The sequence below is a fragment of the Aminobacterium sp. UBA4834 genome (genome assembly GCF_002400205.1).
Lineage (GTDB): Bacteria > Synergistota > Synergistia > Synergistales > Aminobacteriaceae > Aminobacterium > Aminobacterium mobile.
This window is the reverse complement of record NZ_DHFC01000018.1, coordinates 459,070-515,610: the sequence shown is the minus strand read 5'-3', so window position 1 is coordinate 515,610 and position 56,541 is coordinate 459,070. Positions and strand designations below refer to the sequence as shown.

Below are 56,541 nucleotides of genomic sequence, written 5' to 3'. Positions count from 1 at the left end.
ATACGATTTTTTTAACTCCGTTTATGACTTTTTTTACAAAAGCACCGGGGTTGCTGGCGTCACGCCAAAATCTTCTCGAAAGCTTAAAAATGTCTCGCACGGTTTGGGGGTTTCTATTTTTGTCTCGAGACGCTTTAATGTGAGCCTGCATTAATTGAAATTTGGCGGCTCGTGGATTTGGATTCTTTTCGATTGATCCTGTTGTTTCGCAAAAAGCCTGGCAAAGTGGGTTTTTTTCTAAAGCTTTTCCTACTTTTTTCATTTTTTCGCTTAGCTTTCTAAAATTTTCTTGTAATTCTGGGGTTAAAGCGATTGCCGTTGTCATGAAATTTCTCCTTCCCATTCATTAATTTTTCTTTCAATTTCTGTATCGTGGAAAATTCGCACCACGCAGAATATAAAAGGTTTCGAGCCAATGCCGCTGTTTCAAGTCTTGCCGCCGCTTCATCCATTTTCACCACCTCACTTTCGTTCTAAAGTCCTGTATCAATATGATTCTTGAGTCCTATTGCTATACAACAATAGCGGTTATAATGATAGGTAGGGATATTATGTAGTTTGAAGAGTTACTATGTTCCTAACTTCCTATTATATCATACTTTCCCCCGGCTCCAACCCCAAATAATGTCGATCACAGTTAAATAATTGCGATATTGTCGTGCTAGCTTAATATTCCGAGCTATCCCTAGCTTATGCACCACCCGCCCCCGCCTAGCCCTGAATAATCTTGAATGGAGGGTAAAAAGTATAGGCTAGCTCGCTTTTACGGCTGATTGCTCGCTGTTGTTGCTGATATTTGCTCCTGACCCCTCTAGATATTGTCCTAAAAAAAGCTACAATTCTTGCATGTTTTGAAAAGGTGTGCTTTCATGTCTTTGTTGGCAATCATAAAGAGAGTGTTTCTAACCACGACTGATTCACGCTTAAAATGCACAAAAAAAGGGTTATCAAGATTTTTCTGACCAACCTTGATAACCCTTGCTATTCCAAAAATGGCGGAGGACAGAGGATTCGAACCCCTGAAGGCTCTCGCCTTAACTGATTTCAAGTCAGCCGCCTTCGACCACTCGGCCAGTCCTCCATCAATGCCATATCCGAGCATGTATTATACACATTGGTTAGGTTACCGACAAGCCTTACGCTATAATTAAAAAAAGAGAAAGGAGAGATGATTCATTATGGAGGAAAAAGAGATAAAAAAGCGTATTCTTTGTACTTCATCTTCAATAGTGATAATCGGAGCTTCTTCTCGAGAAGAGCGACCGGTTTTTTCAGTTATGAAGTATCTAGCCGCTGTGGGGCATTCACTTTATCCAGTAAATCCTACATATGCCGGAGAAAAAATTCTTGGATTCTCGTGTGTTTCTTCGATTAAGGATCTCTCTGTTCCTGCAGATATAGTGGCTCTTTTTATCTCTCCTTCTCTTCAAAAAGATGTTGTAGAAGACCTCATATTATTTAAAGAACGCCTACGTGCTAAAAGAGGACCTGCGTTGGTTGACTCAATGGAAGATCCGATATTATTAAAAGAACATACTGTTATTTGGTTCCAGCCTGGATCTGAAAACCCATATTTTGAAGGCCTTCTTCAAGAAAAAGGGTTCCATGTAATAAGCCATGCTTGTATGATGATGGACCATAGACGGAACTGTTCGCAAATACGATAAAAAGAAGTATATTTTTTTGAGAGAGTTTAATTTGCTGTTCTTTTTTTATCTATGGTATATAATTCTAAAAAGGACTCTTTCTTTGCTTCCCTTTTCAATGTATAAACATCTATCCGAAAATTTCTTTTCAAGGGGGCTTTTTTTTGCGTGAAGTCACGATTTCTTTACGCGTTCGATATGGAGAGACAGACCAGATGGGGGTTGTGTATTACGCTAATTACCTCACGTGGTTTGAGATAGGACGTACCGAGTACTGCCGAGCCCTGAGTACTCCCTATGTCCTTTGGGAAGAGAGAGGGGTTTTTCTGCCAGTAGTGGAAGTGCATTGTAGATATAAAGCATCTGCGTATTACGATGATGTTATTTGTGTTTCTACCTGGGTTCAGGAATTGAAACAGTCGAGTATAAATTTTTGCTATCGTGTTTTTCGGAAAGAGGATTCTAAGCTTTTAGTAGAAGGCTGGACTCGTCATGCTTTTGTTGATAAGGCGGGAAGGCTTCTGCGAGGAGCCCATCCTTTTTATCAATGGATTCAGAAATATGTAGAAGGGGAAGTCCATGAGGCGTAAGCTGGAGTTTAAAGTATTGCCCAGCGATGAATATGGAGGTGGCGTGTACGGTGAGCAAAAAAGCGATACTCTTAGGTAATGAAGCGATCGCTCGCGGTATAGTAGAGGCTGGATGTGCGGTTGCTACAGCATATCCAGGCACCCCTTCGTCTGAAATTTTGCCGGCAATTGCAAGTTTTGCAGATGAGTTGGGAACGTCTACAGCTGTAGAGTGGGGAGTCAACGAAAAGGTAGCTTTTGAAATGGCTACCGCGGCAGCTTTTACAGGGCTTCGCTCTTGCGCCGTAATGAAGCAAGTAGGGTTGAATGTAGCCGCAGACCCTTTTATGAGTGCTGCTCATTTTGATATGAAAGGTGGCATGTTGCTTGTTGTCGCCGATGATCCAGGTCCTCATAGTTCCCAGACAGAACAGGATAGCCGGTTTTTCGCTTATTTCGCTAAAGTCCCATGTTTTGATCCGGCCTCAGCAGAAGAAGCCAAGAAAATGGTTTTCGATGCGTATGAACTTTCTGAAAGACATCATATTATTGCCATGCTACGACCAAGTGTTCGAGTTGACCACTGTCGGCAAGATGTAGAATTGAGGGAAGTCCTTCCTGTTGCAGCAGATATTAAGTTTGAAAAAGACCCGGCACGGTGGGTTTGCCTCCCTGCTAGCGTGCGCATTAATCACCCCAAATTAAACAAGAAAAATGATGCCATTCGAGAGGAGTTTGAAACGCTCTATCCTCATTATAATTATGAGATTCCAGCAAAGGGCAAAGCTTCATTGGGGATTATCGCATCGGGAGTTTCTTTCTCTATAGTTATGGATATTATAAAATCTTGGGGGCGCACTGATATTTCTGTGCTTAAAATAGGCACTCCTGTCCCTCTCCCGGTTAAGATGGTGACTAATTTTATAGACCGGCATGAGAATGTTTTAGTTCTTGAAGAGCCCTATCCCGTTGTGGAAATGCAGCTTTTAGATCGCAGCAAGGTCAAAGGACGATGGAATGGTTTTGTTCCTAGAGCCGGAGAGCTTTTGCCTGAACTCATCGAAGAGATTGTATTAAAAGCTTTGGGTGAAGAGGTAGAGAACGCTGTCGATAGCGATTTAAAATCTGCCCTTGAAGATTTAAAGATTACCCCTCGAAAGCCCATGCTATGTCCTGGATGTCCGCATCGAGCAAGTGTTTTTTCTATACGACAAGCCATTCCTAATGCTATTAACCCTTCGGATATAGGGTGTTATACCCTTACGGTTAATCAAAAAGGCGCAGATGCTGTTATGGATATGGGAGCAGCTATAACTATGAGTTCGGGGCTTTTCCTGGCCCATAAAGTGGCGGGAAAGGAGCAGCCGATTGTAGCGACTATTGGTGATTCCACATTTTTCCATATGGGAATACCGGGCTTAGTTAGTGCTGTCTATAATAGGCACGCCTTCGTTTTGGGTATTTTGGACAACCGTACTACAGCTATGACGGGAGCTCAATCTAATCCATCTGTGGGAGATAAACTGCGCAAGGGCGATGAGGGGCAGGTTGTAGAAATTGAACACGTAGTGCGGGGATGTGGCGTTTCTTATGTGAAAACTCTTGAGGCTTATGACATTCAAAGTGGTAAGGAATTAGTGAAAGAAGCGTGGGAGCACGCTAGAACTCACAGGGAACCAGCTGTTCTTATTTTTAAACATCCATGTATGCTCCTTCGGGAAAAACAGGACAAAATTCCTGTTAACGTAGATCAAGATAAATGCATTGGATGTAAGTTCTGTATTAACTTCTTTAATTGTCCAGGACTTGTTTTTGATGAAGAGACCCAAAGAGCTTATATTGACGAGCGATTCTGTGTATCCTGCGGTGTTTGTACTCAAGTATGCCCTCACGGGGCTATAGTTCCGGTAGAGGAGGCGTAATCTTATGCAGTATGTCATCGTTGGAATAGGTGGGCAAGGGATTCTTTTTTCCACAAAAGTTTTAGGGCACATTGCTATGACTCGTGGCGAAAACGTTATGGGGAGCGAAGTCCACGGGATGGCACAGAGGGGGGGCTCTGTAATAAGTCATTTTAAGGTGGGAGACTATAAGAGCCCATTGGTAAAAGCAGGTGAAGCAGATGTGCTTCTCGCTTTTGATCAGAATGAGGCGATACGTAATCTTCAGTTTCTTCGTAAGGAGGGCAGTTTGGTCGTAAATGTTTTTGATGAAGCGGCTTTCCATAATGATCATCTTCAAGCATATTTAGAAAAAAGGAAAATCAAGTTATTTAAGATTAAAGGGTACGATATACTCAAAAACCATATGGGGGGCAATTTTCTGTTCTTAAATGTTTTGATTCTCGGAGCTCTTTGCGCGTCCGATGTAGCTAACGTGGAGATTGGGGAAGTTCGGGAAGCTATTAAACAGCTTTCACCTGGAAAGTTTGCGGAGGCTAACCTCAAGGTTTTGAACCTCGGATATGATGCACTGCTGTAAATGGAACAAAAGGTATTATCGAGGGAGCTCCCAAGGGCTCCCTCTTTTCGTTGGACGTGGGACTATTTTTGTTGAATTGCTCGTGGTCATTGCCATTTTTTCCATTATTTCCGGTTCTTTACTTTTTTCTATTAAATATCCCTCTATATCACGATTGAAAGAAGTGGGAGCTCGTAGAGAAGCAGAACGCCTTGCCCTTTGGCTGGAATCCAGAATTGTTAGAGCACATTTTCTTCAGGAAGATTTCTCGATTCGTATATTGCCAGAGCATATTCCCGTAGATATAGTGAGGGTGAAGTGGAAGTCAATAAAATTGGAGAAGTATGAAGCTCACGGGGACGCGTGGTTTTATGTAAGTGGACGAAGTACCTTATATAGGTATAATCCGTATTGGCATACCCTTTCTCCAGCTCTCGTTTTAAATGTATTATCGGCACCGTACGGGGGGAAAGCCATATGTCGTATAGTTATATCTCCCCATTGTCGTGTGAGCATTAAAGACGGGATGTAATTTATATGCTATTAATTCTTGAAATCTGAAAAACCTTAGAGTATAAATATAGTTAATATTCTTCTCATTTAGAACCAATATATAATACTGCTGCAGTAAGGGGGGATGCTGCATGGCAGCGGTAAAACCATGGTGGAGAGAGATTGTGGAAACAATATTATGGGCTCTTGTTCTTGCTCTTCTCTTGAGGACGTTCGTAGTGCAGGCTTTTTGGATTCCGAGTGGCTCTATGCTTCCCACTCTAGCCCCAGGCGATCGGGTTCTCGTGGCCAAATTTTGGTATGCTCTTCAGAAACCGGAACGGGGAGAGATTTTTGTATTTAAATACCCATGGGACCCGAAACGAGACTTTGTGAAGCGCATTATAGGATTGCCTGGGGATACATTCGATATCCGGGAAGGGGTTGTTTATATTAACGGGCAGCCTTTAGCGGAAAGGTATGTGAAAAAACGAGATGATTTTTCTCTTTTCCCTAACATGATCTTTCCTCGAGTTCCAATTCACATTCCAGAGAAAATGTATTTTGCTATGGGTGATAATCGAGCTCATTCCCAAGATAGCCGCTATTGGGGATTTGTTCCAGAAAAAAATATACATGGACCAGTTTTTTTTCGATATTGGCCATTAAATAGAATAGGAGTTGTTCGTTAGTCGTGCCTCGTACAGTCTGGTATCCGGGTCATATGGCGAAAGGCAAGCGGAAGCTTGAGGAGTTGGCGAAAAAACTGGATTTGATTTTTGAAGTCCGGGATGCTCGTGCTCCCAATATGACGTCATCGCCTTTAACAGAAAGCTTTTCTAAAGTATGCCCTGTCTATATTATCCTTTCTCGCGCAGACCTTGCAGAGGAAGGCGCAACAAAAGCGTGGCTTCATTTCTTTAAAGAGAAAAAGAGAAAAGTATGGGCTTTAAACCTATTAGAGGGGAAGATAGAGCCGTTGCGCCGTGATATTCTTCGCCTTCGACCGCCCTATAGAGAGCTGAGAGTAGCGGTTATGGGTATTCCAAATGTAGGGAAGTCTCTTTTTCTGAACCTTCTTGTAGGGCGCAAACGCGCACAAGTCGGAGGGATCCCAGGTGTCACCCGTGGAGTATCTTGGTATAAAGGACAGGATATATTAGCAGTAGATTCTCCGGGTATCCTTGATCCTCGTTCCCATGTGGAGATACATCGCAGGTTAGCGTGGTTAGGGAGTAGCCGTCCCGATGTAATAGGAGGCTGTGATGCTATAGCTGTTTCTCTTCTTTCGTTTTTGAGGGAACGAGGTCTATGGCGCCTTATAGAGGACAAGTGGGGAATTCCGGATGAAGGGGAAGATAATCTTATCCTTCTTGAAAAGATAGGGCGGCGTCTTGGTTGTCTTGTAAGTGGAGGTCGAGTGGACTTGGCTCTTGCGGGGCAGCGGTTTATTGACGCCTTTGCCACGGGAAAATTAGGAAGGGTCACTTTAGAGTGGCCAGGGGAGCGATATCCATGGGAGATCGATTAATTGCGGGTGTGGATGAAGCAGGGAGGGGACCTTTGGCAGGGCCAGTAGTTGCCGCGGCTGTTGTTCTGTCTCAATCTCAAAAAATAGCCTTAGAAGCTATAGGTTTGAACGATTCTAAAAAATTAACAGCAAAAAAACGGGAAAAAATTTTTCATGTTATGCTTAATATAGGAGTACTTTGGAAGGCTCAGGCGGCTTCTGCAAAGCGTATTGATACTTTAAATATCTTACAAGCCTCTCTTTGGGCTATGAATCGTGCTGTACGAAAATTGCCCCTAGTTTTTGAAGAGGTTATTGTTGACGGAACTTTTTGTATTCCAGGCCTGGAGACCATTGTTCAAGAAGCTATTCCAAAAGCTGACGCTACTGTTCCTGAGGTGGCAGCTGCTTCTATTGTGGCAAAGGTGCTTAGAGATCGAGCTATGATAGCTCTTGATAAGATATATCCTGCCTATGGTTTTAAAAAACATAAAGGGTATCCTACTTCCGCCCATCGTCTTGTTTTGGCTCAAATAGGACCTTCTCCCATACACCGCCGAAGTTTTACATGGAAGGATCCGTCATAAATGAGTCATATAGAGGGTTTTTCGAGATCACCTGGGGGAAAAAATATCTCTGATGGGCTCAGATATACGGAAAGTGATGCAACACCCCGTCTAACGAAAGCTCTCTCGTTACGATCTATACCAAATGGAACAGTGGTAGAAGGGATGGTTCTTGATGCCCGATCGGGAATCTTTCTTGTCCGGATCGCTGGGCATGAGCTCCAAGCACAGGCAACTATGCCTTTGTTGGTGGGGCAGCGCTTTCGGGCTGTATGGGACGGATCTGGTCAGACCCCATTGCTTCGTCTTTGCGAGCAGGATATGGCTCTTCTTGGGGCTTTGCCGGAATCTCAGCGCTCTTTAGCTACAGCTCTTCTTCTAAGAGGTCTTCCTCTTTCACAGGATGTGGTGACACTTCTCCGCTTTGTATGGGGCCAGATGGGGAGTAAGGAGGCGTATATTGCACCTCTTGTAGAGTTGTGGGCGAGGGGAAGTACCTTGACACCCAAAAATGTTTCTCTTCTGATATGGTATGTAGGGTTGTCGCCAGAGATGTCGAGTCAACTTTGGAAAAATATACGTCGTCGCTTTCGGGAGGAGTTGCAACATGGGAGGAGTCCTTCAGAGACGTTGAGAAGACTCAGAGATGAAGAAGGAGATATAGGACGTTTTGTGGAGGCACATAGCCTTCTTTCACAACCAGCGAGGCAGGGGATTGATCCTACATTGCTCATGCCTACATGGTGGCCTTTTTCTGATCAGGAAGACGAGCTTCCAGCCCATGTGAGGGTAGAAAAAAAACAGGGGAAAGACGGGCGATCTTTCTGGCGAGTTGCTTTCGACATGCCAACTCGACGGTTAGGCAGGCTCACAGGAGAAGTTGTTACTGAGGGGAGCCAGTTAGGGGTGTCTATCAGGACGGAAAACTTTTTAACCCTTCGGCTGCTTCAGCGCAAAAAAACAGGCCTTCATGAAAAATTGGAAGAATTAAATCTCCATGTTCAATATATAACTGTATGTGAGGAAGAAAAAGAGAAGGAGAAAGAGCTTCTTCCAAGAAGGCTCGATATAGAGGCATGACGCTACGAAACTCTAAAAAAGAGGCAGCAGCCCTTTCGTATACCCCCCAAGAAGATAAAGCTCCAAAGGTCGTCGCATCAGGCGAAGGCTTTGTAGCGCAAAACATTATAAAGTTAGCTCGAGAGGCTAATGTTCCCATAGTGGAAGACGTTGCTTTAATATCTGCTCTCATGACGTTGGAGTTGGGAGAGGAAATTCCTGTAGAACTTTATGAGGCTGTAGCGCAAGTTCTCGCTTTTCTATATCAACTTGATAAAGGAGACGGATAAACTATGGATCATATAGAACTGGGGAAATGGGGAGAAGATATAGCCTGTTCCTATGTAGAAGATAAAGGATGGCGAATTCTCGACCGAAATGTGACCTTTCCCCGTGGAGAGTTGGACATAGTGGCCATAGATAAAGAAGAACTTGTTGTGGTGGAAGTTCGAACGCGTTCTGTGGGCGTTGTAATGTCACCGGAACAATCTGTAGGTCCTCAAAAAATATGTCGCCTTGTTCGAACAGGGCTTTCTTATGTCCAGGAAGCCCGCTGGAATGGCCCTTGGAGAATTGATATTGTAGGAATTACTGTAAATAATGGGCGGTACTCTTTAAGGCATACAGAGGATATAACGAGCGGGATGGGATATATGTGATTCCCATTTTAGGCGTTACTCTTCGAGGTATACAAGCTCTAAAAGTTGAAGTTGAAGTGGAAGTAACAGGTGGCTTATTTTACATCGCCGTTGTTGGTCTTCCCGACGCTGCTGTTCGAGAGTCTCGTGAAAGGGTTCGAGCAGCTCTCCGTTCTTTAAAAATTCCTATAAGAGGCAGAATAGCAGTAAATTTGGCTCCAGCAGACTGTCCCAAAGAGGGAGCTCTTCTTGACCTTCCTATTGCTCTTGGCATAGCTCGAAGGTTAGGAGTTTTTGTGATGAAAAAACCGGCTCTCTTTATGGGAGAACTTTCTCTTGATGGCCGTTTACGAAAAACTCGAGGGGCTGTTCCTGCTGCCCTTTTAGCGAAACGGCTGGGAATTCCTCTCTTTGTGCCTCAGGAAAATTCTTTTGAAGTTGCATTGGTTCCCGGTATTGAAGCTTATGGTATTACTACGTTACGTCAATTATTACATCACCTTACTGGCCGTAAAAAACTTTCTCCTATTAAAAAAAATCCCTTCCCAGAGGTGCCTGTTACTCCTGATCCCGACCTCTCCGACATAAAAGGCCAGGCTACAGCAAAGCGAGCTTTAGAAATAGCTGCTGCCGGTCATCATAATATACTTTTTGTGGGTTCTCCTGGAAGTGGAAAAACCATGTTAGCAAGAGCTATGCGAGGAATTCTTCCGCCTCTCTCTCATAAAGAACTTCTTGAAACCCTTCAGATACGGAGTACTGCTGGGCTTGATAGCGAAATCACCTCCCAACCTCCTTTTAGAACTGTCCATCCTACAGCCAGCACAGTCTCTGTTTGTGGTGGAGGAGCTTCTCTTCGTCCTGGGGAAGTCAGCTTGGCTCATAGAGGCGTTCTTTTTCTTGATGAATTTACAGAATTTCGCCGGGACATGTTAGAAGCGCTTCGACAGCCGCTAGAGGATGGTGAAATTGTTGTGAGTCGAGCTGTTGGAAGAGCCATTTTCCCCTGCCGAGTTTTGCTTATCGCTGTGTGTAATCCCTGTCGTTGCGGGTGGCATGGCGATCCTGTAGAGAGTTGCATCTGTTCTTCGTATGAGAGGGAAAGGTATAGACGAAAGTTATCTGGTCCTATACTCGATCGTATTGACCTTCATGTGGCTATCCCAAGGCTTTTGCCAAGAGAGCTTGTTTCTTTTCGGGAAAAGCAGGGAGAAACAAGTGCTACCGTTCGTAAACGGGTATGCAAGGCTCGAGAACGGCAATGGCGTCGATGGGGGAACATGGGGTATTTTAATAATGCCGAATTGCCAGAGAGGATTGTACGACGAGGGCTGCGACTAAACTCGGATGTACGACCTTTCCTGTTGAATATGGTTGATCGCTTGCGGTTATCGGGGCGAGGCATTAGCCGAGTCTTAAAGGTTGCCAGGACTATTGCCGACCTTGATGAGTCCTCGTCTGTAAAGGCTCAGCATATAGCAGAAGCCCTCGCTTACAGGAAGGGGAGCATTGCATGTTGACTCCTAGACAGGAAGCCCTTTTAATCGTCAATGCTTTGGGAGGAGATCGTCGTCTTTGGCATCGACTTGTGTCTACAAAAGAAAACCTTTATGATCTTATTTCGGGAAAACCTTCTTGTAATCAAAAGAAAGCGTTGACAGAAAAAGCTCTAGCACTGTTGTACTCTTGTGTCAGAAAGGGATGGGCACAAAGAGAGGTTGAACGGTGTTGTAGTGAAAACATAAGAATCCTTTTTTGGGGTGAGAAGAATTTCCCTTCACATTTGTTGAATCTTAAAGATACCCCTCTTGTTCTTTATGTACGTGGACATCTAGCTCCTCAAAAAAGAAAAGTTGCTGTTGTTGGAACTCGCAGAAGCTCTTCTTACGGCCAGCATATAGCACAAGCTCTTGGAAAATTGGGGGCACGACAAGGTTGGATTCTTCTGAGTGGAGGGGCTTTGGGTATTGATGGGGCAGCTCACGGTGGCTGTCTTGAAGAAGGAGGTCAGACTATAGCTGTTCTTGCTCATGGTCTCGACCATGTTTATCCTCAGGGACATAAAGAACTTTTTCATCATATCCTTGACGATGGTGCGCTTATAACAGAATATCCTTTAGGGGTCCGTCCCGCCCCGTGGCATTTCCCCAAGCGAAATCGTATTATAGCGGGCCTGGCTGATAAAATTGTTGTTGTTGAGGCTCCTCAGCGGAGTGGCGCAATAATAACAGCTCGACTCGGTTTGGAGATGGGAAAAGAAATATGGGCTGTTCCAGGAAGAATTGATGAAAAAGTTTGTTGGGGGTCTAATAAGCTTATTTACGATGGGGCGTATCCTTTGGTGAGTCTCGAGGATTTTTCTGAAACTTTGGGTTCAGTACAGCTCGATTTCTCATCACCTTTATGTGAGAAGAAGAATGTTTCTTCTTGCAATATGACTGAAAAAGAACAAAAAATTCTTGAATTACTACGATCTAAAGGGGATCGTACGGTTGACAACCTGTCTGCTGAAGGTAAAATGACTGCCGCTGATGTTATCATCAGCATAAGTAATCTATCTGCTATGAATCTTATTTATCAATCTGGTCCAGGCAGATGGCGAGCTAGTTTAAGTTGAGGATCAAAGGAGCGAATAGATTTGACGCGATTGGTACATGACCTCGAGAGAATCTATCTTACGGAAGAAACGTTAAAGTTGGCATACCGTTTTCTTATTACGGAGGAATTCCCTAGAGATATTGTAGAACTTGCTATAGAGGATGCGATTATGGTAGGGCAAGTACAGGGACATCACGTAGATGCCAGATACTTTATGAGTATTATAGAACGAGCTGTAGATTCTGATATTGTGGCTTCGGCCCTCATTTCCTCTTTTTCTAGCGGAACTAAAGGCCACCATTTTGTACATTAAAGGAGGATCCCGATGGGTAATAAGGAAACCGGGAAGATTCTTGTTGTAGTAGAGTCCCCTACAAAGGCTAAAACTCTATCAAAAATATTGGGATCAAAGTATACCGTTAAAGCTAGTATTGGACATATTAAAGATCTTCCTAAAAGTAGAATAGCTATTGACATTGAAAATAACTTTGAGCCGGAATACATACTGGTGAAAGGTAAAGCGAAGATAAAGAATGAATTGATCAAGCTGGCGAAAAATAGTCAAAAGATTCTTCTTGCCTCAGACCCTGACCGAGAAGGAGAGGCTATATCGTGGCATTTATGTGATATTTTGGGAATAGACCCCCATACGCCTTGCCGTGTTCGTTTCTACGAGGTTACACCGAAGGCAGTAAAAGAAGCTATTAAGAAACCAGAGACCATCGATTTGAATCGAGTCAACGCTCAGCAGGCGAGACGTGTTCTCGATCGCCTTGTAGGGTATACTCTCAGTCCGTTGCTCTGGAAGAAGGTTCGATATGGCCTTTCTGCAGGGCGGGTACAGTCTGTTGCTCTCGACCTTATTTGTAAAAGAGAGAGGGAAATTCAAAATTTTGTTCCAGCAGAATACTGGAACCTTGATGTCTCTGCTACATCCGAAGACGAAAAACGCTCATATTCCTTAAAAGTTATGAGTTTTGAAGGGAAGTCTTATTGGAAAGAAGGCAAGTCTCTTCTTATCTCTAGTGAAACTGAAGCTTCAAAAATTGCTCAGGATATAGCAAACCTTTCCCTTAAAGTCTCAGGGTATAAAGTGAGGAAGGGAACACGCAAACCATTACCCCCTTTTAAAACAAGTACTCTCCAGCAAGAGGCGGCACGAAGGCTGGGGTTTTCCCCTCGACGGACTATGAGCATAGCGCAGTCGCTTTTTGAAGGAGTGACTATCCCAGGACGTGGTCCGGTAGGATTGATTACATATATGCGTACTGATAGTTTGCGTTTAGCTCCAGAAGCTATAACTGGGGTAAGAAACTACATAGCGGGACATTTTGAAGAGGCATATCTTCCCAAATCCCCCAACTTTTTTGCTTCAAACGGACGAAGCCAGGATGCTCATGAAGCCATACGCCCTACAGATGTGACTCTTTCTCCAGAAGATCTCAGCACCGTCCTCTCTTCGGAGCAGCACCGTCTTTACTCATTAATTTGGAAACGTTTCGTTGCTTCTCAGATGACTCCTGCTATAGTTGCGAATGCAATCCTTGACGTTGAAGCAGGACCATATGGTCTTAGGCAGACAGGAGAGGCCCTTCTTTTTGAAGGTTGGGGCTCTCTTTGGCCATTGGATTTGAAAGGCGGACGGCTAGATTCCGCGCGGGAAGGCGAGGAGCTTCTTTTTAAAGAAGTGGTGAAAGAACAAAGGTTTACGAAGCCAGCGGCGCGCTATTCCGAGGCTTCTCTCATTAAAACTCTTGAAGAAAAAGGTGTTGGGCGTCCCTCTACGTATGCGAGTATAGTGGAAACATTGTATGATCGTGGATATGTAGAGAAGAATGAAGAGAAACGTCTTGAACCTACGGGATTAGGAATGACAGTGGATGATTTCCTTTTGAAGTATTTCGATTCAGAAAGCAAGTCACCCATAATAGATACGAGCTTTACGGCGCAGATGGAAGCAAACCTTGACCGTATAGAAGAAGCCCAGCTTGAATGGGTGGATGTGGTGCGTTCTTTCTGGGACGGTTTTATCCTAACATTGGAAGAAGCCAAGAAAGCTTCTAATGTAGAGCTCCCAGAGCCTGAACCTATAGGTGAAGATTGTCCGGAATGCGGGAAGCCTTTGGTTAAAAAGCGGGGGCGTTTTGGAGAATTTATTGCTTGTTCAGGCTATCCTAAGTGCCGCTATACTCGACCTATTTTAAAAACCATAGGTGTTCCATGTCCTATTTGTGGAGAGTCAGAACAAGGTGAAGTTGTACGGCGTAGAAGTAAGAAAGGGAAATTTTTCTATGGTTGTTCCAGATACCCTGAGTGTAAGTTTGTTTCATGGAACGAGCCTACCGGGGAAAGATGTCCAGAGTGTGGTACTCCTCTTACACGTAAAAATAAAAGGAGCGTACCTGAGTGTCAAAAGTGCGGATGGAAGAAAGAGAAGGAGAAAAAATAGCAAATGAGACAAGAAAAAGAGATTACTATCATAGGTGGTGGTCTTGCTGGTAGTGAGGCAACGTGGCAACTTGCAAAGCGGGGAGTAGCCGTAACCCTTTTGGAAATGCGTCCTGAAGTGAAAACTCCGGCGCACCAGACAGGACTTATGGGTGAACTGGTATGCAGTAATTCCCTTGGTGCTGATGATTTTTCAAGTGCAGCGGGAATATTAAAAGCAGAATTGAGATGTCTCGACAGCCTTATTATGGATGCTGCTGATCATTCAGTAGTGCCTGCGGGGAAGGCGTTAGCGGTGGATCGAAAGGAATTTGCTTCGTATATCACTGAAAAAATCTCCTCCCACCCCTTAGTACGTATAGAGCGTAAAGAGGTTATAGCTATTCCCGATGGGATGTCGATTATAGCTACAGGGCCATTAACAAGCCCCACCTTGGCGAGAAAAATACAGCAATTGTCAGGTCAGGAGAACCTCTCTTTTTTTGATGCTGTAGCACCAGTAGTGTTTCACGATTCCATTGATATGGATCGGGCATATCGAGCTGGACGGTATGGGCAAAGGGCGGACTATATTAATTGTCCAATGAATAAAGAGGAATATGTGACCTTTGTAGAAGCTCTTACTACGGCGGAGAGAGCTCCTCGTCACGATTTTGAAAAAGATGTTCATTATTTCGAGGGGTGCTTACCAGTAGAGGTTATAGCCTCCAGAGGAATAGATACTTTGCGTTTTGGTCCTCTCCGTCCAGTAGGGCTGCCAGACCCTTCTTCCGGCTGCGAACCCTATGCAGTAGTCCAACTTCGTCAAGATAATGCTGAAGGTTCCCTCTATAATCTGGTAGGTTTTCAGACAAGCTTAAAATGGGGGGAGCAAGATCGGGTTTTTCGCCTTATACCTGCATTGGAAAGAGCAGAATTTGCTCGTTATGGTGTAATGCATAGAAACATTTATGTTAATGCGCCTAAAGTTCTCGACCGATACCTTCGTTTTCAGAAGCATGAAACACTTTTCCTTGCAGGGCAGATAACAGGAGTGGAAGGATATTTAGAAAGTACAGCCATGGGGCTCGTAGCTGGTTTGAATATGGCTTCTCTTGTAAAAGGAAAAGACCTCCCTTCTTGGCCAGCTGAGACTGGGATAGGGTCTCTCTTGCGCTATCTTCAGGAAACAGATCCTGAAGTTTTTCATCCGATGAATGTCAACCTCGGAATATTCCCCCCCTTAGGAGAAAAGATTCGAAAGCGTGCGGAGCGATGCAAAAAAGTAGGGTTACGTTCCATGAAAGCCTTGGATTTTTTCTTAAAATCTCTCCCGCAATAAAGCCTTTTCACCTCTTAAAAAAGAGTCTTATGTTGTATAATGTATATTAATCAATTCTACTTATTTGCGAATCTTTCGTGTCGTTGGATTTTTTATTTTTTTATGTAAGTACATATTGCAAAAATTTAAATTTTTAGTATTTTTATTGTTTAGAAAAGTAGAAAGTGTGCTGAAAAAAATGGTAAAATGTCATCATGGTTGAAAAGTTATCATCTGCGTTGGATTATTATTTGGAACAGATGCGTTTTGCCAAAAGTATGTCCTTGAATACAATAGAGAATTACGCTATTGATCTGAATCAGTTCGCTCATTACCTTTTGGAACAAAACGTAACTTCTGTTCATGATGTGGATGCTCGTTTGATCCGAGAATATTTGCGAATCCTTGCTTCTTTTGGCTATGCTCGTACTTCTGTGGCCAGGAAATTGTCGGCTATAAAAAGCTGGTTTTCTTTTTTGGTGGGGAAAAAAGTTTTAACCCGCGATCTAGCGAAGAATATTAAAGGACCACGACTTCCAGCTAGATTGCCCAGAGCTCTGAGCATCGAACAGGTTGCATCCATGATAGAAGAAGGAACTCAGAAGGGGACAGACCCAATTCGAGATCGTGCTATTTTAGAACTTTTGTATGGTTGTGGCCTTCGGATTGGGGAATTGGCCATTCTTCGTTGGGAGGATACAGACCTTTCGGAACGATGGATTCGGGTACAGGGAAAAGGAAGTAAGGAACGGATGCTCCCTGTAGGGAGACTTGCTGTTCAGGCTCTTTTGGCATGGAGAGATGAATGTGAACAAAAGAGCCCTTTTTTGTTTCCAGGGGAGGAAGAGGGGCATCTTGCTATTCGCACAATTCGAAGAGTTGTTGTTCGAGCGGCTCGGCGGGTAGGCCTTTCTGGAGTAACTCCTCATATGCTTCGCCATAGCTTTGCTACTCATATGTTGGAAGGCGGAGCCTCTATTCGCGTAATGCAGGAACTGTTAGGGCACGAAAGTCTTATAACAACACAACGTTATCTTACTGTAACGGCGGAACATTTAAAAGAAAGTTACTATAAGGCTTTTTCTAGTATAAGAGGAGATGATTGAGCTGTTTAAGGGAACTACTGTTCTGTGCGTTCGTCGAGGGCAGACAGTTGCTATGGCTGGAGATGGTCAGGTTACTCTCGGGGATCAGATCATTAAAGCTGGTGCTCGTAAAGTCCGTCGTCTTTATAAAGGGAAAGTGATTGCTGGTTTCGCTGGGAGTACAGCTGATGCCATGACATTGTTAGAGCGTTTTGAGACCCGTCTCGAAGAAAACAGTGGAGATTTAATGCGGGCAGCTGTCTCTCTTGTAAAGGAATGGAGACTCGATCGGGCACTAAGAAAGCTCGAAGCGCTCATGCTCGTGGCAGATAAAGAGCATACCCTTCTTCTTTCAGGGGCTGGTGATGTTCTTGAACCAGAACATAATGTGGCTGCTATTGGATCAGGCGCTGGTTTTGCCTTGGCAGCGGCGAGAGCTTTTTTGGATGCAAGTGATTGGGAGGCCCCAGAAATAGCGAAACGTTCTATTGAGTTGGCTGCAGATATTTGTATTTATACAGATAAAGAAGTAACGGTTGAGGTGATTGGAGAATGATAATAGTACCAGAGGAGGGACGTAATCTGACCCCTCGCCTTATAGTGGAATTCCTCGATCGTTATATTGTAGGACAAGATAGGGCTAAGAAAGCAGTGGCAATTGCTCTTCGTAATCGAATTCGACGCCGGAATCTTCCACAAAACTTGGCTAATGAGATTGCTCCTAAAAACATTCTCATGGTAGGGCCCACAGGTGTGGGCAAAACGGAGATCGCCAGAAGATTGGCTGATCTTACGCAAGCTCCTTTTGTGAAAGTTGAAGCTACGAAATTCACAGAAGTAGGCTATGTAGGGCGAGATGTAGAATCTATGATTCGCGATCTCGTAGAAGCTGCTGTTGCCATGGTTAAGAAAAATAAGATAAAAGAAGTTCAAGCTCCGGCAGCGGAGAGGGCCGAGCTGCGTCTTGTAGATGTCCTTATTCCTAAACCGGAACGTCGACCAGGTGTTCCTGACTTTATGAAAATTTTTTCAGGAAAAGCAGAAGAACCGGAGACTGTTTCGGCTTCAGAAGAAGATCAGATTCGGGAATCTACCCGTAATAAAGTTCTTTCTCTACTAAAAGCAGGAAAACTCGATGAGCGAGAGGTTGAGTTGGAAATTACCGAAAATGCAATGGCTGCCGCTATCCCCCTTCTTGGTGGAGCAGGTATGGATTCTATGGGAATGAATATTAGTGAGATGTTAGGAGGACTCTTGCCCAAGAAGACCAAGAAAAGACGTATGAAAGTAGCAGAGGCCCGTAAAATATTGCAGGCAGAAGAGGCAGAAAAACTCATTGATATGGAAAGTGTTGCTAATATCGCTTTAGAGAAGGCACAAGAAGAAGGCATCGTGTTTATAGATGAACTTGACAAGGTCGTGTCGAAAGGGACATCGAGTGGTCCTGATGTTAGCAGGGAAGGGGTACAGAGAGATCTTCTCCCTGTAGTAGAAGGTTCTTCTGTACAAACAAAGTACGGCATAGTTAAAACCGATCATATTCTTTTTATAGCTGCAGGAGCTTTTTCAAGCGTTAAACCTTCGGATCTTGTCCCAGAGCTTCAAGGGCGTTTCCCCATTCGCGTAGAACTTCAACCTCTGGGTAGAGAGGAATTAGCAAGGATTCTGGTAGAGCCGGAAAATAGTCTCATAAGACAATACCAGGCTTTAATCAGCACTGAGAATGTGGATATACAATTTTCCGACGATGCCATCCAGGAAATTGCCATTATGGCTGAAAGAATGAATTCGGAAATGGAAAATATCGGCGCTCGTCGTCTTCATACCATGATTGAACAGCTTTTGGAGGATATTAGCTTTACGGCACCGGAGCGACAGGGAGAGGCTATTCACATTGACTCTCAATTTGTGCGAGAAAGACTCTCTCCTCTCATGGAAGATACAGACTTGCGGAAATATTTGCTTTAAAAATATCAGGAGGGATTAATAATGGTGAAAGGTGAGAAGAAAATGGTGGATAAAAACTCTATTATAGTCGAAGATCCAGCAATGAAAGATTTGCTTGAAAAGACGAGACAGGTAGGAAGAGCCCTTCAAAGCAGACGGGAAGGGACAAAACCGGATTATAACAAACTGGCAAAGCTTCTTTGCGAATTTTCTACCGCAAATGTCTATATTATTAATAGAGACGGACGAATTTTAGGCCATTCTTGGGTCAGTGAATATCATTCAGAGGCAGTAGCCAATTTCCTTGAGAGAGGATATATGCCTGAGAATTTTGTTGAAAGGATGAACCAGCATCGAGAGTCTATATTGAGCGAGACAGATGGTTATCTTTTTGATGATGAAGTAACAACTGAAGATGCTCCAGAGAAACACACTCTTTATGTTCCTATTTATGGTTCAGCTGAACGTTTGGGAACGTTGTTATTGGTTCGTTTCTTTGAGCCTTTTTACATGAAAGATCTTATTTTGGCAGAGTATCTGGCAACTCTTGTTGGTATTGAAATTCTTCATGACCGTACCAAACTCATTGAAGAGCGAGCACGAGAGCGACTTGTTGTTCAGATGGCCATGCGGGCTCTCTCTTACTCTGAAGTCGAATCGATAAAGCATATTATTGCGGAACTCGGGGCTCATGAGGGAGTTGTAATAGCCAGTAAAGTCGCAGATAGAGTAGGAGTAACCCGAAGTGTTATCGTCAATGCTTTAAGAAAGCTCGAAAGCGCCGGTATTATAGAGAGCCGCAGTTTAGGAATGAAGGGGACGTTTATAAAGATTCTCAGCCCACTTTTCGTAGAGGAGCTGGGAATGTTTTTGCCCCAGGCATAAAGTCTGAGAAAGAAAAGGCCGATATTACTTTCAGGGGGGTGATTAGCTGTGATTGTCGATAAAGCGTGGAAGGTGGCAGAAAAAGACCTCGAAGGTCTAGCTCGACGTTTTCAGGCTGTGGGGAGCAATCTGGCTAACGCCAATACTCCGGGATACGGGCGAAAAGAAATTTCTTTTGAAGATCAGCTAAAAAAAGTTGTTTTTGGTCCGGATACGTTGCCTCTTGAGGTGACACATAATAAACATATTCCGACAGGACCTTTGAATATTAACGCTGTCCAGCCTTTGGATCATCAGATTTATGACGAGAAAGTGCGGTTTGACAGCAATAATGTAGATGTGGAAATAGAGATGGCTAAAATGACGGAAACCCGCCTTGCTTATCAGGCCATGACAAGGTTGATGGGCAAGAAGAGTTCCATGTATCGCCTTGTTATAGGAGGCCGGTGATGAGAGTATTTCGCACAATTGACATAGCCGGGAGTTCTTTAACTGCCCATAGGTTATGGATGGATGTGATTGCTTCCAATCTGGCAAATGTGAATACGACTCGAACAGAAACAGGTGGTTCTTATGCTCGCAAAACTCCTGTTTTTGCCGAAATTCTGGCAACGGAGGAAAAAAGACAGTGTGGTGGAGGCGTGAGAGTTGTAGATATAGCAGAAGATACGCAACCTCCCCGTCTGGTTTATCAGCCGGACCACCCAGATGCAGATGAGCGGGGGTATGTGGCTTATCCTAATGTAAATGTAGTTCGAGAAATGGCAGATATGATGACAGCCAGCCGATCATACGAGGCGAATTTGGCAGTAGCGGATGGAGTTAAGAATATGTGGAATGGGGCCTTGGATATCCTCCGCGGCTAAGAATTTTAAATTAAACCATAAGGCCTACACGACTTCCTTCTGGGGACACAGTATGTGTCCCCTTTTTTGTCGTTGCGAAGTGAAATGATATGCTAAAATTAAACAGTTGCTTTCATAGGATAATTTATACATTATTTATTAAACCTCGTGAGGAGGGTTTTTATGGATCTCGTTAGGCTTGATCTCAACAAATTCGGCCCTCAAGTTGAAAAGAAAAGCGCTCTGTCTACTGTGGATGGCAACTGCACGCAGCATCCTTCTTTCGAAGATATTCTTACCCAATCTCTCGTAAAGGTTAATGATCTTCAGCAAGATGCAGATGTTATGGTTCAAAAGCTTGCTGTTGGTGATGTAGATGACGTGTCGACTGTGGTTCTTTCCGTTCAAAGAGCAGAGATGGCGTTGCGAATGATTACAGAGGTCCGAAATAAACTTTTGGACGCATACCAGCAGCTCGCCCGCATGCCGGTTTAGTTTTCTATTCCTTATAATATAAGATAATTGAGATGAATGAGCTTATTCAATTAAAGAATAGATTTCTCACATTTTGGTCCTCGCTTAGGCAATGGCAGAAGTGGTCTATCATGGGAGCTGCCGTGTCGGTTGTGGCTGCTCTTTTATTGCTGATTCTCTGGGGAGGGCGTCCTGTCTACGAGCCCCTTTTTGCCAATCTCGATGTAAGCGATGAGGCCTCAATTGTGGCCTATCTTAAGGAACAGAAAGTGCCCTACCGATTAGATCCTGCGGCGAATGCCATATTGCTTCCTAAAAATCAAGTTTATGAGGTCCGTTTGGCCCTTGCTCAACAAGGATTGCCCAAGGGAGGCAATGTTGGGCTTGAACTTTTTGATGAAGCTAAGATGGGCATGAATGAATTTCAACAGCGAGTGACGTTCCTCAGGGCTCTTGAAGGGGAGTTGGCCCGAACAATTAGTCAGGTAGAAGCTATAGAATATGCGAAGGTAAATATTGTGATTCCAGAACAGCATCTTTTCCTTGAACAGCAGCAACCTTCTACGGCTTCTGTTCTTGTTCGTTTGAAGCCTGGTAGGGAAATTGGGCCGAATCAAGTAAAAGCCATAGTTCATCTTGTATCTCATAGTGTTGAGGGGTTGACCCCAGAGTATGTTACAGTAGTAGATACGAGTGGTAAGGTGCTTTCAGATCTCTTGGATCAGGAGTTCTTTGTTTATACACAATCGGGAGTTGGACAAACAGTTTCTTCCGTACAACGAGAACTCGAGCGTCAACAAGAAAAAGAATTGGAACATAAAGTTTGCCAAATGCTTGAACGAGTGTATGGGCCGGGCCATGTTGTTGTTCGGGTAAAGGTAGATCTTGACTTTGATAAGAAACAAAGTCGGCAAAAAGATTATGTCCCAGGGTCAACGGGGAAAGGCGTTCTTCGTAGCCAGCAGAATATGGAAGAAAGCTTCACTGGTACAGGTTCTCCTGTGGGAGGTGCCCCTGGCACAACCACAAATATACCGGGCTACGCTGTCGGAGCTCCTTCTAGTGGTATGAACGAATACAATAAGACAGATGTGGTGAGTAACTATGAAATTTCTACGCGAGAGAGCGAGAAAATAGATACACCGGGTGCTATCCGGCGATTAACGGCATCTGTTCTTGTAGATGCGGAGCTTGATGAAAATAGGAATGAAGAGCTTCGAAATCTTGTTGCTCCTGCTTTAGGGCTGGATGTAAATCGTGGGGACCAGTTAGTGATACAGGGGATGAAGTTCTCCACTACCTTGGCAGATGCGCTGAAGGAACAAATGCAACAAGAGCGCCGTGCACGTCTCATTATGTTCCTTGTGGGCTTGGCGATTCTATTGCTTGTGTCTGCACTCGGAGCTCTTTGGTGGGTGCGAAGGAGAAAAACTCTTCGTCAACAGAAAGGGATGGGGACAGGTTCTGTAGAGAGTGGGAACGCTATCCCTTCGATTCAGGACCTTCTTGCATCGCCAGAGCTCTTGGAATCACAAGGAGAGCTGGCTGTTCTTGAAGAACAGTTGCGCGCATATGCGAAAAACAAACCTGAAGAGGTCGCGAGCTTGGTTCAAGAGTGGATTTCTGAAGATATGTAGATAGAGGGGTAGGAGGACGCAGTATGGCACGTGTGTCAAGCAGTAAGGATTTTCAGGGAAAAGAGAAGGCAGCGATTCTACTCGTTTCGTTAGGGAATGAGATTGCAGCTGATATCTACAAACATTTTGATGAAGCCACCATGGAAGTCATTACTCTTGAGATAGCAAATCTCGGGAAAGTTACTCCCGAACAGAAGCTAGATGTGCTTAAAGACGCACAGGAAATGTTATTGGCCAGAGAATATATGGCTCGTGGCGGAGTGGAATATGCTAGAGATATTCTAGAACGAGCGTTGGGACCGGAACGAGCACAGAACTTGCTGGCTCGAATTACCGCAAGCCTTCAGGTTCGTCCTTTCGACTTTATGCGCCACACTGATCCTCAACAACTTTTGAGTTTTATACAAGGTGAGCATCCACAAACAATCGCCTTGATTCTGTCGTATCTTGAGCCAGAACAATCGGCACAAGTAATTGGTGGGCTTCCTGCTGTAATGCAGGCAGAAGTAGCTAAACGGATAGCTCGGATGGACAGGATTACTCCTGAAGTTTTACGGGAAGTGGAGCGTGTGCTTGAAAGAAAGCTGAGTACAGTCATGGGGCAAGATTTTACCCTGGCTGGTGGCATCGATGCTATTGTGAATATTATTAATAATGCCGATCGAGGAACAGAAAGAAATATTATGGAGCACTTGGAAGAGAATGATCCAGAGCTCGCAGAAGAAATTAAACGCCGTCTCTTTGTCTTCGAAGATATTCTTAAAATGGACGATCGTTCTTTACAGAGAGTCCTTCGCGAAGTAGAGATGAAGGAACTGGCTCTTGCCCTCAAAGGGGCCACAGAAGATTTGCGGAGCAAATTTTTCAAGAATATGTCGAAACGTGCTGCTGAAATGTTGAAAGAGGACATGGAATTTATGGGGCCTGTACGTGTAAGAGACGTAGAGGAGTCACAGCAAAAAATTGTCAATGTAATTCGTGCGCTGGAAGATGTAGGAGAAATAGTTATCTCTCGCGGCGGAGAGGAAGAGTTGGTTGTCTAAATATATCCGCCATAATATTATTCGAGCGGTTCGAATTTTGCCGGAAGCAGTTCGTATTGGTGTTTCCTCTGAAGAAGCGCAGAAAAAGTCTTTCCCGGAAGATACGAAGAACGAACGTCTTCTTCCTTCCGATGACATAAATAGCCATGCTTTAGAAATAGATAAATTAAAACTTGAAGTTACCAGTCTCCAACAGGAACTAAAAGAAGCTCTTAGTCGAAATCGAGCGCTGGAGGAAGATTTCCTTCAACGCAAACTTGTTTTAGAAGAAGAGCACAAAAAAGTGCTAGTTGCTTTAGAGGAGCAAAAGGAAAAACTTTTTAAACAAGCTCATAAAGAGGGGTTCCAAAAGGGGCAAGAAAAAGGGTATACAGAAGGTCAATCTAAGGCCCAAAAGGAAGTGGAAAAAGAATATTTTCACCGATTTTCCAGACTTGTTGAGTCATTTAATTCAATTCATGAAACTTTCTCTAAAGAGAGGGCTTCTCTTGCCCAATATCATCTTCCTTGCCTTATAAGATTATGGGAAACGACCCTCTCGAGAATGCTTAAGAGAAGTGTTTCTATAGATTCTCAAACGGCAGTTCGCGTATTGGAAGCGATTTTGCATCGGATCAGTGATAAGGAGAAAGTCGTTATATACCTTCACCCCTGCGATCTGGACTTTATAGAGGGTCAGAAAAATGCATATAGTGATCTCTTACGGGGGATTAAAATATTGGAATTTCACGCAGATGACCATGTAGACGCAGGAAGTTGCATAGTTGAAACGAATATGGGTATTTATGATGCCCGCTGGAGAACACAGCTTGAGCAAATTAACGAAGAAATAGATACGTTGCTTATGGAGGAGGGCTCCAGCCTTGACGCCCAACCAGAATAGAGCACATCTTTTAGATGTACTTGAATCTCGCCTCTCAAAAACGCAGCTTATTAAAATTAATGGCCGAGTTGTGCAGGTCGTTGGCCTCGTAGTTGAGTCTCAAGGCCCTGATGTGAGGGTGGGAGATTTATGTCAAATACGATTTCGAGACAGCTTACGTTCACTTAACGCAGAAGTCGTCGGTTTTAGAGAGGATAGAGTTCTTCTTATGCCTTTAGGAAGCCTTAAAGATGTGGGACCAGGTTGTGACGTTGTTTCTAAGGAACGTCCCCTTGGAGTTCATGTTGGCAAGGGGCTTTTAGGAAGAGTGCTCGACGGTCTCGGACAACCTATGGATGATAAAGGGCCTATAGCTGGATCTGACCTGTATCCTCTTTATGCTGAACCCCCTCACCCCCTTCGTAGGCAGATGATCCGAACCCCTATTTCTGTGGGAGTTAAAGCAATAGATGGTCTTACGACCCTTGGAACAGGCCAGCGAATTGGTATTTTTGCAGGGTCCGGAGTAGGGAAAAGCACCCTGCTGGGCATGATGGCCCGCAATACTGAGGCTGATATAAATGTCATTGCCCTCGTAGGGGAGCGGGGCCGTGAAGTTCGAGAATTTATAGACCATGATTTAGGGTCTGATGGTTTGCGTCGTTCTGTTCTTGTTATTGCCACATCGGATCAATCCCCTCTTATTCGCCTGAAGGCGGCTTTGACGGCAACGGCCATTGCGGAGTTTTTTAGGGATCAGGGTAAAAATGTTCTTTTGATGATGGACTCTGTTACTCGTGTGGCGAGAGCTCAACGAGAAGTTGGTTTAGCTATAGGAGAGCCTCCTACTACGCGAGGATATACTCCTTCTGTCTTTGAAACGCTCCCGAGACTTCTTGAACGGGCTGGAGCAGGAGAACGGGGAAGTATCACTGGAATTTATACCGTGCTCGTTGAGGGAGACGATATGAACGAGCCAGTTGCCGATACAGTCCGCGGTATCCTAGACGGACACGTAGTTCTTTCACGGCGGATAGCTTCCAGAAATTTTTATCCTGCCATTGATATTCTCAATAGCGTAAGTCGAGTTATGTCTTCCGTTGTTTCTAGAGAGCATCTCGGTGCGGCAGCCCGTGTTCGAGAAGCCCTGGCTACATATAGTGAAGCTGAAGACCTTATTAATATAGGGGCCTATAAAGATGGATCCAACCCCAAAATAGATTGGTCTTTGAAACATATAGAGTCAATCCACAATTTTTTGCGTCAGAAAACAGATGAACATTTTTCTTTGGACGAAACAACGCAATGGCTTATGTCTCTTGCCCCTCAAGCCGAAAAAGAATAAGGGCGGTTCCATAATTGGAGGAGCGTTAGGGAAGTATGATAAATAAAATCCAGCGTTTCCAAAGGATCCTTACCACAAGAGAAAAAATTCGTGATGAAGAGCGCCTTTTTTTAAGTGAGGCTAGAAATCATGAAGACCGTATCATTCTCTGTGTAAAAGGGCTTCAACAGCAAAGGCAGGAAGCTTTAAGTATTTTTGAAGACCAGGAAGGCCAAGTCTTTTCTCCGCAGGATATGTGGTACCGCCGTAAGGCTATCGACGTTATAGAAGAAGAAATCCATCAAGCGAATGAGGCCCTTCAAAAAGTAAGGGAAAGTATTTGTCAGTCAGAAGAAAGATTAGTGGAAAAACATAAAGAAGTACGCATTATGGAAAAATATGTAGGGAAGCTTCGATATCAGTATCGAGAATTTTTGTTGTTGGCGGAGCAAGAAGAGCTTGACGATATAGCTTCTGTACGCCATGTGGAAAAGATGGGAGAGTGACACAATGACTGGTAAGATGGGAATGGAAAGAGTTTTTAATCGCATTTCCCAAATACAGGAGCGTTTTTATCCAGTACCTCCCCTTAAAAGAGAGATGGAGAAAAAAGAACAATTCGTCCATGTCCTTCAGGAAGCAGAGAGGGGTCAAGAGCTTTTTGGAAGTACGGCCTTTAAAAAAAGACCTCATGTAGAGGATCCTCAATCTGCGGCGGAAAAGGCTATTCGAAAATATGGAAGAGCTTACAGTGTGAACGAGGACCTTATACGGGCTGTGATAAAGATGGAGTCTGGTGGCAATAAAGATGCTCTTTCTCCTAAAGGAGCGATGGGGCTTATGCAACTTATGCCGGGAACGGCTCAAATGTTAGGAGTATCTGATCCTTTCGACCCAGAAGAAAACATCCGTGGGGGAGTAAAATATCTCGCTTTACTGGCCGATAAATATAATGGGGACGTAGAGAAGGTGCTTGCTGCTTATAATGCAGGTCCGGCAAGAGTCGATTCTTTTGGAGGGATCCCACCTTTTTCGGAAACTCAGCGATATGTTCGAAATGTATTAGCTGAATATAGGAGAAATATGGGGAGCGATTAAAGAATGCCTGAGGAACTCTGGCCTGAAGTAGAACAGGAAGTGGATGAAGAACAGAGCTCATCTCGGCTTGCCTCTTCTCGCAAGAGAGAGGGAAAGGGACGTCGGAGGTGGAGCTTTTTTTTTATTGCTTTTTTTGTGGTCATTGGCATTATTACGGGTCTTTACTTAACAGGAGTTTGGGATCTACGCCCAACGCTGTCTTCCTTTTTATATAAGTTGCCTGTAGTAGGACACCCCTTGGCAGAACGTTTGGGGCTTACATCATCTCTTCCTCTTTCTGCTGATGAAAGAAGACGTATGGAGCTTGAAGAGTGGACAGAGCGTCTCAATGAGCGAGAGGCAACTATGAATGAAGCTCAGGCTCATATCGATATGTTAATGACGGAATTAGTAGAGAAAGAAAAAAATTTGGCTGTGAAAGAGGCTGCTTTTGTCGCTTCGCAAAAACAGGAAATAAAAAAAGAACCAGAAACTGTAGAAGTATTTCAATCTTTAGTCCAGACCTTTCGAGAGATGTCGCCTCGCAAGGCTGCTTCCATTTTGGAAGAGCTAAAACGAGATTTAGCAGTGGAGATCCTGCTTCATATGCCGGAAGATGGAGTTGCAGCTATCTTGGCACGTATGGACCCTGCACGAGCGGCACGATTGACAGAGCAGCTTGCTCTAGAGAAAGATAGGTGAGAAGTGCATGCCCGATAGCCTTTTTCAGTTGATCTCTTCGCCTTTTTTTTGTGGACAGAGTCAGCTAGAAAGCAATGAAACGATGTTTCAAGGAGCAGCTGAATTACAAAATATGGATTTTGCTCTTCTCATGACTCTCTTGACGGGAGAGAACAGAGAGTTGTTAGCAGAAAATGTTTCTCTCGTAGATATTACAGGCACAGACGAAATAAAAGAAGAAGAGAACAAAGATGAGAAGGAAGATGAGAAGGAAATCAAGGGAGACGTAATGCCAGATTTGTCCCTCTCTCTTCTAGGATGCGCACCTTTGAGGACTTCAAGCGCGATGATTTCATCTCCATCTAAAGCTGAAAGCGAACAAGATGGGGTGTTAGAGTTGAAGTCGGAACTGCGATCAGGATGGAAGTCTGAAGAAAAAGTTGATTCTCTTCGTTTAGACAAAGAAACAGAGGGAACAGAGGATGCTCCATCATTATTGGTTCCAGAAGAAAAAGGGAACGACGACACAGAAGAGAATATTTTAAATTCACCGTTTCCCTCAAAAAAGAAAGAATTTGAGAAGCTTTTAGGTTTATCTCCACGTAAAGTTTCTCTTATAAAAAACGGTATGGATTCTGCTACTGCAGTTGTGGAAAGGGTTGCGATTACCTCAGACAAGCCTGTGGTGAACGGACAAAATATATCTAAAGAAGAGGCTCTCTATTTGAGCGATAAAAAAATAAAACAAGCGGGAGATTCCTCCTTATTGGAGAAAAGTTCGGGACAAGCACAAGGGGAATCAGCTTTTCGTATACAGATGCCTGTTTATGAGGGGAGTGCCTCTTCTACGCTCTTCTCTCGCAAAGAGGCGATGATGCCTTTTGAAATTTTAGAAAAAGAACCTTCTGTCTCTCGTCATAAAGTGCAGGAGGAGGGAGTCCTTTTGGCAGGAACTGTATCTGCCAAACAGCCAGAGTTCTCCGCGGCACAAGTAGCTCTTCAGAGAGGTGTCTATCTTGGAGGGGACCCGTCAGAATGTTTTCAGACAGGCTTGTCTCATGTTTTACGGTTTCTTCATACGCGAGGAGAAACGAGAGCTACTGTTGTTATAGATCCTCCAGCTTTAGGGCGGGTTGATGTAGAACTTGTGTCCACACAGCGAGGGCTGGAAGCACTGTTTCGCGTTGGAAACGAGCAGCTTAGACAGACAGTTCAAGAGCAACTGCCTATTTTAAAATCTTCCTTTCAACAACAAGGATTGGTTTTAGCCGATTGTTCTGTAGATGTAAGGGATGAAAGAGGTTCGCAGCATCACCCTCAAAAGTCTAAAGGGCGGAAGTTTTCCTTTGGGACACAAGAGGATGATGTAGATGCAGTCTCAGCTTTTAGAATAGACCTGGAACAGGGACTGCTGTTCTGGATGGCATAAGGAGGGACGGGGTATGTTCGTTCAGGGGACAGAATATACGGTTTATGGAGGCGAAGCCTTTCCTAAGACAACGGGAATTCAAGATACGGACTCTCAAAATGGTACTAAAAAGACGAGCCAAAAAACAGAGGATGGCCTTGGCAAGGATGCTTTTTTTAAGATTCTTATTGCGCAACTTACCCATCAAGATCCTCTGAATCCTCTTCAAGATAGGGACTTCATAGCTCAAATGGCTCAGTTCACCACAGTGGAGCAGCTGACAAATGTTGCTAAAGTTGTAGAAGAGATGGCTGCTGTCAATAAAGGCACAGCAGTTTCCTACATAGGTAGAAACGTCAGTTTCTATGATGAAAATGGCCAACTTCAAGCTGGAAAGGTAGAAGCAGTTCGTTTCGATGAAAAGAAGGGTGTTATGCTTGTGTTGTCGGACCTGTCGGGCATATCGAGCAAGAAAATTGAAATCGGCATGCGGGAAGTTCTTGCTGTTGCGTAAAACAGGGTTTCAGTTTCCTCCTGATCTTTCCGACATTATGTATATGAGATAGAGATAAAAAGCCTCCACGGACGGGTAGGCTCATCTGAAGCAAGGGAATGCGCATTTCTCATTGTTAGGAGGTATACAGAAATGCTAAGATCCCTGATGACGGGAGTAAGTGGAGTTCGAGGACATCAGACTCTGCTTGATGTAGTTGGAAATAATATTGCGAATGTCAACACTGTAGGGTTTAAAAAGTCTACAGTGACTTTTCAAGATCTTCTTTACCAGACATCCAGAGGTGCTTCCTCCCCTCAGGATAATCGTGGTGGAATCAACCCCATGCAGGTGGGACTTGGCGTGAATATTGGAGCTATTGAGACCATACATTCTCAAGGACAGCTTCAATATACAGGTAATAGAACGGACATGGCCATTCAGGGCGATGGGTATTATGTTATGAGTGATGGGGGGAGAACTCTCTACTCTCGTGCCGGAAACTTTATCCTGGACGCAAATGGTAATATAGTTCAGTCAGGAACTGGGTATATGCTAAAAGGATACACTCTGGAAACAGACCCAAATGATCCGACTCGTTATATAAAGGGGACCCAGCTTGTGGATATGACTATTCCTGTCGGGCAAAAGCTTCCGGCTAAGGCGACAACTCTTTCGGGGTTTCGTTGCAATCTCGATAGCCGGGTAGGCGCCTATCTTCCCATGGGTTTTCTTACAAATGGCGTAAAGGCTACGGGAATTCTCAACGGTGTTGATAGGGCTATTACTTTTGGCACAGGCACCGACGTGAACTCTTTCCTCACTATAAAAGTGGGAGATCAGACGATCCAAATGAAACTCAATGGTGTAGATCAAAATACGAAGCGGCCTAAATTAAATGATAACACCTTTACTCTCGACGGAAACACGTATAATGTAACCTTCGATAGCGAATCAGGTGTATTAAAGATGAAAAATGCTGATGCGGGAAAACCTAACGATGCATGGGAGTACGAACTGGGTGCCATGATGGATTATGAGGTCTTCAGCGTTGCGGAAAGTGATGGAACAGAGCACCATTATTTAGTGGAGTTTAATGATCTAGGAAGCCAAAGTGGGGACCGTGAACTTGTTTTATGGGGTGATAACGATACCTCGATGGTAAACCGTTTTAGTACAAATGTCACAGCATCTCATGATGGCACCTTTATAGATCAGTCTGGGAAGGGGCTTTCTCTGGGGTCTACTTTCCCTGTAGGGGAGCTTTTTGCGGTTCCTTCTTCTAAGGGGCAGGGGCTGGAGATCCGACAAGGGGCGGCTTCAGGGGATGTGCTTACAACTATAAATCAAAGAATTCCTAGCACTCACGTGACAAAACTAGATGTATTTGATAGCTTGGGAAATAGTCATACCCTTGAAGTGAGTTGGGAAAAAATTGACAATAATCAATGGCGTTGGAGAGCGTGGTTACCTACCGAATCTGGCATTACCTTAAAAGATAACACGGGGATTATTTCTTTCGGAAGCGATGGGAAAATAGAAACGGCTTCCGCTACTCCTACTATGTTCTTAGGGTTTGGAGCTCTAGGAGCAGAGGACGCTTCCATAAAGCTTGATTTTAGCGGTCGGTCTTTCGGGAAAGAGGAGATAGAGGGGGTTACCCAGTACGGTTCGGCTTTTACCACAAAAGCTTATTATCGGGATGGTTACGAAATGGGCGTTCTCAACGATTTTGCTGTGGGAAGTGATGGCACTGTTGTAGGAGTTTACAGCAATGGAGAGAGTAGAGCCCTTTATCGTCTTGGTCTCGCTATTTTTGCGAACCCATCTGGCCTTGAAAAAGTAGGAAATACTGCTTTTATTGAGAGTGCTAACTCGGGAATAGCGCAAGTTGTTTCTCCCTTAGAGGGTGGGGCCGGAAAGATTTCTGGTGGATCTCTGGAGATGGGAAATGTGGATCTTTCTGAAGAGTTTGTTCGTCTTATTATTGCGCAGAGAGGATTTCAGGCAAATGCCCGAGTGGTTACAACCAGCGATCAGGTTTTGGAAGAACTCGTTAATATGAAACGTTAAAGGGAAAATTAGATGATACCCCTTACCCGTTTTAATGGAGAGCAATTTATTCTCAATGGCGATCTGATCGAAACAGTAGAGACTACACCAGATACTGTTATAAAACTGATAAACAACCATCGGTACGTAGTCCGTGAATCTGTAGAGGATGTAGTTGAGCTCGTAGTTGCGTATCGAAGCCGCATTTGGCGACCTTGTCCTTATTCAGAAGGAATTATAAATGCGCAACAACAGGAGGAGTAGAAGAGCTAAAATAAAGTTTTACTCTATTATGGGAGGGATTATTCTGTGGATCTGGCAACAGTGGTAGGGCTTTCCATAGCACTTATATTAGTCGTAGGAGGCATTGTGGTCGGTGGTGACCCAATGGCTTTTGTCGATTTCCCATCCCTCCTCATCACAGTTGGCGGAACTTTAGGCGTTGTTATCATGTCGAGTCCTATGGATCGTTTTAAAAATATCGGCAAAATATTGGGTCGTGCTTTCTTTTCAAAAAGTCCAGATCTAGTCTCGTTGGTACAAACCATAGTGAGTTTTGCAGAAAAAGCTCGGCGTGAAGGTCTTCTGGCCCTTGAGAGTGACGTTGCAGAACTCGACAATGAGTTTTTAAGGAAATCTATTCAGCTTGTTGTGGATGGAACAGATCCAGAACTCGTAAAGGCGATTCTAGATACAGAGATAGGCATTTTGGAAGAACGACATGTATCTAATAAGAGTATGTTCGATACAACGGCAGAAATGGCTCCTGCCTTCGGAATGTTGGGAACGCTGATTGGACTTATTGCTATGTTAAAGAACCTGGATGATCCGGATGCTTTGGGGCCAGGCATGGCTGTTGCTCTTATTACTACTTTTTATGGTTCCTTTATTGCTAATGTCTTTGCCCTTCCTATTTCTCGAAAGCTTTCAACGCGGTCTTCGGAGGAAGTTATGGCGAGAGAACTTATGGTGGAGGGTGTTTTGGCGATTCAGGCAGGGGAAAATCCGCGGATAGTAGAGGAGAAATTGAAAGTTTTCCTTCCGCCACAGCAGCGGGAACAGTTGGAAGAAGAAGAGCGTCAAGCTAAAGAAGGAGTAGCTTGATAATGGCTCGTCGTCGACGACAACATGAAGAAAAATCCGGGAATTGGCTGACGACGTATAGCGACATGGTTACGTTGTTGTTGACTTTTTTTGTTCTTCTCTTTTCCTTCTCTAATTTGGATGTCGAAAAATTCCAAAAGATGATCATTTCCTTCAAAGGAGCGTTAGGTGTTTTGCCAGGGGGAAGATCTTTAGAGGAAGGTGGAGGTGCATATGGCGGATTTGAAGGACGGGATGCGGGAGAATCGGATAAAAATACCGTCGATACCCGGGAAATAGCAAAAGGGTTGAGGCTTTTTTTAAAACAGGAAGGGTTGGAACATCAGGCAGTTGTTCGAGTTGACCAGCGTGGAATCACGGTCTCTATTTCTGATCAGCTTCTTTTTGATACAGGCCAAACTGATATGAAACCAGAGGGGAAACGGATCCTTTACAAATTAGCTCAACATCTGAAAAATATAGTTCCGGCTATGTCTATAGAAGGGCACACAGATAGTGTTCCCCTTCGGGGGGGACCTTTGAAAAATAATTGGGGACTAGCAGCGTTACGGGCAGCTACGGTAGCGTCTTATCTTCAGGAAAGCGGAAGTATCGAGCCTCGAAAACTTCAAGCCGTTTCTTATGGTGCTTTCCGTCCGATTGTTCCCAACGATACGCCGGAACATCGGGCCTTGAATAGGCGTGTGGATGTGGTGATTCTTTCCCAGTATCCCAAATGATGTACAATAAACCTCTGGGAGGAAAGACGACATGATGAAAAGATTTCTCGTGTTTATTATGATAGGGGTCATTGCTTTTTGTGTTGGTTTTGGAGGCGGATTATTGGCAAGTCGATTTTTGCTTCGACCTGCTTCTGTAGCTTCTGCTTCTGGGGTCAGCATTGAAGAGCCGGGCCCGGTGTGTAACATAGGAGAGTTTATAACGAACCTTTCTGGTGTGGATGGGGGAGTGGTGAGCTTCACTTTGGCTTTGGAGCTTTCAAGTCCTAAAGCTCTTGAAACTTTGCAGAAAGAGAGCTGGAAGATGCGTATTACTAATGAAGTGCTCCTTGTAGCCAAAGGTAAGACGGCTTCTGAATTACGTAGTGCTGAAGGAGTTCTAGAACTTGCCGAAGAGGTGAAGCAGGGTATTAACGTGATGGTTCCCCCAGTAAAAGGACAGGTTCCCGTAAAGAGGGTTCTTTTCCAGAGTTTTGTCCTTCAATAGATGATCTTTAAATAACAACTAGAGGAGGTGGTGGAGCTATGTGCCCAGACGTTCTTTCACAAAACGAAATAGACTCTTTGCTAGATGCTCTCTCGAGTGGCAGTTTTGATTTAGATTCTATGAGTGCTGATTCTGAAGAGAGAAAAATTAAGGTTTATGATTTCCGAAGACCTGATAAATTCAGCAAAGATCAGCTCCGGGCTATACAGATGATTCATGAATCCTTTGCCAGACAGCTGACCACCACTCTTTCTACCATGGTCCGTTCTATGGTATCTGCGGAGGTTGCTTCTGTAGATCAATTGGCTTACGATGAATTTGTCCGCTCTCTTGTTCAGCCGACAGTTATAGGAATATTGGAGATGTATCCCTTTAGCGGGAATGCTTTGATTGAGATTAATCCTAACTTAGTATTCGCCATTATTGATCGAATGTTAGGTGGTAAAGGCGAATTTTCGGGGAAAGCTCGTGATCTTACAGATATTGAGCGTATGGTTATAGAACGAGTTATTATGAGGATGCTCGAACTTCTCGAAGAAAGCTGGAGTACTGTAGTAGATGTTCGCTTCCGTTTTGAAAACATGGAGAGCAACCCATTTTTTGTCCAAATTTGTCCTGGCACCGATATGGTGTTGTTAGTAATTTTAAAACTGAAAGTGGCAGATGTGGAAGGGATGATCAGTATTTGTATTCCCTATTTCCTTATGGAACCTTTAATGGACAAATTAAGCTCTCAGCAGTGGTTCGCTTCCACTGGGCGAAAGAAAGAAGAAGGGGCGAGAGAGGCTATTGTTCGCCATCTCGGGAATGTTCGAATTCCTGTGGCTGTGGAGTTGGGGCATACGATTCTCAGTGTTGATGATGTTTTACAGCTTCGTACTGGGGATGTAGTAAAACTAGATGAGACGGTAGATGGTGCCGCTGATATTCGTGTAGGCAACATGATAAAGTTTCAGGGACGCCCAGGAAGCCTAGACGACTGTTATGCAATAGAGGTATTAAACATTCTCTATGACGAAGAGATGATTCCCGATAACGAGGGAGGAGTCAAAGATGATAGATGAGCTGTTGAGTCAGGAAGAAATAAATGCCCTTCTCCAAGGACATACGCTGAAGACTCAAGAAGAAAGTGGCGGAACACTTCCGGATGTATCTCCTGAGCAGTCAAAAGTATTAGACGGCGTAAATGATGTTTTCTCTACGGCTGTTACCAACGTTTTTGGTATGTTGGCAGGGCGAAGTGTAACAGTTCCACAGAAAAAACAAGAGGTTCTTCCTCAGAAGGATTTTGTCCTCAAACCTGGGGAAGGGGCTTTCTGCTTTCGTGTTACATGCCAAGGCTTGAATGATACCCCCCTAGTAGTGGTACTTGCGGAGCATGGGGCCTTGGTTCTGGCAGATCTTATGATGGGTGGCGAAGGCAAAGAATTGCCCAATGACGCCAGCGAGCTTTATCTTAACGCGGCCCAAGAGGGTTTGAGTCAGATGGTAGGGGCTTCTTTTACGAATATGAGTGGTATTTTAGGTGGACGCCGTCTGATGCCGGACAACGCTACGTCGGCTTTGGAAAAAGGGGAATGGTTGCCCTTTTCTGCCTCTGGTCCGGAAGAAAATATTTGGTCAATAGAGTATCCTGTGACGATAGAGGGAGTGGGAGAGTTCCCCTTATGGATTCTTACGCCGTTCAGTGCCGCAAAATATATAGCTGATGAAGCTTTAGCCGTTATGTCGCCTGCCGAATCTCAGCAGGCAAAATCTAATGTAGCTCCGCCAAAGGCTGTACCATCAGGGAAAACAACAATACCTCGCGGAGATGTGCCTGCTCAAGAAAATGCACCTCGATCGCGAGCTGCTTCGCAGGTTTCCCAAGTGGAAGTTCGTCCTGCTGAATTTATGCCCCTTGTTTCAAAGGTGGAAAGTGGACAGGTATCTAGCAATATTGATCTTATTGCAGATATTCCAGTGCGGGTAACAGTGGAGTTGGGGCGTACTCGAAAAAGCATTTCAGAAATATTGAACATGACTCCGGGATCCGTGATAGAATTGGATAAAATGGCTGGGGAGCCAGTGGATATCCTTGTCAATAGCAAGCTCCTTGCCAGAGGGGAAGTTGTTGTTATTGATGAAAATTTCGGTGTTCGTATCACAGAGATAGTGAACACGTCTGGTAGATCCCGAACGCTATAAATAACTTAAGAGTTCAATAAGTGAGGGGTGCAGGTATGGCGAAGAGTGTGTTAATTGTCGATGACGCTGCCTTTATGAGGATGATGCTTAAAGATATCCTCACAAAAAATGATTTTGAAGTTGTCGGAGAAGCAGAAAACGGTAAAGTGGCAGTGGCGGCCTATCAAAAACTACATCCAGATATTGTGACTATGGATATTACTATGCCGGAAATGAATGGCATTGATGCAGTGAAAGCAATTAGGGCTTTGGATCCTGCCTCTAAAGTTATTATGGTCAGTGCTATGGGGCAACAAGCTATGGTTATAGAAGCGATACAGGCTGGGGCAGTGGATTTTATTGTCAAGCCCTTCCAACCTGATAGGGTTGTGGAGGCCTTGAATAAGGCTCTGGGTTAAAATGAATTTAAAGAAGTTTTTTTGAGAGAGTTGCGGTGTGAAAATTATGAAAAAAATTATCCCAGGCGGTCGCTTTATAGCGTTACTGGCTGGGTTTTTCTTTTTATTTACGGGGGGAACTGCTTATGGGGCGGCATCTTTTCCCAGTATGACTACGTATCTCATCAGAGTTGTTATCGCTTTGTCTATTTTAGGAGGAGCATCTTGGATTCTTGTCCATTATGTTCGTCCAGGAAAGGCCTTTAAACAAGACTCCAGGCTACAGGTGCTCTCTACTCTACGATTAGGGCGAGAAGTTCTCTATGTCGTAAAGTGCGGACCAGATGTTTTGGCTCTACTTGTCGGGAGTAATTCGAAAGTGGTGGGGAAATGGGGATATGAAGAGTGGCTACAAGGAGAAGGACATAGTGAAAAGAAAGATTGTTAGCTTCCTCGTTTTTATGGGAGTACTAATATGGAGCCTTGGAATTAGGGCAGCGGGATTTTGTGCAGAGAGTAACATCCCAGCAGTTCCTTTGCCAGCACTTGAGTTTGGGGTTCGTGCAGCAGAGTCTCCACAAGATGTAGCTTTAACCCTTCAAATATTGGCTTTGCTTACAGTTTTGAGCCTTGCTCCAGCCATTATGCTCATGCTCACCAGTTTTACACGGATTCTTGTGGTTCTTGGTTTTGTTCGTCGTGCTTTAGGGTTGCAACAAACACCTCCCAACCAAGTTCTTGTAACATTAGCTTTATTTATGACCCTTTTTATAATGACCCCCACATGGACACAAGTATATGATCAAGCTCTCGCTCCCTATCTTTCAGGATCTATTAACGCTTCTCAGGCATGGGAGAAAACTGTAGTGCCTATGAGGCAATTTATGTTTCGTTACACTCGAGAGGAAGAGCTTTCTCTTATGGTAAGGATGGCGGGTGTTGAACGACCTAAGAACGTGGACGATGTTCCTACGCGTCTTCTCCTTCCAGCGTTCATGTTAAGTGAACTTAAAACGTCTTTTCAAATGGGAGTGGTCATTTTTATCCCTTTTATTGTAGTAGATATGATTGTAGCAAGTGTTCTTATGAGCATGGGGATGATTATGTTACCGCCTATGATGATTTCACTTCCTTTTAAAATCCTTTTGTTTGTGATGGCGGATGGATGGGATTTAGTGATAATGAGTCTCTTCAAGAGCTTCTCGTAGAAAGGCTGGTGGAGAAGCGATGAACTCTTTCAGTATGTACGATGTTTTAAGCCACTCGGTGTGGGTTATGTTACTTACATCTCTTCCTGTTTTATTGGTAGCTATGATTGTAGGGTTAGTAATTGGTATACTTCAAACAGCTACTTCTATTCAGGAACAAACTCTTATTTTCATCCCTAAAATAGTGGCGGTGCTAGCTGCCCTTGTGCTTTTTGGCCCCTGGATTTTTGGACAGGTCGGGGATTTGACACGTTTTCTTTTAGGACAGCTTGAAAAATTCATACAATGACAGAGCCTTTCCAGATTTCTCAAGGTTTAATTGTTTATCTTATAGTTGGCTTGCGCTTTATTGGAATGTTTTTTACTTCCCCTGTTTTTGTAGCGCCATCTCTACCCCTTCCGGCTCGCTTCTGGGCAGCTGTTCTCATATCTATTGCGGCAGTTGGGAGTGCCGATCTTTCGATTCCCACTGCAATTTTCTCAAACTGGATCTCTATTATTCTTTGTGGAACGCGAGAATTTTTTATTGGAACTGCTTTGGGCTTTTTGTCGGCCCTTCCCCTCTATGCTCTTCAGGTAGCTGGAGAACTGATAGGAAATGTTATGGGCCTAGCTATGGTGAGTCTTCTAGACCCTTTAAGTGAGGAGCAAAGTTCTATTATTGGGCAGTTATACTTTTTGATAGGATTATGGTTCTTTTTTCACTGGAACGGCCATCTGCTTCTGGTACAATCCGTAGTAGAGAGTTTAAAATTAATTCCGATAGGGAAGATTTCCCTTTTCATTCCTGCGGATATGGGGGTAGGGCTGTGGCTTCAGAAGTTGTTCGTTCTAGCAGTGAGAATGGTGCTGCCGTTCTATGGAGCTCTTCTTCTAGCCGATATAGGGCTTGGTTTTTTAGCTCGGACAGTTCCGCAGATGAATATTTTTGTATTGGGGCTCCCTCTCAAAATAGCACTAGGGCTTTTTCTTTTGATGGTGGTTTTACCTTTAACTGTAGACCTTATTTCTGCCAATATGGGGGAGTATATAGAGATGGCATTGAAAAATGTCATGATATGGAAACATGCTCTTCTATAACGTGGGATCTTCAGTTCTTTGCGGAGGAACGAACAGAGCCAGCTTCACCTCGAAAGCGTCGTCGTGAGCGCGAAGAGGGCAGGGTAGCGAAAAGTCAGGATCTAGGAGCCTCTATTGTAATTATAGTGGGCCTTTTGGGGCTTTCGCTTTTAGGTGGTTTTTTTTGGCAGGAACTAGTTGCCTACCTCCAAAATACGATTGCACTAATGGGGCAGACAGAACTGGGTAAGGCAGGATGGCAACATTCTTTGTGGATTAATGGATTACGAATGTTGGTATTTGTTTGGCTTCCTCTTGGAGGAGCGGCAGCTTTGGCTGCTTTGGGGGTAACAGTGGCACAGGTTGGTTTTGTAATAACCAGTAAGCCTCTCGTACCGAAACCAGACCGTTTTAATCTTGTATCCGGTCTCAAGAAGATCATTTCTCTGCGCTCTCTTGTTGAGCTTTTTAAAGGGCTTATCAAGGCAGCGTTGTTTTGTATTGTGATTTATTCTGCCCTTCGAAAAGAAGTGAAGGAACTTGTAGGGGCGTTGCAATTGCCTCTTGAAGGTGGATTAGCCTTGGTCTTCCATAAGATATGGAAACTTTCTATGAAATTGGCGTTTCTTTTACTTTCTATTGCTCTTTTCGATTATTTGTACCAAAAGTGGGAGTTCGAACGATCCATTCGAATGAGTCGGCAAGAAATTAAAGAAGAGTATAAACAGATGGAAGGGGACCCCATGTTACGAAGCAAAATACGCCAAAAACAACGGGAACTGGCTAGAAGTCGTATGATGGCTTCTGTGCCAGATGCTGATGTAGTTATAACAAACCCCACCACTCTTGCTATTGCCTTGGAGTATGACAAAAACCTTATGGAGGCACCTGTTGTCGTGGCCATGGGGAAAGGATTTATAGCTCAAAGAATTCGTGAAATAGCAGAGGAACATAAGGTCCCCATAGTAGAAAATAAACCTTTAGCATGGGCTCTTTACGATTCTTCGGATATAGGCGATGAAATTCCTCATGCCTTATATAAAGCTGTGGCAGAAGTATTAGCCTTCGTTTATAAGCTTAAAAAGAAAGATGCTTATGGTCATTAACTTAGAAGAGAGAGGATGGAGCCTGAGTGGCTGAACTTACGTCTCAGAATTCTTTTATAAAACGGTTCCTTTTGTATTCCGACATAGGATTAGCTATCATGGTTATGATGATTGTAGCCATGATGATTATTCCAGTCCCTACATGGCTTCTTGATATTCTTCTTGCCACTAATATTACCTTGGGAGTTGTGGTTCTCCTCTCAACTTTTTATGTACAGAGGGCTCTTGAGCTTGCTTCTTTTCCTACTATGCTTCTTCTTGTTACCCTCTTCCGATTGGCGCTGAATGTTTCTACTACACGGCTTATTCTTCTTCGTGCCGATGCAGGGAAAGTGATTAGTGCTTTCGGTAATTTTGTTGTTGGGGGAAACTATGTAGTCGGCGGTGTCGTTTTTCTCATCCTTGTTATTATTCAGTTTGTTGTTATTACGAAAGGCTCTGAACGAGTAGCTGAGGTAGCTGCTCGATTTACTCTTGATGCTATGCCAGGAAAGCAGATGGCCATTGATGCTGACTTAAATGCGGGACTTATTGATGAAGATACGGCCCGAAATCGACGTCGAGAGGTTCAACGTGAAGCGGATTTTTATGGAGCGATGGACGGAGCCTCTAAGTTTGTAAAAGGAGATGCTATAGCTGGGCTTATTATTACCCTTATCAATATTATTGGTGGTTTGTCTATAGGAGTTCTTCAGCGAGGCATGACATTGGGGCAGGCTGGGTCTGTTTATAGTCTTCTCACTGTGGGAGACGGCTTGGTTTCTCAAATTCCAGCTCTGCTTTTTTCTACCGCTACTGGTGTTATCGTTACACGAGCTGCTGGTGAAGGGAATCTTGGTCGCGATATTTTTGCATCTCTTATGTCATATCCAAGGCCTCTTTTTATCGGCGCTGTTTTGCTATTCGCTCTGGCTTTTGTCCCAGGACTTCCTACAGTGCCCTTCCTTATTCTCGGTATATTTCTCGCTCTTATGGGGTACTGGGTTTATCGAGAGGGGGAAATACAACAGACGGAGGCACAAACAGCTCCTTCTCGTTCATCCAAAGAGGTCAAAGGAGGGCAAAGCTCAGGTCCCAGTGCTCAAGGTGCTCCTGTTGCTCCAGCACCAGCTTCTCCTGAAGATGTGATGCGCCTTTTAACTGTAGATCCCATGGAAATAGAGATTGGATATGCAATCATCCCTCTTGTAGATCCCTCTCAAGGAGGGGATATGCTCGATAGGATTGGGACGATTCGTAAACAGATGGCTCTGGAATTTGGCCTCGTAGTCCCTCCTATCAGGATTCGCGACAACATCCAGCTTAAACCTTCGGAATATATTATTCGAGTACGAGGAGCCGAGACAGGGCGCGGCGAATTGCTTCCAGATCATTACCTGGCAATGAATACAGGTAATGTAGAAGAAGACATAGTGGGAGTTCCTACTGTAGAACCGGCTTTTGGACTTCAGGCTACATGGATTTCTCCTGAATTGCGGGATAAAGCAGAATCTATGGGGTATACAGTGGTCGATGCTCCTTCTGTATTGGCGACGCACCTTTCAGAGACGATTAAACGCTATGGATCGGAGCTCCTTACGAGACAAGAGGTTCAGAAACTTACGGATCTAGTAAAAGAAAGTTCCCCAGCTGTAATAGAAGAGATGTTAGGCGTGTTATCTCTTGGAGAAGTACAGAAGGTATTGCAGAATTTAGTTAAAGAGCAGATCCCCATCCGAGACCTCGTCTCTATTTTTGAATCTTTAGCAGATCATGGACGGGTAACTCGCAGTGTAGATTACCTTACAGAGCGTGTAAGGGAAGCCTTATCGAGGGTTATCTCTCTTAAAATCCAGGGGGACGATGGTTTCATTACTGTGGCAACCCTCTCTCCTCAATGGGAGCAGAAAATCAAGGAAAGTTTACAGGGGGACTTAATTCAGGGGTGGCAACTTAATATGGATCCGGAAAGTATTCAGGGGCTTATGTCGGCAGCATCGAAAATGGTAGAAAAAATGGCTATGGGGGGGCATCTTCCTGTCTTTTTAACTCACCCTGAAGTGCGGCTTATAGTTCGTCGTCTTCTTGAAGGGACATTGCCGGGAGTTTATGTTGTATCCTATAATGAAATATCCCAAGGTGTCCAATTAAAATCCGCAGGGATGGTGGAATGATTGATGCGTATAGTGCGGCAAATTTCTTTTGAGGCGAAAAATGATGCAGATGCCATACGAATTGCCGGTGAGCGATTGGGAAGAGATGCTGTTATTTTATCCACAAGGCCGGCAAAAGTAGGCGGTTTTTTAGGCTTTTTTAAAAGGAAAGTCTTGATTGTAACGGCAGGGGTGTTTGAGGAGGAGAAGCGGGAAGAACTTGAAGCTACTCGAGAACGCCTTGTTGCTTTTCAGCGCCTTATTGAATCACATCAATCTCCGTCGTCTTCATCAGGGGGCACACAATCTCCGGAAGTAAAGGATAAAATCGCTTTTTCTTCGGAAGGCTTGGCTTTGGCTCATCATGGAGAGAACACGAAAGAGGCGGAAGCCGCAAGCATAAAAAAAGAGGAAAAAACTGCGGAACCTCAAGAGAAACTTCATATGGAAGTAACTCGTATTTATGAAAAACTTGATCGAGTGCTAGAGCGACTCGACGATTATTCACACCCCGTTGTATCTGAGGAGAAAGTTCCAGAACTTGTGTATATGTTGACTGAAAAAGGGATGGATTCAGAATTAGCGCAATCCCTGGGAAATCGTTTTAAAAGGGAACAATTGTCGCAAGATCTTTTCCCTGAGTGGCTAGCTGCTCAAATTCAGACAGCAGCTACTACGCCCGTAGAGGCAATAGGAGGACAGCGCGTCATGTTTATTGGCCCTACAGGGGTGGGGAAAACGACGACTATTGCCAAAATAGCCGCAATCCATGCCCTGTGGGAGCATAAAAAGGTGCTCTTGCTTACATCTGATACCTACCGTATTGCAGCTGTAGAACAGCTTCGAACGTATGCAAAAATTTTAGGAGTTCCTATTGAAGTTATATTCGATGCAGAAGACATAGAAGGTATATTGCATAAATATAAGACAGCAGATTTAATCTTGTTAGATACAGCTGGAAGAAGCCAGAAAGATACAGAACGTTTTGAGGAGCTGCAAAAACTGTATAAAGTTTTTCAACCTGATGCTCTTCATCTTGTACTTGCCTCAAATATGAAGAATGAGGATATGAGGGATGTGGTGAGTCGAATGGGATGCCTCCCCCTCTCCCATATTCTTTTTACTAAACTTGATGAGACTACAAATTATGGTTGTCTATTAAATATTTTATTGACAAACAATATCCCGGTTTCTTTTTTGACAACAGGACAAAATGTGCCGAATGATATAGAAGTGGCGAACTCTCGCAAGATGATCGATCTTTTCCTTGGAGAAGGAGAGACTCTCGGTGCATGAAGAGGAGAAAAAATCTACTTTAGATCAAGCGGGCGAGCTTCGACTTTTAGTGGAGAAAAAGAAAGATAAAGAAAATGTTTTTTTAAAACCTACACGATCGCTAGCTATAGTAAGTGGCAAAGGTGGAGTAGGAAAGAGCAGCTTTTCTGTAAATATATCCTTGGCTTTGTCGGATCTTGGCGCGTCAGTTATCCTTATGGATGCAGATATGGGGATGGCCAATATAGACCTTCTTTTGGGCCTGGCTCCTCGCTACTCTCTTGCACATGTAGTTCGTGGCTCTCGAGATTTTGACGAGGTAATGATAGACGTCGATGCCCGAGTGGCGGTTATACCAGGGGGAAGCGGTATGCAGGAGATGGCAGATGCCGATGAGGATACGTTTTTAAGGCTTTTTGAAAAGCTGACCTCTCTGGAAAAAAAGGCAGATTTTCTTATTATTGATACAGGAGCAGGTATTCATAAAGATGTTTTAACTTTTGCCTTAGCATCAGATTCGGTAATGGTAGTTACAACACCAGAACCCCCATCAATTCAGGATGCTTACGGGCTCATGAAAGTTTTGGCTCTCGAGTCTAAAAGCAAAGCAGATGTTCATCTTGTTGTAAATATGGCTCATGGAAAGAGAGAGGCCGATGAGACAGCAGAGAGAATTCGAAAAGTGGCGCATCGGTTTTTAAGCCTTGACGTTACTTATGATGGTTTTATCCCTGCTGATGATAAGGTACGACAAGCTATACGTTTGCAACGACCGGTGTTACGTGAGTATCCTTACTCTTTGGCTTCTGTCTCCTTCAGGTCACTTGCTCTTGGCTTTATGGGGGATAAAGAACAAAAGATTTTGCCTCCTAGCCGGGGATTAAAAACTTTTTTCTTGCGATTAGTTCGAGGCGTACAAAGGATGGAGTTGTAACAGATGGATTTTACTCAGTTCTCTCCCATGTTAAAAGAACATATCGGATCAAAAGTCTTGCTGGATATTCGAGCAGGTCTTTATAAGGGACATTATCCTTCTCGGCTGGAAGATATGCGATGTCCCTATCTCGCAGTGGCCCATCCGATGTTGAAAGGAGCGTTGTTGCCGACCCATAAGAATCTAGAGCTGGCTCTTTCCATTGAAATAGAAGGGGCTCTTTATGAGACTCAGGCGTCTATTTTACGCAGTTCCATAACAGACCGTGTCCCTCTTCTTTGGCTTGAACCGATGGGGAATGTTATACGGCTACAGAGACGGCGTTTTGTTCGTGTCCCTTGTATATTTAAATTAGATCTTTGCTTCCTGGATGAAATAGGGCATACTGTGTTTTCTCCCCAAAAATGGTTTTCAATGATGGCGAAAGATATCAGTCTGGGGGGATGTGCTTTACGAGTGAATTTGACTCAGAGAAAAATTTTTGAAAGAGGTCGCCGTTGTCTTTGTCGACTTTCTTCCGCTGATGTAGTTTTTCTGGTTTTTGCTTCAGTGGCCAGAGTTCTCGAAAAAACAGAAGATGCTGAAGTGGGGGTATCTTTTGAAGTATTACCTCTTGCCGCAGAAAGAAGCCTTGGTGCTTTTATTCGTCAACAGGAACTGTCCAATAGATAGGAATGGGTGGAAATGACAGAAACAATAACGTCTAAAGTAAAGGTTTTGGTAGTAGATGATTCTTCCTTCATGAGAAGAATAATTAGCGATATTCTTAGCTCAGACCCACATATAGAAGTGGTAGGTACAGCGAGAGATGGGGAAGATGCATTAAGGAAGATAAAGATATTGGATCCCCATGTTTTGACTCTCGATATGGAAATGCCAAAGCTTGATGGACTTCAGACTCTTAAAATTATTATGAAAGATTATCCAAGACCTGTTATCATGGTAAGTAGCGTAACTCAAGAAGGGGCTCAGGCTACTTTTCAGGCCCTTGCCACAGGAGCGGTAGATTTTGTGGCGAAACCTTCCGGGCACATATCTCTCAATATGAAGGATGTGGGAGAGGAGCTGATAGCTAAAGTTTTGGCAGCGAGCACTGCCATGCTGTCAAAACAGGATCTTTTACATGAGCACCCTGTTTATATTCCTAAAGGGGGAAACGAGATAAAGAAGCAGCCCCCTGAAATAGTGGCTATAGCAGCTTCAACTGGTGGCCCTCGGGCGTTGCAGTATGTCCTTTCCGAACTTCCGGGGGATTTCCCTTTGCCTATAGTTGTGGTTCAACATATGCCTCAGGATTTTACCCCATCTTTTGCAAAACGTCTTGATGCCGTATCAAAACTTACGGTAATAGAGGGGTACCCTAAGGCGCTCTTAAGGCCTGGAATGGCGGTGATAGCCCCAGGAGGTTTCCATCTCTTGGTACGCCATACCGTTGATGGGAAATTAATATGTGAGCTTTCGGATTTACCGCCCCTCCTTTCAGTAAAACCGTCAGCAAATATGCTCTTTACGAGCCTTGCTGACGAAGTTGGGGGAAGAGTCTTGGGTGTTATATTAACTGGAATGGGTCGAGATGGTGCTGATGGGGCGGCATTATTGCATAGCAAAGGAGCTTATATTGTTGCTGAGTCGAAAGAGACATGTGTGGTGTATGGAATGCCACGCTCGGCTGTGGAGGCTGGGATTGTCGATGAGATAGCGCCTCTTTATAATATTCCTACTGTGATAACGAGATATATTGAAAATAGCTAGAATAGATTTTTTTGAGTCCATTTTACGAGTGAAAATTGTGGTTGGAGATGATGCCCAATGACAGGAATAGATTTGAATCAATATCTAGGTGCTTTTTTGGATGAAGCTACTGATAATCTCTTACATCTTGATGATCTCCTTCTTGAAATAGAGAAGGACCAAGGCAATATGGAGGTCATTAACGAAATCTTTCGTTCAGCTCATACGTTGAAGGGAATGTCTGCCACGATGGGGTTTGATCGGATGTCAACTCTTACCCATTCTATAGAAGACAGGCTCGATAAAGTACGTCGTGGAGAAGCCCAATTGCAGAGTGGCGACATAGATTTGCTTTTCCGCTCTCTTGATACTCTGCAGACCATGGTCGAAGCTATTCGAAATGGTGATAAAGACACCTCTATCTCTATAGACGATCTTATAGAAGCCCTTCATCAGACTGTTCCTCAAAAAGATGAAAGACAAGAAGAAAATACGATACATGAAGTTCTCTCAGACCACGAGGAACAATGGATTCATGAGGCAAATAGTCTTGGAATGGATGTCTTTAAAGTAGATGTACGTCTTTCCAAGGAGTGTATGCTTAAAGCTGCTCGTGCGTATATGGTTGTTAATCGATTAGATGAGATGGGAGATATTATTAAAACGGCCCCTCCAGTTGAGGATCTAGAAAATGAAAAATTTGATCGCTCTTTTGAAATATATATAGCAACTCATGATTCTGAAGAATCTCTACAGGAAGCATTATCCAGAATCAGCGAACTTGAAAAGGTTTCCATAGAGAAAGCAGGGTCTCCTTCTTGGAGAGAAAAGGAACAGGAAAAAGTAGGCACTAAGGATGTTTCTTCTTCCCCAGAGAAAGAAGTTGTAGCACGAAGTAGCGCAGAGTCAATTACTCAGAACGGCCCCTCTCGTCATAACGCATCAAAAAGAGCGGGGCAGACTGTACGTGTCGACATTGGCCGTCTCGATAAATTGATGAACCTCGTGGGAGAACTTGTGATCGGGAGAGCCAGAATTGAGCGCCTTGTTCAGGAAGCTCGGCTGCGTGACTTTGATGAGCCTCTCTCTCAGTTAGGGCGTATATCTGGAGATATTCAAGAGTTGGTGACGAAGTTACGGATGGTTCCAGTTTCTTTTATATTCGATCGTTTCCCTCGTCTTGTACGAGATCTCTCCAAATCTATGGAAAAGAAAATTGATCTGCAAATAGAAGGACAAGATACAGAGCTTGATCGAACGGTGATCGATGAAATTGGAGACCCTCTTGTTCATCTTATTCGGAATTCCATTGATCATGGCATAGAAAAGCCTGAAGACAGAGTTAAAACTGGTAAAACAGATACAGGCGTCATTAAGATTTCTGCTTACCAGGAAGGTAGCGGTGTCATTATAGAAGTGGACGACGATGGGAAAGGAATAAACTCAGATCGAGTCCGTGAAAAAGCTGTAGAAAAAGGGTTTATCACTGAAGAAGAAAGCTACGGCATGACTGAGGAAGAACTGATTCAACTTGTTCTTTTGCCAGGTTTTAGTACTTCTGATGCTGTGACGGATATTTCTGGACGAGGCGTTGGTATGGACGCAGTCAAGACGAAAGTAGAAGCTCTTAGCGGCCAATTTGAAATAGAAAGTATGCGTGAAAAAGGGACTCGTGTTTTAATACGTCTTCCTCTTACGCTGGCCATTGTGTTGGCGTTGCTCGTTAAAGTTGGTGACGAGATATATGCTATTTCTTTGGAGAATGTAGAGGAAACAATTCTTGTTCGTAAAGAGGACATTAAAACAATGCACGGAACTCCTGCCACTCTTTTGCGCGGCGATGTGTTGGCACTTTCAAATCTCGCCTCTTTGCTGGGGACTCATTTGGAGACAGATCAACAGGATGAATATCCTGTTGTTGTGGTAAAAGCTGGGCGAAACAAGGTTGGTTTTATTGTAAGTGAATTGATAGGACAGCAGGAAATTGTTATTAAATCTCTTGGAAAGTTCCTCTCTAAAATTAAAGGAATTGCTGGAGCGACAATTCTTGGAGATGGGAATGTAGCCCTTATCCTTGATGTTGCGTCTCTTTGCACCAAGTAGAGCGAAGGAGTCAGGGGGGCCATGGATCTTAAAGATTTCAGCCATTTACAGCTTGATGCTATCCGAGAAGTGGGCAATATAGGAGCAGGTAATGCAGCGACAGCTCTATCTAAACTGCTTGGGAAACCTGTGGACATGGATGTTCCTAAAGCAGAACTCGTGTCTATTTATGATTTGGGTAACCATTATGGTCCGGCACTTAGCCTTGTTGCAGCTGTTTTTGTGCGCTCTCAGGGAGAGTTCCCATGCAGCCTTATTTTTATACAAAAAGAGGAAAATGCCCAGTCCTTGGTGGATTTACTTATAACGAAACAATTTGGCGAAGGAATCGATATATCCTCTCTCCCCCAGGAATTACGGGACAGTGCTTTGTCGGAAGTAGGGAATATTATTCTTAGCTCGTTTTTGAACTCTATTAATATGTTTGTAGGCAGCACCTATTCCATATCTGTCCCAGGTGTAGCCCACGATATGTTGGCTGCCGTCCTTGATGTCGTTATCTCTATTTTTGGGCAGACGGGAGATACTGCTCTGGTAGTAAACACAACTTTGAGATTAGGTGAGTCAAGTCTCTCTGTTCAAGGAAATGTGGTTATGATTCCAGATCCCGGTTCTCTAGAAGGACTGCTAGAGAAGCTGGGGGTACAGTAAACGATGGCAAATACCTTTCACGTTGGAATGGCAGATTTAGTTGTCGTCACGGCTCCGGATGTTCTTGTCACACTAGGCTTGGGATCGTGTATAGGTCTCGTCATTTATGATTCTGTGGCAAAAGTAGCAGGGATGGCTCATATTATGCTTCCAGAAAGCAGGGGAGGAAAAGAAAGCACGATAGATAAGCCTGGCAAATTTGCTGATACAGCGGTCCCGGCGTTAATAGATGCAGTTTGTAAGAGAGGGGCTTTACGGTCCCGTTTAAAAGCAAAATTTGCAGGAGGGGCCCAGATGTTTTCCATCCCAGGAGCCCAAACTGATTTTTTAGCAGTTGGAAGTAGAAATGTGCGACAGACATCAGAATGGCTTAATAAATATAAGATTAAGATAGTAGCAACAGATTCTGGCGGTAATAGAGGGCGAAGCGTAGAATTTTCTACAGAGACGTGGGTGCTTTCCATAAAAACGCTTGGTCAGGGGAACAACGAGATATAAGGAGGGGAGAGGACTGTGGTGGATAATAGCCAGCAGAATCTAGCAGCAGGAATAGAAGTAGAAGAAAATCAACCAACAGTTGTAAAAGAAGATGGCGAAGCCGAAGTCGAAGTCCAGGAAACGCAACCTCTTCCACCAGAAGTAGAGGAGGAGCTCTGTTCTCTCTTTCATTGTACTTCTGGGTCTCTGAGAGCAGTGCTTTCCACTGTTCATGAGAACCCCAAGGAACTTTTAACGCTTTTAAAATCCCTTTCTCCCTCATACGTTGCTATTAAGGTTCGTTTTGATTCTCACAAACGAGGCGAGGCGGGCGGCGCTTTTTGCCTCCTTTGCAGAGGAACTTCAGGTGAAATTTTTGATGAAACATATTGGGCTTCAAGCAAAGGAATTCCTGAAGGATTTGAAATTAACGCTAGTTGGGAGTCAGTTCGGAAAGCAATTATTGATTTGCGAGGCCCCGATTTGCGGGCTCATTTTGAAAAAGTTCTCTGGAATAAATTACGAGGAGCTGTGCGTGATGTTTTAAGTCCTACACAGGTCAATCTTCTTTTTTCTTCCGAATCTCCTGGAGCACAAGTGATAGAGAAGCTTCAAGAAAAATTAAAAGAAGTTTTTCGTACAGACCTAGATTTTGCAGTTGTTTTTGAACGATTTAACAAAGCTCGTCTTGAGCTTTCTGGGCTGTCTGAAGGAGATGAACGTGTTCCTCAAAAGGAAGATAATTCTTTATCCACAGAGTACATTAAAGAGCGTGGAATTTTTATTCCTTGCTCCTCCATTGTCGATCCAGTGCGAGGAGAGGCTGCCTCAGAACTTACTGCCGGAGATAGGATATGGGTCTCTTTTGATGATACCGGTCTTTCCGGTTTTATAAAAAGAACTCTTCAACAGACTGGTGAAATGTCAGTTTTTCCTGTCCAAAGTGTTGAAAAGCTTCCGAGTGGACTTGTATTGGTGAGAGTAAGTATATCTGAGGGTATTTACGGACAAATACGGTTATCTGGTGATATTAAAGTAAAAGTAGAAGAAAGTGGGATTCGCATACGGAAGAATCTTTTTTCCAGGGGAATTATGTTGATAATCCCTATATCTCTATTTATCTTCGGGCTCTTCTATTTGCTATTACGATGAGAGGTTGTGGCGCGCAGGAATGAAAGAGAGAGATCAGGAACTCTGGACTCGTTATTTTAGAGATCGCTCAGAAGCCGCAAAGGAGGAAGTTGTTTGCCGATACCTCCCCTTAGTGAAGTATGTGGTAGGTAGAATGGCTGTCTCCCCCCCTTCTGGGCTTGATTATGATGACCTCTTGAGTTTTGGAGTGTTTGGTCTTCTTGATGCAATAGATCGCTTCGACCTCGAAAAAGGAGCAGCCTTTCAGACCTTCGCTGTTCCGCGGATTCGAGGCGCAGTTTTAGATGAGCTTCGTAAGTATGATTGGATTTCCCGAACAGGAAGGGAGAAGATACAAAAGCTCAATCGTGCTGTAGACAAAGTCTTGCAAGATCAGGGCGCTGTTAGTGATGAAGTGCTCATGAATGAGCTTGAAATGGACGAAAAAACATATAGAGAGACTTTGGAAATAGCTAGTCGTAGCTATATTGTTTCTCTCGATGAAGTTTTAGCTTTAGATGATGGAGAAGTTGTACGAGAGGGTGTTCTTGCTGACGATGCGTCTTCAGCTCTGGAGGTTTTGGAAGAGTCTGAAGAAGTGGAAAAGGTTGTTTCTGCTCTCGAAAAGCTTCCTGAACGAGAAAGATTTGTCATATCCCTTTATTATTATGAAGGTTTGACCTTAAAGGAGATTGGAAGTGTTCTTGGGGTAACAGAATCAAGAGTGTCTCAACTCCATGGCAAAGCTTTAGTAGCCTTAAGAAGAATGCTCCAGGCCAAGTAAGGGGGGCTTCAGTATGGGAGAGGCGTCTTTGCGTTTAGAATTCAAGGAGGATGGTATCTATCTCGTTTCACTGGCGGAAGGCATGCCAGACTTGAGTGATGTTGTTGACTTACTGAAACAAAAGGGCGTAGAAAACTACGATGGAGATGCGATTGTTGCTTTTCTTAAAGAAAAGCAACAAGAACCTTTCAAGATCGCAGAACGAGATCCGGCCAATGAACGGGATGCTGTTGTGGAGGTGCAAATAAACGCTGATGGTATGAGCGCAGACCTGCGGATATCACCTCCTACTGGAGATAAACCTTGGCCGACTGTAGATTTCCTGCAAAAAAGTCTTGCGGAAAAGGGTGTTGTTTTCGGGGTAGATACTCATGCTTTAGGGAGAATTGTTCAGGAGCGCATTATTAATGAGTGGGTTCATGTTGCCTCAGGACAGTTGCCACAAGATGGCAAAGATGCACAAATTGATTTTTCTGTTCAATTCGGGGAAAGCAAACCTAAGGTTACAGAAGATGGTGGGAAAGTAGATTATCGCAATATGAATACTATTACCATCGTGTTAAAAAACCAGCTTCTCGCCACAAAAACGGTACCCACTGAAGGTCATAGCGGAATGACAGTAAGGGGTATTCCTGTTGCGGCAAAGTTGGGACGGGATTATAGCCTTCCTGTGGGCAAGGGAACTTATATTGCGGAAGACGGCCTTTCTTTGCTTGCTTCTACAGATGGGCATTTGACTCTTTCCCAGGGGAAGCTCAATGTAATACCTGTCTTTACTGTAGATGGAGACCTCGATTATAGTGTGGGAAATATTAACTTTATAGGTACCGTGGATATTAAAGGATCTGTTCGAGAAGGCTTTGAAGTTGTTTCTTCTGGAGATATTCAGATACGTGGAGTTGTTGAAGGGGCTCGTTTGTCGAGTAAAGGGAATATCGCTCTTTCTGGCGGGGTGCGAGGCATGGGGAAAGCCCGAATAGAAGCTGTTGGTAATATAGAGGCAGCTTTTGTGGATCAATGTCTCGTAGCGAGTAACGGGACGGTTCAGATAAAGAATGCTATTCTCCATAGTGACGTTTCAGCTAATCAATCTGTTGTTGTTTTAGGAGGAGCTAAATCGCAGATCGCCGGAGGTCGGATACAGGCCGGGGTAGAGGTGCTTTGCCAAACTTTAGGAAGCGAAATGGGAACTAAAACAGAAGTAATAGTAGGGGTTTTGCCAGAATATAACGAGAGAAAAAAGGAATTGCAAACGTTTATAACTGCGTTAAAAGACAAGGCAGATAAGGTAGAAGCGAATGTTTCCTTCCTAAAAAAACTTGAATCTGCTGGAGAAATTGATGATGGGAAGCGAGAGCTTCTAATTTCTCTCACCAAAAACAAATTCCAAATACAAGCGCAGCTTATCAAGCATGAGGATGAGTTGCAATCCATTGAAGCGAGAATAGAGACAAGTCGCTCCAAAGGCCGAGTTCGAGTTAAGGGGGTCTGTTACCCTGGCGTTTCTGTGACAATTCGAGGAGTTACATATATAGTTCGAGAGGAACAGCGTTTTGCCGCCTTTATCTATGAAGCTGGAGAGGTTCGTGTGAAGCCTTTTGATTTTTAAATCGTCCCCCCAGTAAAATGAAAGGGGCTATGTGAGGAGAGAGTCGAATGGTTGTAAATCCTTTGCACTTACAGCTTTCTCATTGGAATGTAGAGCAAAATGCGCAGAATGTTCGAGAACAAAACTCCCCTGCATCCTTAGCCGGACAACAAGGAGAAATTGTGGCAAGTTCTTTACAGAAAGAACGGACGGTGCAGGGTGGAGAAGAATCTGTCAGAGGCCAGAAGACAGATTTGAAGAAAAAGAACGATAGGGGTAAGAAAAAAAGGGAAAGAGAGAACAGCCTTCATGCACGCCGAGAAGAGAAAAAAGAAAAATGTGCAGAAGGCAGAGATGGTTTTGACCTCTATGCGTAGCAGCTAATTTTTTAATTCAAGAAAGGACAGCTTATATGACAACAAATAAGCAGCTTGGGTATTTGTTAATTGAGGAGAATAACAATACCTACCGAGGGGCAGTGCTGATAACGGATTTTCGTGGTATTCCTATGGATTTTAGATATACTGATCCCGTTTCTCCTACTCGCATCGAGAGAGTTTTATATGGTAACGCTTTGGATGTCTATCTCCGAGAGGAATTGATCCTTCAAAGCCTCGTTTCCTCGGTAGAAATGAAGCCTGTCTTATGGATATGTCGTGAAGATTCTTTTTTAGCACCCTTGCGGAAGGTTTCTAGAGGAAAAGTGGTTACCCTTTCCGATACAGCCCGTTCCTTTTTAAACCAGATAGGAAATATGGAGCCTCAAATAGAAAAAGGAGTATTTCTTCTCCAGGTAGATCCGGTGAGCTCTCCCCTTCGTCTCTGCGTTGAATCTGAGAGGGAAGGAGAGGCTAATGATATCTCTGCCATTCTTGTAGAAGCTGCTCGTACCATGGAACTATTGGAGCCTTTCACGCGTATAGAAAAAGCTCTCCGTGCAATAGAAGATGAGCGAGAAAACTCCCAGGCTTAATTTCCTTAAATTAAGGCAGACGTTGGCGCGTCTTTTCTTAGGACGAATAGCAGTGTATTCTCTGAGTAAGGGGCCGAGATGTGTCAGGGTGGCAACTTTGCGCTGTATTGTGGATGTCCACCGAGTACTCCCTGAAGTGCATATTTCGTCTTTATCATTGTTAAGCAAAATTGAACCCCGAAATCTTTCCCCTCAAGGAGGAGTTATTTTACATAAAAAGTGCTCTTCTTATAAGATCTCCTTTTGCGGAACAGGTTGCCACGTTGCTTGTTATAGTGCTTTGCTGTCTCTCCCCCATATTTACGACGGGAGAGATAAAATGTTTTTGTTACCCCAAACTCGGCAAAATCGCTCTTCGTACATTAGAGAAAAGCTTGGAGAAGACGGTTTGATTTTTCTTGCATATTTTTCTCCTGTTATTCAAAAAGCCGTATTGAAAAGTATTTTAAATAAAGAGACTGGAACTCTTTTGATTTGGTATAATTCCCAGAGTAGGTCTTTTTTCTCTCAGGGGTTGGCGCTTTTTAGCCCTATAGGAGGGAAGGGTGGATTGGTCTGGAAGTGGATAGAACTGCCCGGCGAAATTCATGATGTAAATCATTGAGTTGTCCCGTGGGGGTGATGTACGCAAAGGATATTATTCAGACAATCACTAAGTGTGCCTGAAAAAGGCCTTTCACATTCATTTTTTTGGAGGGTAGAAAAGCTGATGGTAGAAGAAAAGAGGAGTGACCAGGCTCCGGTACAGGTAGGAGACACGGTCGAATGTGAAGTGGAGCAGATCATGCCTTATGGAGCATTTGTGCGCCTCTCCACGGGACAGAGGGCTATGATTCATATTTCTGAGCTCTCGTATAATTATGTCAAGAAAGTAGAGGATGTTCTTGCCATAGGGCAAAAGGTGAAGGCGAAAGTTATTAAGATTGATGAAAAGAACAGGATTGATCTTTCGCTTAAAAAAATGGAAGAACGACCCCCCGTTCCCTCTGCTCCTAAAGAAACCGAGGATAGTTTTGAAAAGAAACTTTCTAACTTCCTCAAAATAAGCGACCAAAAGATAGCTGATTTGAATAGCAAGCTCAACAATGCGAAAGCCGCAAAACGCCGGAGTCGTAAAAGTAAATGACAGGAAGAAATAGATGGGGGAGCCAAGGCTCCCCTGCTTTTTATCCTTACATCTCCTTACTGGATATGGACGTTATAAGGCGCCAAATGTCTCGACGAAAATTTGACGATCGAATAGTATTAGGGGTGGCTTCTCGTTGTAAATGGGGGTATCCACAGACGCTCATTTGTAACCCAATAAAGAGGCAAGAACCTTTCCCTACCATATTTTGGTTAAGTTGTCCTTTCCTTGTTCAAAAATGCGGGGAGCTAGAATCCCAACAAGGAGTAAAAGACATGGAATCCTTTCTTTCCTCTGGAGTCCCACTCCAAAAGTGGGTGCAGTATCATTTAGCACATCGAATGATAAAGCTAAGCTTGCTGTCTTTAGGAACTAAAAATTTTTTTCGTAAACGTCGAAGATGTCTCTGGGCGGCCTTGCAAAGTGGTGGGATAGGCGGCATTCAGAATATTAACTCCTTCAATGTAAAGTGTCTTCATCTTCAGATGGCTTCCTGGTTAGGTCTTGGATATCATCCCGCAGGAACATGGCTGGCACGTCGTTTCCATGAGATAGATTGTTCCACTCCTATGCAACAAGGATGCTTAATCTAAGGGGGGCTATTAATATTATGTGGAAAGGGCGATTTAGTGGGAATACCGCTGATATAGTTCTGAATTATTCCCAGTCTCTAGACGTAGATTGGTGCCTTGCCCCTTTTGATATACAAGGAAGTTTGGCCCACGCTCAGATGCTTGTTTCTGTAGGTCTTCTGACGCCTGCCGAAGGATTACGGGTGGAACAAGGGCTCAAACAGATATTGCGCGAAATTGAAGAGGACAAATTCAAGCCCTCCATTGAACTGGAGGACGTACATATGAACATTGAACATCGACTTACAGAGATTCTCGGCTCTCTTGGAGAAAAGCTCCACACAGGAAGAAGCCGTAACGATCAAATAGCAACGACGGTTCGCCTTTTTCTTCGAGATAAACTCGCAGATTTTCAAGAAAAGATGAGAGCCCTTCTTGAAGTTTTGCTTGGGAGAGCCAAGGCGCATCTTTATGTGGTAGTGCCGGGGTATACTCATTTGCAACAAGCTCAACCTATTAGTTTAGGTCACTATTGGATGGCTCATTTCCAGGCGTTTCGGAGAGACTACACACGCCTTCAGACAGCTTTAGACGGCATGAAAGAGTGTCCTCTCGGATCTGGCGCTCTTGCGGGCTCTACATTGCCCTTAGATCGCTTTTACACATCTGAGGCCCTTGGTTTCCAGTCCCCTTCAGAAAACAGCTTGGATTCTGTTGCGCAGCGAGATTATCTTCTCGACTATCACTATTTTGCTACGGGATTTGCCATCCATTGCAGCCGTCTCTCTGAAGACCTGATTATTTATAACTCTCAGGAATTTGGCTGGATTAATCTTCCAGATGCTTTTTGTACTGGCTCGAGTATGATGCCGCAGAAGAAAAATCCTGACGTTCTCGAATTAACTCGTGGGCGAACAGGGCAAATAATAGGGCATCTTCTCGATTTGATTATTTCTTTAAAAGGATTACCCATGACGTATAATAGAGATCTTCAGGAAGATAAAAGAGGGCTTCTGGCTTCTCTTACCGCAGTGGAAGCTATACTTTCTATCTTTCCTCCTTTCCTGTCTCAAGTAGAGGCAGATCAGGACCGGGCGATTTTAGGATTTCAAAATGGATTAACATTAGCTACGGATGTAGCGGAATATCTTGTCGGCAAAGGAATCCCTTTCCGAGAGGCTCATTGGAAGGCAGGACAGGTTGTACGTTACTGTTTAGACCATAACTGTTCCCTATTTCAACTTTCCCTCTCTGAATGGCAAGATCTCGTCCCAGAAGTGGAAGAGGATCTTCTTCCACTCTTGGATCTTAAGACAAGTGTATCTCGTCGCCAGACCTATGGTGGGACCTCTTTTTCTGAAGTAAATCGCCAAATAGATCATGGGTGGAACTGGATAAAAAGTATAAAAATAATAGCAAACAAGGCGAAATCCTGAGATTTTTTAAAGAGGGGCTTGACTTGCTGCCTTTTTTCTGTAGAATAAACCCTTGCGTAACGGCGGTTACGAGCTGAGAGCAATGAGCCGTTAGCTCAGTAGGTAGAGCACCGGACTTTTAATCCGGGCGTCGTGGGTTCGACTCCCACACGGCTCACCAAAGCGGTCCCATCGTCCAGTGGTCTAGGACACAGCCCTTTCAAGGCTGCGACACGGGTTCAAATCCCGTTGGGACCGCCATTTTTTAGTCCATACTGCCGGTGTAGCTCAGTTGGTAGAGCA

General features: G+C 44.0%; 63 protein-coding genes and 3 tRNA genes (1 of these 66 only partly in view). 64 read left to right on the top strand and 2 right to left on the bottom strand.

Annotated elements, in window-relative coordinates; translation table 11 throughout:
• Window positions 1-325 carry the 5' portion of a hypothetical protein gene (locus B3L97_RS09090; RefSeq protein WP_286934910.1) on the bottom strand. 173 nt of this gene lie to the left of the window's left edge, so the window shows 325 of its 498 coding nt (coding positions 1-325); its start codon is at window positions 323-325; its stop codon lies off the left edge, out of view.
• A 668-nt stretch (window positions 326-993) separates the two neighbouring features.
• Window positions 994-1,081, bottom strand: a tRNA-Ser gene (locus tag B3L97_RS09085).
• Window positions 1,082-1,178: 97 nt separating this feature from the next.
• Here B3L97_RS09085 and B3L97_RS09080 point away from each other — a divergent pair.
• The 64 genes from B3L97_RS09080 (at window position 1,179) to B3L97_RS08765 (ending at window position 56,499) form a co-directional block, all read left to right on the top strand.
• The gene (locus B3L97_RS09080) at window positions 1,179-1,667 is read left to right on the top strand and encodes a CoA-binding protein (protein WP_024821687.1); all 489 of its coding nucleotides are present in this window, start codon (window positions 1,179-1,181) and stop codon (window positions 1,665-1,667) included.
• A gap of 143 nt (window positions 1,668-1,810) precedes the next feature.
• On the top strand, window positions 1,811-2,236 hold the full coding sequence (locus B3L97_RS09075; protein WP_286847871.1) for an acyl-CoA thioesterase: 426 nt from the start codon (window positions 1,811-1,813) through the stop codon (window positions 2,234-2,236).
• Window positions 2,237-2,268: 32 nt separating this feature from the next.
• Entirely contained in the window at window positions 2,269-4,137 is a 1,869-nt protein-coding gene (gene iorA, locus B3L97_RS09070; RefSeq protein ID WP_286934933.1) for an indolepyruvate ferredoxin oxidoreductase subunit alpha, read from the top strand.
• 4 nt (window positions 4,138-4,141) lie between these two features.
• On the top strand, window positions 4,142-4,696 hold the full coding sequence (locus B3L97_RS09065) for a 2-oxoacid:acceptor oxidoreductase family protein (RefSeq protein WP_024821690.1): 555 nt from the start codon (window positions 4,142-4,144) through the stop codon (window positions 4,694-4,696).
• Between the two features lie 76 nt (window positions 4,697-4,772).
• On the top strand, window positions 4,773-5,207 hold the full coding sequence (locus tag B3L97_RS09060; protein WP_286934908.1) for a hypothetical protein: 435 nt from the start codon (window positions 4,773-4,775) through the stop codon (window positions 5,205-5,207).
• 112 nt (window positions 5,208-5,319) lie between these two features.
• Entirely contained in the window at window positions 5,320-5,859 is a 540-nt protein-coding gene (gene lepB / locus B3L97_RS09055; protein ID WP_024821692.1) for a signal peptidase I, read from the top strand.
• A 2-nt stretch (window positions 5,860-5,861) separates the two neighbouring features.
• Window positions 5,862-6,698, top strand: coding sequence for a YlqF/YawG family GTPase (locus tag B3L97_RS09050; protein WP_286847875.1), 837 nt, complete (start codon window positions 5,862-5,864; stop codon window positions 6,696-6,698).
• On the top strand, window positions 6,683-7,264 hold the full coding sequence (locus B3L97_RS09045) for a ribonuclease HII (protein WP_024821694.1): 582 nt from the start codon (window positions 6,683-6,685) through the stop codon (window positions 7,262-7,264). Before B3L97_RS09050 ends, B3L97_RS09045 begins: the two co-directional genes overlap by 16 nt.
• Window positions 7,265-8,323 carry a hypothetical protein gene (locus tag B3L97_RS09040; protein ID WP_286934906.1) on the top strand — a complete coding sequence of 353 codons (1,059 nt, stop codon included), beginning with the start codon at window positions 7,265-7,267 and terminating at the stop codon, window positions 8,321-8,323.
• The gene (locus B3L97_RS09035; RefSeq protein WP_286847877.1) at window positions 8,320-8,592 is read left to right on the top strand and encodes an EscU/YscU/HrcU family type III secretion system export apparatus switch protein; all 273 of its coding nucleotides are present in this window, start codon (window positions 8,320-8,322) and stop codon (window positions 8,590-8,592) included. Before B3L97_RS09040 ends, B3L97_RS09035 begins: the two co-directional genes overlap by 4 nt.
• Window positions 8,593-8,595: 3 nt before the next feature.
• Complete coding sequence (locus B3L97_RS09030; RefSeq protein ID WP_024821697.1) at window positions 8,596-8,961, top strand: YraN family protein; 366 nt, start codon at window positions 8,596-8,598, stop codon at window positions 8,959-8,961.
• On the top strand, window positions 8,958-10,460 hold the full coding sequence (locus B3L97_RS09025; protein ID WP_286847879.1) for a YifB family Mg chelatase-like AAA ATPase: 1,503 nt from the start codon (window positions 8,958-8,960) through the stop codon (window positions 10,458-10,460). The genes B3L97_RS09030 and B3L97_RS09025 overlap by 4 nt, the downstream gene beginning before the upstream one ends.
• Window positions 10,454-11,557 carry a DNA-processing protein DprA gene (gene dprA, locus B3L97_RS09020; protein ID WP_286934903.1) on the top strand — a complete coding sequence of 368 codons (1,104 nt, stop codon included), beginning with the start codon at window positions 10,454-10,456 and terminating at the stop codon, window positions 11,555-11,557. Before B3L97_RS09025 ends, dprA begins: the two co-directional genes overlap by 7 nt.
• Before the next feature lie 21 nt (window positions 11,558-11,578).
• A complete protein-coding gene (locus B3L97_RS09015; RefSeq protein WP_024821700.1) occupies window positions 11,579-11,851 on the top strand; it encodes a hypothetical protein in 273 nt (90 codons plus the stop codon).
• Window positions 11,852-11,863: 12 nt separating this feature from the next.
• Window positions 11,864-13,987, top strand: coding sequence for a type I DNA topoisomerase (topA, locus tag B3L97_RS09010; protein WP_286934900.1), 2,124 nt, complete (start codon window positions 11,864-11,866; stop codon window positions 13,985-13,987).
• A gap of 3 nt (window positions 13,988-13,990) precedes the next feature.
• On the top strand, window positions 13,991-15,307 hold the full coding sequence (trmFO, locus tag B3L97_RS09005; RefSeq protein ID WP_286934899.1) for a methylenetetrahydrofolate--tRNA-(uracil(54)-C(5))-methyltransferase (FADH(2)-oxidizing) TrmFO: 1,317 nt from the start codon (window positions 13,991-13,993) through the stop codon (window positions 15,305-15,307).
• Between the two features lie 194 nt (window positions 15,308-15,501).
• The gene (locus B3L97_RS09000; protein ID WP_024821703.1) at window positions 15,502-16,392 is read left to right on the top strand and encodes a tyrosine-type recombinase/integrase; all 891 of its coding nucleotides are present in this window, start codon (window positions 15,502-15,504) and stop codon (window positions 16,390-16,392) included.
• Complete coding sequence (gene hslV, locus B3L97_RS08995; protein ID WP_286934898.1) at window positions 16,385-16,927, top strand: ATP-dependent protease subunit HslV; 543 nt, start codon at window positions 16,385-16,387, stop codon at window positions 16,925-16,927. Before B3L97_RS09000 ends, hslV begins: the two co-directional genes overlap by 8 nt.
• Window positions 16,924-18,339: an ATP-dependent protease ATPase subunit HslU gene (gene hslU, locus B3L97_RS08990; RefSeq protein WP_286934896.1), complete on the top strand. Its 1,416-nt coding sequence runs from the start codon at window positions 16,924-16,926 to the stop codon at window positions 18,337-18,339. Before hslV ends, hslU begins: the two co-directional genes overlap by 4 nt.
• Before the next feature lie 21 nt (window positions 18,340-18,360).
• Window positions 18,361-19,203 carry a GTP-sensing pleiotropic transcriptional regulator CodY gene (gene codY / locus B3L97_RS08985; protein ID WP_034326212.1) on the top strand — a complete coding sequence of 281 codons (843 nt, stop codon included), beginning with the start codon at window positions 18,361-18,363 and terminating at the stop codon, window positions 19,201-19,203.
• A gap of 48 nt (window positions 19,204-19,251) precedes the next feature.
• Window positions 19,252-19,653, top strand: coding sequence for a flagellar basal body rod protein FlgB (flgB, locus tag B3L97_RS08980; RefSeq protein ID WP_286934894.1), 402 nt, complete (start codon window positions 19,252-19,254; stop codon window positions 19,651-19,653).
• The gene (flgC, locus tag B3L97_RS08975) at window positions 19,653-20,069 is read left to right on the top strand and encodes a flagellar basal body rod protein FlgC (RefSeq protein ID WP_286847887.1); all 417 of its coding nucleotides are present in this window, start codon (window positions 19,653-19,655) and stop codon (window positions 20,067-20,069) included. Before flgB ends, flgC begins: the two co-directional genes overlap by 1 nt.
• A 162-nt stretch (window positions 20,070-20,231) precedes the next feature.
• On the top strand, window positions 20,232-20,543 hold the full coding sequence (gene fliE / locus B3L97_RS08970; protein ID WP_286847889.1) for a flagellar hook-basal body complex protein FliE: 312 nt from the start codon (window positions 20,232-20,234) through the stop codon (window positions 20,541-20,543).
• Window positions 20,544-20,575: 32 nt separating this feature from the next.
• Entirely contained in the window at window positions 20,576-22,159 is a 1,584-nt protein-coding gene (gene fliF / locus B3L97_RS08965) for a flagellar basal-body MS-ring/collar protein FliF (RefSeq protein ID WP_286934891.1), read from the top strand.
• A 23-nt stretch (window positions 22,160-22,182) separates the two neighbouring features.
• The gene (gene fliG / locus B3L97_RS08960) at window positions 22,183-23,202 is read left to right on the top strand and encodes a flagellar motor switch protein FliG (RefSeq protein ID WP_034326214.1); all 1,020 of its coding nucleotides are present in this window, start codon (window positions 22,183-22,185) and stop codon (window positions 23,200-23,202) included.
• Window positions 23,195-24,085: a FliH/SctL family protein gene (locus B3L97_RS08955; protein ID WP_286934889.1), complete on the top strand. Its 891-nt coding sequence runs from the start codon at window positions 23,195-23,197 to the stop codon at window positions 24,083-24,085. The genes fliG and B3L97_RS08955 overlap by 8 nt, the downstream gene beginning before the upstream one ends.
• The gene (gene fliI / locus B3L97_RS08950) at window positions 24,066-25,409 is read left to right on the top strand and encodes a flagellar protein export ATPase FliI (protein ID WP_286847895.1); all 1,344 of its coding nucleotides are present in this window, start codon (window positions 24,066-24,068) and stop codon (window positions 25,407-25,409) included. The genes B3L97_RS08955 and fliI overlap by 20 nt, the downstream gene beginning before the upstream one ends.
• A gap of 35 nt (window positions 25,410-25,444) precedes the next feature.
• Complete coding sequence (locus tag B3L97_RS08945; protein ID WP_286847896.1) at window positions 25,445-25,894, top strand: flagellar export protein FliJ; 450 nt, start codon at window positions 25,445-25,447, stop codon at window positions 25,892-25,894.
• Window positions 25,895-25,898: 4 nt separating this feature from the next.
• The gene (locus B3L97_RS08940) at window positions 25,899-26,486 is read left to right on the top strand and encodes a lytic transglycosylase domain-containing protein (protein WP_286847897.1); all 588 of its coding nucleotides are present in this window, start codon (window positions 25,899-25,901) and stop codon (window positions 26,484-26,486) included.
• Between the two features lie 3 nt (window positions 26,487-26,489).
• Window positions 26,490-27,167, top strand: coding sequence for a MotE family protein (locus B3L97_RS08935; RefSeq protein WP_286934887.1), 678 nt, complete (start codon window positions 26,490-26,492; stop codon window positions 27,165-27,167).
• A gap of 7 nt (window positions 27,168-27,174) precedes the next feature.
• Complete coding sequence (locus B3L97_RS08930) at window positions 27,175-28,575, top strand: flagellar hook-length control protein FliK (protein ID WP_286934885.1); 1,401 nt, start codon at window positions 27,175-27,177, stop codon at window positions 28,573-28,575.
• 13 nt (window positions 28,576-28,588) lie between these two features.
• Complete coding sequence (locus B3L97_RS08925) at window positions 28,589-29,068, top strand: flagellar hook capping FlgD N-terminal domain-containing protein (protein WP_286934884.1); 480 nt, start codon at window positions 28,589-28,591, stop codon at window positions 29,066-29,068.
• A gap of 132 nt (window positions 29,069-29,200) precedes the next feature.
• Window positions 29,201-31,120, top strand: a complete 1,920-nt coding sequence (locus tag B3L97_RS08920) for a flagellar hook protein FlgE (protein ID WP_286934883.1) — start codon at window positions 29,201-29,203, stop codon at window positions 31,118-31,120.
• 12 nt (window positions 31,121-31,132) lie between these two features.
• Window positions 31,133-31,363 carry a flagellar FlbD family protein gene (locus tag B3L97_RS08915; RefSeq protein WP_286847904.1) on the top strand — a complete coding sequence of 77 codons (231 nt, stop codon included), beginning with the start codon at window positions 31,133-31,135 and terminating at the stop codon, window positions 31,361-31,363.
• Window positions 31,364-31,408: 45 nt separating this feature from the next.
• Window positions 31,409-32,203 carry a motility protein A gene (locus B3L97_RS08910; protein ID WP_286847906.1) on the top strand — a complete coding sequence of 265 codons (795 nt, stop codon included), beginning with the start codon at window positions 31,409-31,411 and terminating at the stop codon, window positions 32,201-32,203.
• 2 nt (window positions 32,204-32,205) lie between these two features.
• A complete protein-coding gene (locus B3L97_RS08905) occupies window positions 32,206-32,922 on the top strand; it encodes an OmpA/MotB family protein (RefSeq protein ID WP_286934882.1) in 717 nt (238 codons plus the stop codon).
• A 31-nt stretch (window positions 32,923-32,953) separates the two neighbouring features.
• A complete protein-coding gene (locus B3L97_RS08900) occupies window positions 32,954-33,409 on the top strand; it encodes a flagellar basal body-associated FliL family protein (RefSeq protein ID WP_024821723.1) in 456 nt (151 codons plus the stop codon).
• A 38-nt stretch (window positions 33,410-33,447) separates the two neighbouring features.
• A complete protein-coding gene (gene fliM, locus B3L97_RS08895; RefSeq protein ID WP_024821724.1) occupies window positions 33,448-34,473 on the top strand; it encodes a flagellar motor switch protein FliM in 1,026 nt (341 codons plus the stop codon).
• On the top strand, window positions 34,463-35,596 hold the full coding sequence (gene fliY / locus B3L97_RS08890; RefSeq protein ID WP_286934879.1) for a flagellar motor switch phosphatase FliY: 1,134 nt from the start codon (window positions 34,463-34,465) through the stop codon (window positions 35,594-35,596). The genes fliM and fliY overlap by 11 nt, the downstream gene beginning before the upstream one ends.
• A gap of 35 nt (window positions 35,597-35,631) precedes the next feature.
• On the top strand, window positions 35,632-35,994 hold the full coding sequence (locus B3L97_RS08885; RefSeq protein ID WP_024821725.1) for a response regulator: 363 nt from the start codon (window positions 35,632-35,634) through the stop codon (window positions 35,992-35,994).
• Between the two features lie 46 nt (window positions 35,995-36,040).
• Complete coding sequence (locus tag B3L97_RS08880) at window positions 36,041-36,421, top strand: hypothetical protein (RefSeq protein WP_286934877.1); 381 nt, start codon at window positions 36,041-36,043, stop codon at window positions 36,419-36,421.
• Complete coding sequence (gene fliP, locus B3L97_RS08875) at window positions 36,402-37,181, top strand: flagellar type III secretion system pore protein FliP (protein ID WP_286934875.1); 780 nt, start codon at window positions 36,402-36,404, stop codon at window positions 37,179-37,181. Before B3L97_RS08880 ends, fliP begins: the two co-directional genes overlap by 20 nt.
• A gap of 19 nt (window positions 37,182-37,200) precedes the next feature.
• The gene (gene fliQ / locus B3L97_RS08870; protein ID WP_286846253.1) at window positions 37,201-37,470 is read left to right on the top strand and encodes a flagellar biosynthesis protein FliQ; all 270 of its coding nucleotides are present in this window, start codon (window positions 37,201-37,203) and stop codon (window positions 37,468-37,470) included.
• Entirely contained in the window at window positions 37,467-38,261 is a 795-nt protein-coding gene (locus tag B3L97_RS08865) for a flagellar biosynthetic protein FliR (RefSeq protein WP_286934873.1), read from the top strand. Before fliQ ends, B3L97_RS08865 begins: the two co-directional genes overlap by 4 nt.
• Window positions 38,240-39,346, top strand: a complete 1,107-nt coding sequence (gene flhB, locus B3L97_RS08860; protein ID WP_286934872.1) for a flagellar biosynthesis protein FlhB — start codon at window positions 38,240-38,242, stop codon at window positions 39,344-39,346. The genes B3L97_RS08865 and flhB overlap by 22 nt, the downstream gene beginning before the upstream one ends.
• Window positions 39,347-39,444: 98 nt before the next feature.
• Window positions 39,445-41,499: a flagellar biosynthesis protein FlhA gene (flhA, locus tag B3L97_RS08855; RefSeq protein WP_414631808.1), complete on the top strand. Its 2,055-nt coding sequence runs from the start codon at window positions 39,445-39,447 to the stop codon at window positions 41,497-41,499.
• 3 nt (window positions 41,500-41,502) lie between these two features.
• Window positions 41,503-42,774 carry a flagellar biosynthesis protein FlhF gene (gene flhF, locus B3L97_RS08850; protein ID WP_286934932.1) on the top strand — a complete coding sequence of 424 codons (1,272 nt, stop codon included), beginning with the start codon at window positions 41,503-41,505 and terminating at the stop codon, window positions 42,772-42,774.
• Window positions 42,767-43,687: a MinD/ParA family protein gene (locus B3L97_RS08845; RefSeq protein WP_286934868.1), complete on the top strand. Its 921-nt coding sequence runs from the start codon at window positions 42,767-42,769 to the stop codon at window positions 43,685-43,687. The genes flhF and B3L97_RS08845 overlap by 8 nt, the downstream gene beginning before the upstream one ends.
• A 3-nt stretch (window positions 43,688-43,690) precedes the next feature.
• Window positions 43,691-44,359 (top strand): flagellar brake protein, encoded by a 669-nt coding sequence (locus B3L97_RS08840; RefSeq protein ID WP_286934866.1) that lies wholly within the window; start codon window positions 43,691-43,693, stop codon window positions 44,357-44,359.
• Window positions 44,360-44,371: 12 nt separating this feature from the next.
• Complete coding sequence (locus tag B3L97_RS08835; protein ID WP_286934865.1) at window positions 44,372-45,439, top strand: protein-glutamate methylesterase/protein-glutamine glutaminase; 1,068 nt, start codon at window positions 44,372-44,374, stop codon at window positions 45,437-45,439.
• Between the two features lie 57 nt (window positions 45,440-45,496).
• Window positions 45,497-47,521, top strand: a complete 2,025-nt coding sequence (locus tag B3L97_RS08830; RefSeq protein ID WP_286934863.1) for a chemotaxis protein CheA — start codon at window positions 45,497-45,499, stop codon at window positions 47,519-47,521.
• Between the two features lie 21 nt (window positions 47,522-47,542).
• Window positions 47,543-48,172: a chemotaxis protein CheC gene (locus B3L97_RS08825; RefSeq protein ID WP_286934861.1), complete on the top strand. Its 630-nt coding sequence runs from the start codon at window positions 47,543-47,545 to the stop codon at window positions 48,170-48,172.
• 3 nt (window positions 48,173-48,175) lie between these two features.
• Window positions 48,176-48,670, top strand: coding sequence for a chemotaxis protein CheD (locus B3L97_RS08820; protein ID WP_286934850.1), 495 nt, complete (start codon window positions 48,176-48,178; stop codon window positions 48,668-48,670).
• A gap of 15 nt (window positions 48,671-48,685) precedes the next feature.
• Complete coding sequence (locus B3L97_RS08815; protein WP_286934848.1) at window positions 48,686-49,801, top strand: hypothetical protein; 1,116 nt, start codon at window positions 48,686-48,688, stop codon at window positions 49,799-49,801.
• A gap of 19 nt (window positions 49,802-49,820) precedes the next feature.
• Window positions 49,821-50,564, top strand: a complete 744-nt coding sequence (locus B3L97_RS08810; RefSeq protein ID WP_286934847.1) for a sigma-70 family RNA polymerase sigma factor — start codon at window positions 49,821-49,823, stop codon at window positions 50,562-50,564.
• A 13-nt stretch (window positions 50,565-50,577) separates the two neighbouring features.
• Window positions 50,578-52,173, top strand: a complete 1,596-nt coding sequence (locus B3L97_RS08805; RefSeq protein ID WP_286934846.1) for a DUF342 domain-containing protein — start codon at window positions 50,578-50,580, stop codon at window positions 52,171-52,173.
• A gap of 47 nt (window positions 52,174-52,220) precedes the next feature.
• The gene (locus tag B3L97_RS08800; RefSeq protein WP_286934845.1) at window positions 52,221-52,529 is read left to right on the top strand and encodes a hypothetical protein; all 309 of its coding nucleotides are present in this window, start codon (window positions 52,221-52,223) and stop codon (window positions 52,527-52,529) included.
• A gap of 35 nt (window positions 52,530-52,564) precedes the next feature.
• On the top strand, window positions 52,565-53,125 hold the full coding sequence (locus B3L97_RS08795; protein ID WP_286934844.1) for a hypothetical protein: 561 nt from the start codon (window positions 52,565-52,567) through the stop codon (window positions 53,123-53,125).
• 319 nt (window positions 53,126-53,444) lie between these two features.
• Window positions 53,445-53,729, top strand: a complete 285-nt coding sequence (locus tag B3L97_RS08790) for a hypothetical protein (RefSeq protein WP_156923330.1) — start codon at window positions 53,445-53,447, stop codon at window positions 53,727-53,729.
• A gap of 105 nt (window positions 53,730-53,834) precedes the next feature.
• Window positions 53,835-54,251, top strand: a complete 417-nt coding sequence (locus B3L97_RS08785; protein ID WP_286934843.1) for a S1 RNA-binding domain-containing protein — start codon at window positions 53,835-53,837, stop codon at window positions 54,249-54,251.
• Window positions 54,248-54,844 (top strand): DUF501 domain-containing protein, encoded by a 597-nt coding sequence (locus tag B3L97_RS08780; protein WP_333593016.1) that lies wholly within the window; start codon window positions 54,248-54,250, stop codon window positions 54,842-54,844. Before B3L97_RS08785 ends, B3L97_RS08780 begins: the two co-directional genes overlap by 4 nt.
• Window positions 54,845-54,861: 17 nt before the next feature.
• The gene (gene argH / locus B3L97_RS08775) at window positions 54,862-56,259 is read left to right on the top strand and encodes an argininosuccinate lyase (RefSeq protein WP_286934842.1); all 1,398 of its coding nucleotides are present in this window, start codon (window positions 54,862-54,864) and stop codon (window positions 56,257-56,259) included.
• An 84-nt stretch (window positions 56,260-56,343) separates the two neighbouring features.
• Window positions 56,344-56,419: transfer RNA gene (locus B3L97_RS08770), tRNA-Lys, on the top strand.
• 4 nt (window positions 56,420-56,423) lie between these two features.
• Window positions 56,424-56,499, top strand: a tRNA-Glu gene (locus B3L97_RS08765).
• The last annotated feature ends 42 nt before the right edge of the window (window positions 56,500-56,541 follow it).

Bases quoted from the DNA above. Each gene is read 5' to 3' on its own strand.
- B3L97_RS08785 (WP_286934843.1), top strand. From the start codon at position 53,835: ATGGTAGAAGAAAAGAGGAGTGACCAGGCTCCGGTACAGGTAGGAGAC.
- flhA (WP_414631808.1), top strand. From the start codon at position 39,445: ATGGTTATGATGATTGTAGCCATGATGATTATTCCAGTCCCTACATGG.
- B3L97_RS09045 (WP_024821694.1), top strand. From the start codon at position 6,683: ATGGGAGATCGATTAATTGCGGGTGTGGATGAAGCAGGGAGGGGACCT.
- B3L97_RS09000 (WP_024821703.1), top strand. From the start codon at position 15,502: ATGGTTGAAAAGTTATCATCTGCGTTGGATTATTATTTGGAACAGATG.
- B3L97_RS08820 (WP_286934850.1), top strand. From the start codon at position 48,176: ATGGCAAATACCTTTCACGTTGGAATGGCAGATTTAGTTGTCGTCACG.
- B3L97_RS08935 (WP_286934887.1), top strand. From the start codon at position 26,490: ATGCCTGAGGAACTCTGGCCTGAAGTAGAACAGGAAGTGGATGAAGAA.
- topA (WP_286934900.1), top strand. From the start codon at position 11,864: ATGGGTAATAAGGAAACCGGGAAGATTCTTGTTGTAGTAGAGTCCCCT.
- flhF (WP_286934932.1), top strand. From the start codon at position 41,503: ATGCGTATAGTGCGGCAAATTTCTTTTGAGGCGAAAAATGATGCAGAT.
- B3L97_RS08945 (WP_286847896.1), top strand. From the start codon at position 25,445: ATGATAAATAAAATCCAGCGTTTCCAAAGGATCCTTACCACAAGAGAA.
- B3L97_RS08795 (WP_286934844.1), top strand. From the start codon at position 52,565: ATGACAACAAATAAGCAGCTTGGGTATTTGTTAATTGAGGAGAATAAC.
- B3L97_RS09035 (WP_286847877.1), top strand. From the start codon at position 8,320: ATGACGCTACGAAACTCTAAAAAAGAGGCAGCAGCCCTTTCGTATACC.
- B3L97_RS09040 (WP_286934906.1), top strand. From the start codon at position 7,265: ATGAGTCATATAGAGGGTTTTTCGAGATCACCTGGGGGAAAAAATATC.
- B3L97_RS08790 (WP_156923330.1), top strand. From the start codon at position 53,445: ATGTTTTTGTTACCCCAAACTCGGCAAAATCGCTCTTCGTACATTAGA.
- B3L97_RS08925 (WP_286934884.1), top strand. From the start codon at position 28,589: ATGTTCGTTCAGGGGACAGAATATACGGTTTATGGAGGCGAAGCCTTT.
- B3L97_RS08825 (WP_286934861.1), top strand. From the start codon at position 47,543: ATGGATCTTAAAGATTTCAGCCATTTACAGCTTGATGCTATCCGAGAA.
- flhB (WP_286934872.1), top strand. From the start codon at position 38,240: ATGGAAACATGCTCTTCTATAACGTGGGATCTTCAGTTCTTTGCGGAG.
- B3L97_RS08830 (WP_286934863.1), top strand. From the start codon at position 45,497: ATGACAGGAATAGATTTGAATCAATATCTAGGTGCTTTTTTGGATGAA.
- B3L97_RS08865 (WP_286934873.1), top strand. From the start codon at position 37,467: ATGACAGAGCCTTTCCAGATTTCTCAAGGTTTAATTGTTTATCTTATA.
- fliE (WP_286847889.1), top strand. From the start codon at position 20,232: ATGGATCTCGTTAGGCTTGATCTCAACAAATTCGGCCCTCAAGTTGAA.
- B3L97_RS08900 (WP_024821723.1), top strand. From the start codon at position 32,954: ATGATGAAAAGATTTCTCGTGTTTATTATGATAGGGGTCATTGCTTTT.
- B3L97_RS08810 (WP_286934847.1), top strand. From the start codon at position 49,821: ATGAAAGAGAGAGATCAGGAACTCTGGACTCGTTATTTTAGAGATCGC.
- hslV (WP_286934898.1), top strand. From the start codon at position 16,385: ATGATTGAGCTGTTTAAGGGAACTACTGTTCTGTGCGTTCGTCGAGGG.
- B3L97_RS09030 (WP_024821697.1), top strand. From the start codon at position 8,596: ATGGATCATATAGAACTGGGGAAATGGGGAGAAGATATAGCCTGTTCC.
- B3L97_RS08780 (WP_333593016.1), top strand. From the start codon at position 54,248: ATGACAGGAAGAAATAGATGGGGGAGCCAAGGCTCCCCTGCTTTTTAT.
- fliQ (WP_286846253.1), top strand. From the start codon at position 37,201: ATGAACTCTTTCAGTATGTACGATGTTTTAAGCCACTCGGTGTGGGTT.
- argH (WP_286934842.1), top strand. From the start codon at position 54,862: ATGTGGAAAGGGCGATTTAGTGGGAATACCGCTGATATAGTTCTGAAT.
- B3L97_RS08840 (WP_286934866.1), top strand. From the start codon at position 43,691: ATGGATTTTACTCAGTTCTCTCCCATGTTAAAAGAACATATCGGATCA.
- fliF (WP_286934891.1), top strand. From the start codon at position 20,576: ATGAATGAGCTTATTCAATTAAAGAATAGATTTCTCACATTTTGGTCC.
- flgC (WP_286847887.1), top strand. From the start codon at position 19,653: ATGAGAGTATTTCGCACAATTGACATAGCCGGGAGTTCTTTAACTGCC.
- B3L97_RS08800 (WP_286934845.1), top strand. From the start codon at position 52,221: ATGGTTGTAAATCCTTTGCACTTACAGCTTTCTCATTGGAATGTAGAG.
- lepB (WP_024821692.1), top strand. From the start codon at position 5,320: ATGGCAGCGGTAAAACCATGGTGGAGAGAGATTGTGGAAACAATATTA.
- B3L97_RS08930 (WP_286934885.1), top strand. From the start codon at position 27,175: ATGCCCGATAGCCTTTTTCAGTTGATCTCTTCGCCTTTTTTTTGTGGA.
- fliY (WP_286934879.1), top strand. From the start codon at position 34,463: ATGATAGATGAGCTGTTGAGTCAGGAAGAAATAAATGCCCTTCTCCAA.
- B3L97_RS08915 (WP_286847904.1), top strand. From the start codon at position 31,133: ATGATACCCCTTACCCGTTTTAATGGAGAGCAATTTATTCTCAATGGC.
- B3L97_RS08940 (WP_286847897.1), top strand. From the start codon at position 25,899: ATGACTGGTAAGATGGGAATGGAAAGAGTTTTTAATCGCATTTCCCAA.
- codY (WP_034326212.1), top strand. From the start codon at position 18,361: ATGGTGAAAGGTGAGAAGAAAATGGTGGATAAAAACTCTATTATAGTC.
- B3L97_RS08885 (WP_024821725.1), top strand. From the start codon at position 35,632: ATGGCGAAGAGTGTGTTAATTGTCGATGACGCTGCCTTTATGAGGATG.
- fliG (WP_034326214.1), top strand. From the start codon at position 22,183: ATGGCACGTGTGTCAAGCAGTAAGGATTTTCAGGGAAAAGAGAAGGCA.
- B3L97_RS08905 (WP_286934882.1), top strand. From the start codon at position 32,206: ATGGCTCGTCGTCGACGACAACATGAAGAAAAATCCGGGAATTGGCTG.
- B3L97_RS08920 (WP_286934883.1), top strand. From the start codon at position 29,201: ATGCTAAGATCCCTGATGACGGGAGTAAGTGGAGTTCGAGGACATCAG.
- B3L97_RS08880 (WP_286934877.1), top strand. From the start codon at position 36,041: ATGAAAAAAATTATCCCAGGCGGTCGCTTTATAGCGTTACTGGCTGGG.
- trmFO (WP_286934899.1), top strand. From the start codon at position 13,991: ATGAGACAAGAAAAAGAGATTACTATCATAGGTGGTGGTCTTGCTGGT.
- B3L97_RS08835 (WP_286934865.1), top strand. From the start codon at position 44,372: ATGACAGAAACAATAACGTCTAAAGTAAAGGTTTTGGTAGTAGATGAT.
- dprA (WP_286934903.1), top strand. From the start codon at position 10,454: ATGTTGACTCCTAGACAGGAAGCCCTTTTAATCGTCAATGCTTTGGGA.
- B3L97_RS08805 (WP_286934846.1), top strand. From the start codon at position 50,578: ATGGGAGAGGCGTCTTTGCGTTTAGAATTCAAGGAGGATGGTATCTAT.
- fliM (WP_024821724.1), top strand. From the start codon at position 33,448: ATGTGCCCAGACGTTCTTTCACAAAACGAAATAGACTCTTTGCTAGAT.
- hslU (WP_286934896.1), top strand. From the start codon at position 16,924: ATGATAATAGTACCAGAGGAGGGACGTAATCTGACCCCTCGCCTTATA.
- iorA (WP_286934933.1), top strand. From the start codon at position 2,269: ATGGAGGTGGCGTGTACGGTGAGCAAAAAAGCGATACTCTTAGGTAAT.
- B3L97_RS09065 (WP_024821690.1), top strand. From the start codon at position 4,142: ATGCAGTATGTCATCGTTGGAATAGGTGGGCAAGGGATTCTTTTTTCC.
- B3L97_RS09080 (WP_024821687.1), top strand. From the start codon at position 1,179: ATGGAGGAAAAAGAGATAAAAAAGCGTATTCTTTGTACTTCATCTTCA.